The sequence below is a fragment of the Streptomyces sp. NBC_01669 genome (assembly GCF_026339735.1).
Lineage (GTDB): Bacteria > Actinomycetota > Actinomycetes > Streptomycetales > Streptomycetaceae > Streptomyces > Streptomyces yanii.
Genome location: NZ_JAPEQG010000004.1, coordinates 1 through 48,140 on the forward strand (window position 1 = coordinate 1; position 48,140 = coordinate 48,140).

General features: G+C 67.4%; 38 protein-coding genes and 3 pseudogenes. 18 read left to right on the top strand and 23 right to left on the bottom strand.

Translation table 11 applies throughout. The annotated features are described in order from the left end of the window. The first annotated feature begins 348 nt into the window (after positions 1-348). A complete protein-coding gene (locus OG972_RS48960) occupies positions 349-873 on the top strand; it encodes a DUF2231 domain-containing protein (RefSeq protein WP_266993727.1) in 525 nt (174 codons plus the stop codon). A 210-nt stretch (positions 874-1,083) separates the two neighbouring features. Here OG972_RS48960 and OG972_RS48965 read toward each other — a convergent pair whose 3' ends face one another. Further along, positions 1,084-2,010 (bottom strand): replication-relaxation family protein, encoded by a 927-nt coding sequence (locus OG972_RS48965; RefSeq protein WP_266993729.1) that lies wholly within the window; start codon positions 2,008-2,010, stop codon positions 1,084-1,086. On the opposite strand from OG972_RS48965, the gene OG972_RS48970 reads away from it, so the two are divergent. Next, on the top strand, positions 1,978-2,955 hold the full coding sequence (locus OG972_RS48970; RefSeq protein WP_266993731.1) for a hypothetical protein: 978 nt from the start codon (positions 1,978-1,980) through the stop codon (positions 2,953-2,955). The genes OG972_RS48965 and OG972_RS48970 overlap by 33 nt on opposite strands. Positions 2,956-3,607: 652 nt before the next feature. Here the strand turns inward: OG972_RS48970 and OG972_RS49495 are convergent. Next, complete coding sequence (locus OG972_RS49495; protein ID WP_323136014.1) at positions 3,608-3,850, bottom strand: transposase domain-containing protein; 243 nt, start codon at positions 3,848-3,850, stop codon at positions 3,608-3,610. Between the two features lie 113 nt (positions 3,851-3,963). On the opposite strand from OG972_RS49495, the pseudogene OG972_RS48980 reads away from it, so the two are divergent. Then, positions 3,964-4,115, top strand: a pseudogene (locus OG972_RS48980) (DDE-type integrase/transposase/recombinase); the annotation flags it as partial. A 221-nt stretch (positions 4,116-4,336) separates the two neighbouring features. Beyond that, the gene (locus tag OG972_RS48985; protein WP_266993733.1) at positions 4,337-5,347 is read left to right on the top strand and encodes a helix-turn-helix transcriptional regulator; all 1,011 of its coding nucleotides are present in this window, start codon (positions 4,337-4,339) and stop codon (positions 5,345-5,347) included. Positions 5,348-5,409: 62 nt separating this feature from the next. Here the strand turns inward: OG972_RS48985 and OG972_RS48990 are convergent, their stop codons facing one another. Beyond that, on the bottom strand, positions 5,410-9,792 hold the full coding sequence (locus tag OG972_RS48990; protein ID WP_266993735.1) for a S8 family serine peptidase: 4,383 nt from the start codon (positions 9,790-9,792) through the stop codon (positions 5,410-5,412). 236 nt (positions 9,793-10,028) lie between these two features. On the opposite strand from OG972_RS48990, the gene OG972_RS48995 reads away from it, so the two are divergent. After that, complete coding sequence (locus OG972_RS48995; protein WP_266993737.1) at positions 10,029-11,594, top strand: oxidoreductase; 1,566 nt, start codon at positions 10,029-10,031, stop codon at positions 11,592-11,594. Here the strand turns inward: OG972_RS48995 and OG972_RS49000 are convergent. Continuing rightward, positions 11,591-12,375 (bottom strand): IS5 family transposase gene (locus OG972_RS49000; protein ID WP_266993739.1). Its coding sequence is split into 2 segments (ribosomal slippage): positions 11,591-12,069 and positions 12,069-12,375, totalling 786 coding nucleotides; the frame shifts between segments, so codons are not numbered across the junction. The genes OG972_RS48995 and OG972_RS49000 overlap by 4 nt on opposite strands. A 1,000-nt stretch (positions 12,376-13,375) precedes the next feature. Here OG972_RS49000 and OG972_RS49005 point away from each other — a divergent pair. Together OG972_RS49005 and OG972_RS49010 are read left to right on the top strand one after the other, a co-directional pair. Beyond that, positions 13,376-14,326, top strand: a complete 951-nt coding sequence (locus OG972_RS49005) for an endonuclease/exonuclease/phosphatase family protein (protein WP_266993741.1) — start codon at positions 13,376-13,378, stop codon at positions 14,324-14,326. Between the two features lie 132 nt (positions 14,327-14,458). Then, positions 14,459-16,504, top strand: coding sequence for an alkaline phosphatase family protein (locus OG972_RS49010; RefSeq protein ID WP_266993743.1), 2,046 nt, complete (start codon positions 14,459-14,461; stop codon positions 16,502-16,504). Positions 16,505-16,849: 345 nt separating this feature from the next. On the opposite strand, the gene OG972_RS49015 is transcribed toward OG972_RS49010, so the two are convergent. Beyond that, the gene (locus tag OG972_RS49015; RefSeq protein WP_266993745.1) at positions 16,850-17,341 is read right to left on the bottom strand and encodes a hypothetical protein; all 492 of its coding nucleotides are present in this window, start codon (positions 17,339-17,341) and stop codon (positions 16,850-16,852) included. A gap of 38 nt (positions 17,342-17,379) precedes the next feature. Beyond that, positions 17,380-17,913 carry a hypothetical protein gene (locus OG972_RS49020; protein ID WP_266993747.1) on the bottom strand — a complete coding sequence of 178 codons (534 nt, stop codon included), beginning with the start codon at positions 17,911-17,913 and terminating at the stop codon, positions 17,380-17,382. A 187-nt stretch (positions 17,914-18,100) separates the two neighbouring features. Here OG972_RS49020 and OG972_RS49025 point away from each other — a divergent pair, with 187 nt between their 5' ends. After that, positions 18,101-19,030, top strand: a complete 930-nt coding sequence (locus tag OG972_RS49025; RefSeq protein WP_266993749.1) for a transposase — start codon at positions 18,101-18,103, stop codon at positions 19,028-19,030. A gap of 124 nt (positions 19,031-19,154) precedes the next feature. On the opposite strand, the pseudogene OG972_RS49030 reads toward OG972_RS49025, so the two are convergent. From OG972_RS49030 to OG972_RS49040, 3 genes and pseudogenes are all read right to left on the bottom strand, one after another. Beyond that, positions 19,155-20,114 (bottom strand): annotated as a pseudogene (locus tag OG972_RS49030) (RHS repeat-associated core domain-containing protein); the annotation flags it as partial. A 1,004-nt stretch (positions 20,115-21,118) separates the two neighbouring features. Next, positions 21,119-21,727: a signal peptidase I gene (lepB, locus tag OG972_RS49035; protein ID WP_266993751.1), complete on the bottom strand. Its 609-nt coding sequence runs from the start codon at positions 21,725-21,727 to the stop codon at positions 21,119-21,121. A gap of 70 nt (positions 21,728-21,797) precedes the next feature. Then, positions 21,798-22,310, bottom strand: coding sequence for an SMI1/KNR4 family protein (locus tag OG972_RS49040; RefSeq protein ID WP_266993753.1), 513 nt, complete (start codon positions 22,308-22,310; stop codon positions 21,798-21,800). Between the two features lie 447 nt (positions 22,311-22,757). Between OG972_RS49040 and OG972_RS49045 the strand changes: the two genes are divergently transcribed. From OG972_RS49045 to OG972_RS49060, 4 genes and pseudogenes are all read left to right on the top strand, one after another. Continuing rightward, complete coding sequence (locus OG972_RS49045; RefSeq protein ID WP_266366366.1) at positions 22,758-23,066, top strand: transposase; 309 nt, start codon at positions 22,758-22,760, stop codon at positions 23,064-23,066. A 37-nt stretch (positions 23,067-23,103) separates the two neighbouring features. Beyond that, entirely contained in the window at positions 23,104-23,979 is an 876-nt protein-coding gene (locus tag OG972_RS49050) for an IS3 family transposase (RefSeq protein WP_266993755.1), read from the top strand. Between the two features lie 74 nt (positions 23,980-24,053). Beyond that, positions 24,054-24,215 (top strand): hypothetical protein, encoded by a 162-nt coding sequence (locus OG972_RS49055; RefSeq protein WP_266993757.1) that lies wholly within the window; start codon positions 24,054-24,056, stop codon positions 24,213-24,215. Positions 24,216-24,523: 308 nt separating this feature from the next. After that, a pseudogene (locus tag OG972_RS49060) lies at positions 24,524-26,405 on the top strand (Helicase associated domain protein). A 181-nt stretch (positions 26,406-26,586) separates the two neighbouring features. Here OG972_RS49060 and OG972_RS49065 read toward each other — a convergent pair. Beyond that, positions 26,587-28,986, bottom strand: a complete 2,400-nt coding sequence (locus OG972_RS49065) for a 2OG-Fe(II) oxygenase (protein ID WP_266993759.1) — start codon at positions 28,984-28,986, stop codon at positions 26,587-26,589. A 766-nt stretch (positions 28,987-29,752) separates the two neighbouring features. On the opposite strand from OG972_RS49065, the gene OG972_RS49070 reads away from it, so the two are divergent. The 3 genes from OG972_RS49070 to OG972_RS49080 are packed head-to-tail and all read left to right on the top strand — an operon-like array spanning position 29,753 to position 33,136. Beyond that, complete coding sequence (locus OG972_RS49070) at positions 29,753-31,276, top strand: Mu transposase C-terminal domain-containing protein (protein WP_266993761.1); 1,524 nt, start codon at positions 29,753-29,755, stop codon at positions 31,274-31,276. Continuing rightward, on the top strand, positions 31,266-32,042 hold the full coding sequence (locus tag OG972_RS49075) for an AAA family ATPase (RefSeq protein WP_266993763.1): 777 nt from the start codon (positions 31,266-31,268) through the stop codon (positions 32,040-32,042). Before OG972_RS49070 ends, OG972_RS49075 begins: the two co-directional genes overlap by 11 nt. Further along, positions 32,042-33,136 (top strand): hypothetical protein, encoded by a 1,095-nt coding sequence (locus OG972_RS49080; protein WP_266993765.1) that lies wholly within the window; start codon positions 32,042-32,044, stop codon positions 33,134-33,136. The genes OG972_RS49075 and OG972_RS49080 overlap by 1 nt, the downstream gene beginning before the upstream one ends. A gap of 395 nt (positions 33,137-33,531) precedes the next feature. Here the strand turns inward: OG972_RS49080 and OG972_RS49085 are convergent, their stop codons facing one another. The 8 genes from OG972_RS49085 to OG972_RS49120 form a co-directional block, all read right to left on the bottom strand. After that, a complete protein-coding gene (locus OG972_RS49085) occupies positions 33,532-33,936 on the bottom strand; it encodes a DUF6527 family protein (protein ID WP_266993767.1) in 405 nt (134 codons plus the stop codon). Further along, the gene (locus OG972_RS49090) at positions 33,933-35,102 is read right to left on the bottom strand and encodes a ThiF family adenylyltransferase (RefSeq protein WP_266993769.1); all 1,170 of its coding nucleotides are present in this window, start codon (positions 35,100-35,102) and stop codon (positions 33,933-33,935) included. The genes OG972_RS49085 and OG972_RS49090 overlap by 4 nt, the downstream gene beginning before the upstream one ends. Continuing rightward, positions 35,077-35,337 (bottom strand): multiubiquitin domain-containing protein, encoded by a 261-nt coding sequence (locus OG972_RS49095; protein ID WP_266993771.1) that lies wholly within the window; start codon positions 35,335-35,337, stop codon positions 35,077-35,079. The genes OG972_RS49090 and OG972_RS49095 overlap by 26 nt, the downstream gene beginning before the upstream one ends. A gap of 108 nt (positions 35,338-35,445) precedes the next feature. Then, positions 35,446-35,730, bottom strand: coding sequence for a DUF3892 domain-containing protein (locus OG972_RS49100; RefSeq protein ID WP_266993773.1), 285 nt, complete (start codon positions 35,728-35,730; stop codon positions 35,446-35,448). Positions 35,731-35,893: 163 nt separating this feature from the next. After that, positions 35,894-36,919 carry an ImmA/IrrE family metallo-endopeptidase gene (locus OG972_RS49105; protein ID WP_266993775.1) on the bottom strand — a complete coding sequence of 342 codons (1,026 nt, stop codon included), beginning with the start codon at positions 36,917-36,919 and terminating at the stop codon, positions 35,894-35,896. A gap of 21 nt (positions 36,920-36,940) precedes the next feature. Then, the gene (locus OG972_RS49110) at positions 36,941-37,849 is read right to left on the bottom strand and encodes a hypothetical protein (RefSeq protein WP_266993777.1); all 909 of its coding nucleotides are present in this window, start codon (positions 37,847-37,849) and stop codon (positions 36,941-36,943) included. A gap of 80 nt (positions 37,850-37,929) precedes the next feature. Then, positions 37,930-38,883 carry a hypothetical protein gene (locus OG972_RS49115; RefSeq protein WP_266993779.1) on the bottom strand — a complete coding sequence of 318 codons (954 nt, stop codon included), beginning with the start codon at positions 38,881-38,883 and terminating at the stop codon, positions 37,930-37,932. 175 nt (positions 38,884-39,058) lie between these two features. After that, positions 39,059-40,255 carry a DUF3800 domain-containing protein gene (locus OG972_RS49120; RefSeq protein WP_266993781.1) on the bottom strand — a complete coding sequence of 399 codons (1,197 nt, stop codon included), beginning with the start codon at positions 40,253-40,255 and terminating at the stop codon, positions 39,059-39,061. 1,117 nt (positions 40,256-41,372) lie between these two features. On the opposite strand from OG972_RS49120, the gene OG972_RS49125 reads away from it, so the two are divergent. Together OG972_RS49125 and OG972_RS49130 are read left to right on the top strand one after the other, a co-directional pair. Then, positions 41,373-41,678 (top strand): transposase, encoded by a 306-nt coding sequence (locus tag OG972_RS49125; RefSeq protein ID WP_266992856.1) that lies wholly within the window; start codon positions 41,373-41,375, stop codon positions 41,676-41,678. Between the two features lie 23 nt (positions 41,679-41,701). Beyond that, positions 41,702-42,592, top strand: coding sequence for an IS3 family transposase (locus tag OG972_RS49130; protein ID WP_266993048.1), 891 nt, complete (start codon positions 41,702-41,704; stop codon positions 42,590-42,592). Here the strand turns inward: OG972_RS49130 and OG972_RS49135 are convergent. From OG972_RS49135 to OG972_RS49155, 5 genes are all read right to left on the bottom strand, one after another. Beyond that, positions 42,589-43,161, bottom strand: a complete 573-nt coding sequence (locus OG972_RS49135; protein ID WP_266993783.1) for a hypothetical protein — start codon at positions 43,159-43,161, stop codon at positions 42,589-42,591. The genes OG972_RS49130 and OG972_RS49135 overlap by 4 nt on opposite strands. Before the next feature lie 428 nt (positions 43,162-43,589). Beyond that, a complete protein-coding gene (locus tag OG972_RS49140; RefSeq protein WP_266993785.1) occupies positions 43,590-43,958 on the bottom strand; it encodes a helix-turn-helix transcriptional regulator in 369 nt (122 codons plus the stop codon). A gap of 19 nt (positions 43,959-43,977) precedes the next feature. Beyond that, a complete protein-coding gene (locus tag OG972_RS49145) occupies positions 43,978-45,036 on the bottom strand; it encodes a tyrosine-type recombinase/integrase (protein ID WP_266993787.1) in 1,059 nt (352 codons plus the stop codon). Between the two features lie 106 nt (positions 45,037-45,142). Continuing rightward, positions 45,143-45,556 carry an ATP-binding protein gene (locus tag OG972_RS49150; protein WP_266993789.1) on the bottom strand — a complete coding sequence of 138 codons (414 nt, stop codon included), beginning with the start codon at positions 45,554-45,556 and terminating at the stop codon, positions 45,143-45,145. After that, entirely contained in the window at positions 45,553-47,205 is a 1,653-nt protein-coding gene (locus OG972_RS49155) for a Mu transposase C-terminal domain-containing protein (RefSeq protein WP_266993791.1), read from the bottom strand. Before OG972_RS49155 ends, OG972_RS49150 begins: the two co-directional genes overlap by 4 nt. A 255-nt stretch (positions 47,206-47,460) precedes the next feature. Between OG972_RS49155 and OG972_RS49160 the strand changes: the two genes are divergently transcribed. After that, positions 47,461-48,140: helicase associated domain-containing protein (locus tag OG972_RS49160; RefSeq protein ID WP_266993793.1), on the top strand; the 680-nt coding region annotated here is incomplete at its 3' end.

A 48,140-nucleotide genomic window follows, 5' to 3' on the forward strand; every position in this document is an offset into this window, starting at 1 on the left:
CAAACTCGGACTGGAATGGGCCCAGTGACAAGCGGGGCAGTGAAGCCGGACACGTCAAACCGACCGGCGAGCCGGCGCTACGTCCGCAGATCGCCGTCTGGCGGCCTTTCGCGGGCTCGGGGCGGGGCTCTTGGGGTGCCGTTGGAGGGCGTCTGAAAAGCCTGTCAGCGGGGCACTTTCGAGCTGGGCGGGACGGGACGGGCCGGAGCTGGCGGGATGGTGTTCAGAAGAGCCTGAGAGGTTCCTGTGCCAGGCTGGCGCGCCCGAACACGCGGACGCACGAGGGCTCCCCCGAACACCCGATCCGGGTTCGCGTCCCACCCACAGCTGCCCCTGGAGGAGCGCCTGATGAGTTTGATCAACGGCCTGCCCGCGCACGTGTTGCTGGTCCATGCCGTCGTTGTCCTGGTCCCGCTCAGCGCGCTGATGCTCGTGATATGCGCGCTGTGGCCGCAGGCCGCCCGGCGGCTCGGACTGGCACTGCCGCTGCTCGCCCTGGTCACGCTGGCGACCGTACCGCTGGCCACCCAGGCCGGAGAGTGGCTGGAGCGACACGTGGACAGCGACCCGCTGGTGCGGCGGCACGCCGAGCTGGGCGACGGAATGCTGCCCTGGGCGCTGGGCCTGTTCGTGCTGGCGGCCGGCGTGTGGTGGATCTCCCGCCGTACGGGTGCGCCGCAGTCGCGGGAGCTTTCCGGGGCTCGGTCGGGAGCGCGGTCGTGGTCGGTCCTCCACGTCGCCGCGGCCGTCCTGTCCGTGGTGGTGGCCGCGGGTGCGATCGTCGACGTGTACCGGATCGGCGACTCGGGCGCGAAGGCAGCCTGGCACGACGCATACTCCAAGACCGCCACGAAGCCGAGCGACGGAGACTGACCGACGAAACCGGCCGGCCCGCACCGACCAGCCAACCCACCGCGGCCCGCCCGGAAACCCTCCGGCCGGGCCGCACCCGCATGTGAGGCGGGTGACTGCACGAGGCGCTGTGACTGATGATGCAACCCTGGCCAGCGTCGGCGCCGCTACGGCCAGGAAAGCGGCTGTAGGGGTCCGAGGAACATCGGTGTCAGATCGTAAGTACCTGTCCTACCTTTCAAGCGCGGGTGGCCGAGTGCGGCGCAGGCGGGCCAGGATCCCGTTGGTCTCGGCGGCCTCCGCGGCCGTGACCGTCCGTTCCGTCGTGGGCGGCTGCTGGCTGTCCGTGATCCTGCGGCAGACCGTGCACGGGCCGCCTGTGGCCACTGGCTCGCCCCAGGCATCGCCGGGGTAGACGGGGCTACCGCAGGACGGGCACTCCCACTTTCCCGCCTCCCGGAGGCGCAGCTCCTCCTCGCGTTCCTGGCGGCGGCGCTCTTCCTGGGCTTCGCGCTCCAGGCTGCGCTGTTCTTCGCGGGCGCGGTACTCGTCTTTGGTGCCGGTGTTGGTGAGGGCGTCGGTGATCGGCTGCCAGTCGCTGTGGCCGAAGCGCCACCAGACGGGACCGTGCGGGCCGTGGGTGCGGAGCTGGTCGAGGTGGGTGGCGATGACCGGGACCGTGCCGGCGTGGTCCCACCAGCCGTCTTCCTCGGTGTCCCTTGGGGACCAGCCGTGCGGGTTCTGCCAGCGGGGCTGCCAGCAGGCGCGGGACAGGTCGCGGACGGCCTTGATGCGGTTCATCCGCGCCTGTGTGCCAACATCCTTCGTGAAGACCAGTGCAACGGGCGGGAAGCCGCCTCTGCCGGAGTCGTCCCACAACGTCGACCACAACGGGACATCACGGCCCCGGTCGCTCTTCACCTGACGGCCGAAGAACCGGCCGTAGCGCTCGATCTTCGCTGCCACGACCGCTGCGGGTTCGGTGTGGTTGTCGACCTCCACGAACAACACCGGCACCTGGTCCTCCGGCGCGGTCAGCACCGCATCCGCACGCAGACTGCCCCTCGCGGGGGTCGTGAACGTCCCCGTGACCGGGAGGGCGACTTCGGTCTCCCAGCCCCGCAGATGCCCGAGCCCCCTCGGCCGGACCGGCAGCACCCGCTCTGGGGCGGGGCGGGTGGTGCGGCGGGCAAACGACTCCTGCCCGGTGACGGGTACGGGACGTGGGCCGACTCCCTCCAGCCGGCCTGGGACGCGGCCGCCGCCTGGATCCTCGCCCACCGGATCGAGCACGTGATCGTCACCCGCACCGACCGCCTCACCCACCGGCGCTGGGCGCAGCTATCCAGCCTGCAGACACGCACCGGAATCCGATTGACGATGGTGTGGCACGCACCACCCACAAACGCGCTGACCGCACTGCTGGCAGGACTCCCCCACCAGGTGATCGAGGACCTCGAACAGGCCCGCTGCATCCTGACCGAACCCGCAGGAGACACCGGATCGGCACAGGCACGCCGGGTGCCGCAGCGGGCCGCTTGGGCGGTGCGGGAAAGCGACGCGCGGATCGCTGTTCTGGCCCCTGACCGAGGCGTTGTCGTAACCCGGGCCCGGCGCGCCCCCTGCGCGGGAGCCGATGCGGCGCTGCCCGCCGGCCACACACCCGCCGCTGGGGCCGTGCCCGTGCAAGAGGCCGATGCGGAGCCCGGCCACCCGCTGGCCGAGGAACTGTTCACGCGGCTCCACCGGGTCGCGCACCCGGTGTACGCGGGAGCGCTGGCCGCTGCTGTGATCACCGGACTGGACATCGACCGCCTCGCGCAGATCCGCGGTGTCGATCTCGACGAACACGCCTGCGTACTGAAAACCCACGGCCGCACCTCCCACCACGCCTGCCGGATCCACCCCGTACCCGGCTGGGCCCGGCCTCTGCTCCTGGCCGTGGCAGCCCACCACCAACTCAGTGCCCGCCCCGTCAGCGCAGCACTGTTCCCCATGATCACTATGCGCGGCGGTAACGAACTCACCACCCACGCCGACGCCTGTGGAGTGAACCTGGCCCGCCGGGCCGACACCCCGCGCACACGGCAGCCAAGCCGCTGAGCCCCCACCGGTAGCCACCGGGCCCACCCACCAGAAGACCAGACAGCCCTCTCCCCGCCCCGGCCCCTCTATCGACCTGCCGTGTCACCGGCCCCTCCGTTGCAGTCTCCACCAAACCGACATGACACTCCGTCAAAAACAAGAGTCCGGAATCGTCAACATATGAGAGCCCCATCTACGGAAGACCCACAGCTCAAACCCCCGACATTCCACTCCCAACACGATGACGATCCACCACTCCCAAACACCCTCAGATCATCACGCGGGCGACCGCGGATGGTTCCAACGTTCCCTACGCCTCGATCGGCCAAGTAGACGTCCAGCTTTACCCCGGCAGCCTCACCATGCCTACGCCGCAGACCTTCGACATGGCCTCCCCACCGACCTCGCTCCTCGGCTTCGGAGTTGGCCGACGCCCCACGGCGTCGGTCACGCACTGCTGACCGGCCCAGATCCGCCAGGTTCGAGCCGGCACTTCGCTTACGGGGCTTCAACCACTGATTCGCTTCCGCTACACCTCTTGGCCTCGCTCGCCGAACCCGGACCGTCTGGCAGTGCCGGTCCGTCCCGGCTTTGTCAGGGCTGCTTCCCGCCCTCCCCGGCGATCCCCGAGTCAGACTGCCCTCAGCTTCGATCAGGCCGCTGCGACGGCCTAACGGCACGGGCCTTTCACCCCCGCTCGAACACGTAGAACCTCGTTGCGCACTGCGAGGACGAAGTAGACCACCACCCGCGACGGCAGCAGCCGCAGTCGGCGCTCCCGCGTCCCGGTCTCCTCCAGCACCGCGTCCACCAGCGCGAAGTCCACGACCTGCGTCAGCTCGCCCACGTGGCCGGGCGCGTACACACCCCCGGCCACCTCGATCGTTCGCGTGATGACAGACTTCTCCCGCAACGGGACTCCCGATGATCGCCTTGCCTCAGCAACAAGTTGATCTATCAGGACGTCCCGTTGCGTCATTCACCAGGGCTTGACCTGCCGCTCAAGACTCAAACGCAACGGTGTTGGAGTTGATGTCCTCGGTCGATCACCGTTCCCACAAGGGCCTGAACAACCGTGCGGAGAACTCCCATCAGCCGACGAGGCAGCGCGAACGCGCGATGAAGGGCTTCCCCACAGTCGCAGAACCCAGAGGTTCCTGTCCGCGTTCAGCCAGATCTCACCGCACTTCCGGCCCCACCGCCACCGGCTACCGCACCGAGATGCGCCACCGCTTCGGAACCTGGAACGAGATCACCGGCACTACCGCCATGCCCACCGAGGCCTGAACCAGAGGCAGAAACCAAGCCCAGCACACCCCCGCACACCCTCAAGTAACCGCACACCAACAAGTTGACAATGCCCACCCAGCAGTTCGGTAACGGACGTATAGTTCGCGCCATGCCCGACCCCAGTCGCCCCTCCCCGCTGAGCTCACTCATCGGGGTCGATGTCGACGCGACGGCCGAGCGGGTCTATCGGGCGTTGGTCTCCGGCGGACCGGCGCTCGGGCCGGATCTCGCCGGCCTGCTGGGGATCTCGGTCGAGGACATCGAAACGGCGATCGGTGGGTTGCGGCAGGTGGGCCTGGTTGACATGGCCGACGGCGGAGGAATCTCGGCGGTGTCGCCGTCGCTGGCGCTCAAGGGGATGGTCGCGCAGCGCGAGCAGCAGGTCAGGGCCGCCCGAACGGCACTCGACGAGCTCGCGGAGGAGTACCGGAGGGCGCGCGAGGTGCAGCTGTCGAACGGCATCGAGATCGTTCGGGGTCGCAGCGAGATCGGCGGCTGGCTCAATGGCCTGTTGCTGTCCGCCAAGGAGCAGTTCCGGATGTTCGCGAAACCACCGTTCGCGGTTTTCGGGATCTCCGAAACTGACACCGAACGCGAGGTCGCCGGCCGTGGTCTGCGTGAGCGGATCATCATCGAACGGACCGTGCTGGATGAGCCCGCCGCGGAGAAGGACCTGGTCGCCTCCCTGGATCGGGGACAGGAGATCCGCATGGTGCAGTCGTTACCGGCGAAGCTGCTGATCGTCGACGATTCGATTGCGATCGTGCAGCTCGACGAGGGTGGGCACGCGCACTCGGAGATCGCGGTGGTGCGCGCCGGGGGGCTGCTGGACTGTCTGGTGTTCAGCTTCGAGAGCCTGTGGCGGTCGGCCATGCAACTGCGGGAGGCCCACGGCCGTAGGGTCGATCCGAACTTGGCATCGCCGAAGGATCTCGCCGACCCGGCGGACCGGGAGGTCCTGATGCTGTTGCTGGCTGGGTACACCGATGCCGCGGTCGCTGCCCGACTGGGGATCAGCCTGCGGACCATGCAGCGCAGGGTTCGCAGGCTGATGGATCTGGCCGGCACCGATTCCCGGGTGTTGCTTGGCTGGCACGCGCGGGACCGGGGCTGGCTTTGAACGCCTTCGTCCCGTCGAGCCACCGACTGCGGTGGCTCGACGGGACGAGGTGGCGCCGGGGCCTAGTTGCCCAGACCTGCCGGGATCCTCAGCATCACCGAGCTGGACCAGGCGGCGTTCGGGCCGCCCTCGCCGTAGACCATTAGCTGGTGGTGATCGTTGATGTCGAAGCTGTAGGTCGGCGTGAATCGATCACCGGCAGAGAGCGGCACCATGCCGGACAGATCCCAGAGCCGTCCCTGCGGGTCCCACATCGCCGACACCGCGACGTCCGGGAAAAGTTCGACAGTTCCGAGGATCCACCCGTCGTCGGTGACTTTCTCGCCGGTCGCGTTGTATCCGTAGTCGGCAAGGCGCTGCATTCCGCCGGCCTTGGTCCACACGAACGCGTCGTCACCGCTGGTCCCCGCGATAGTCCCGGAGGCGTTCACATCGTTCGCCTGGGCCGAATACTGTCCCGGAAGCGTGCCGAGATCCTGAATAACACCTGACGTCGCATCCCAGACGACCGCGTGCGGCACATGGCCATCGGTGCGCGAGGCACCGACGATCATTCCGGCATTATTGATGGCGCGCGGCTGGGTTTCCGTCAGATCCGAGGACAGGTGGGCCAGCTTGCTGAACGTCCCATCCGGCGTCCGCACGAACCCGTCACTGTAGCTGTGGTTCTTGCCGTCGGACTCCTTGACGACTGCTTCGGAGAATCCGGTGACCACCCCCTTGTTGTTCACGGCGGTCGCATAGCCGCTGGAATAGGGCCGCCAATCCGGGACGCCGAGCACGGTGAGCGAACCATCCTTGGCCCATTGGGCGGGAAGATAATGCAATGCACTGTCCGTCGCGATACCGACGGCGATCTGGCCGTCATTCAGGTCCAGAGCCGATCCGTACCTGCCCCCGGCAAGATCCAGGTTGGTGAACCCGTCGGCGGCCGTCCAGACGGTCGGCGTCATCCTGGAGTTGTACTGGCGATCCCCCGCGACTACGCCGCTCTCATTGAGAGCCGCGCCGACGAATGGCGGGGCCCACGCGACCAGATCGAGTTTGGGGACATCGACAGTGGCGATCGTGACGTCCGCCGCCCCGATGATCGTGCCGTACTCGTTGGCCACTCGGACCCGGCCGACCATGGGATCCTTGGTCAACTGCCGAGCGCTGACGATCATTGCCCCGCCGACCGGCATCGACTGGCCCGTGGCAACCGTGTACTTCCCGTCGGATTTCGGCGTGATCGTGCCGAGGCCCTTCGAGTACATCTCTTGGTGGTAGTCGAACGTGACGTTGTCTCCGGGCACGGCGACTCCCGCGACCACGATGAAGTACGTACCCGGCTGTGGATCATCGATGACGATGTGCTCGGGCGAGTCCCCGGTCGTGGTGCTCTGGCCTATCGGCCTGCCGTTGAAATACACATAGAAGTCCAGATCGGCAGCGTCTCTGGGCGTCAGCGTCACGTCGAGCCGGGTCGTCTGACGCGGAACATAGAGCATGTTGGACGTGATTTCGCCTTGCGAGACCGTCGAGAACAAATTGCGGACATCGCCGATCTCACCAGTTGCGACGTGGGCGATCGCGGGGCCAAAGGTGTTCGTCCCCGTCGAGCCGACCTTCGTCGGCGAGTTCATCGTCACCTTGTCGACTGTGACGGTCCCCGGATCGAACGACATGCCCTGCAGCGAAACCGTCGCTGTGTACGGGTTCTGTTCGACCGGAGACGTCCTGCGAGACTCGATCACGAACTCCCAGATGCCGGGTTTGGGTCGGTACACCGGTCGTGCGGTGGCGTTGCAGTTCGCCGGGTCGGTGTAGTTGGTGTAGCAGTGGTAACTGGCGTTGGAGTCTGCGGGCATGCCGTCGGGGTCGATGGGCAATGCGCGGACCTGGCTGCCGTCGGCGAGCCCGCCCAGGGTCATCTGCAGTGCTTCGACGCCCTTGGGAACGGGCACCAGCAGCGAGGTGGTTCCGGTTCGGCCGAGCGTGCCGGAACTGGTGACCGCGTAGTCGGGTTTGGCCAGCGGCTTGGTCGCCAGCACGGTGACGGCGACGAACTGGTCGATGCCGCCCGTCGCCGGGTCATCAATGGTCAGGATCGCGCTGTGCACGCCGGAGGTCGTCGCGGTCGCGGTGACCGTGATATCGGCCGCTTTTCCGAGCTGCAGGGGCGTTGCCGTGCGGGCGCTGAACGTGCCGTCGTTGCCGATCCAACCGATCCGGTGCACGACGTTCCCGGCGGCACCGCTGGTCCGGGTGACGCTGACCTTGTAGGTCTTCTGCGCACCGGTCACCTGGCCGCCTTCCGTTGGCAGACAACGGTTGTAGATGCCGACGCCGGTGTTCGGAGTCGCGAGCAGGCCGGACAGCGAACTGCAAACGGGAGCCGACACAGTGAGCTCATTGGTGTTGATGCCGGCGCTGAGCTGCTTCCAGGCCGCGACGGTGTCGATGATGCCGGCGCCCTGCGCGACGGTTGGGACGCCGGGGATCGGGTCGGCGGTGCCGGTCAGGGCGGTCTTCAGCGCCGCCGAGCTGACCGTCAGCGAACTGGCCTTGGCGGCCGACAGCAGCAGCGCCGCCGCTCCGGTGACCTGCGGGGCCGCCATGGAGGTGCCGTTGGCCATGCCGTACCCGGCCGGCAGCGAATACCCGGCCTCGGGGACGGCTTCACCGGACAGCCACATCGGGATCGAGGAGATGGCGGCGCCGGGCGCGGACACCTGCGGCGCCAGCGCCCCGTTCTCAGCGGGGCCGCGGGAGGAGAAGCCGAAGATGCCCTGCTTGGTGGCGACCTTCGACCCGTAGCCGGCCCACCAGGTGTCGGAGCTGACGGACGCGGAGACCGAAATGGCCTTGCCCGCCACGGACGGCGAGCTGACGGTGTTGGTGCCGAGGCCGTCGTTGCCGGCGGCGATGATGATCTGGACGCCGTAGTGGCCTATCAGCTTGTCGTAGAGCGCGGCGATCACGTCGGAGCCGTCGTTCAATGCGGGAAGCCCACCGATGGACAGGTTGACGACGTCGACATGGCGATTGGCGACCAGGTCGATCATGCCCTCGGTCAGTGCCGCCTGGGTGCAGCCACCGCCCCAAGTGCAGGCGCGGGCGGACACGATCTGCGCGCCCGGTGCGGCACCGTGCATCTGGCCGCCGAACATCGACGTGCCGGCGGTGATCCCCGCCACATGGGTGCCGTGCGAGGCGACCGGCAACCCGATAGACACGTAGTTCGCGGTCTTGCCGACGTTGCTGCCGCCGAGCGGGGAGAGATCGACGTTGTCGCGGTACTCGACGACGAACGGTATGCGCTCGTTCTGCGGTGTTGCGGGGTCGTCGCTCCCGAAGTGGCCGACCTGGCGGTCGACCGCGAACGGGGCCATCGGTGTCTCGTCGGTGAGGTCCTGGTTGTTGTTGCCGTCGACCCAGATCCTGTGTGTGGTCGGGTCGTACAGAACCCCGTAGAAGTCCCGGGTGTCGCCGTCCCGGTTGAGGTCGCCCTCGAAGTCGCTCCCGGCCGTCGCGCTCTCGTAGAACACGCCGAATTGGAACGTGCCCTGCGGGATCGTCCAGGTCTTGCCCAGGTAGCTGAACGTCGGACCCGTCTTGGTGGTGGACATCCGCACCCAGCTGCCGTCGCGGTCGGTGACCGGATCGGTCTCGGTTACCCAATCGACAATCTTGGGCTTGCCGTCGCTGGTCGTCTGTAGCGCGGGATGCTCGACGTCGACGCCGGTGTCCAGCACGCCGACGACCGTGCCGCGCCCGTCCCAGGCCGGGTTGTCCTTGACGAAGGCCTCGGCGCCGGTCTCGTTGATCGGTAGGTACGGGTTGTCGGCGGGCGTGTTCGCGCCGGGCGCGGTCGGCCCCGCGGCCTTCGTTGCCGCCGTCCTCGCACCCGCGGCGCCCAGATCCGGGCCCGGGATCTTGTACGTCCGGTTCAGGTCGATCGCCGCGACCGACCGAAGGCCGGCCAAAGTGGTCACGCTGTCGGTCGGGACGGTCGCCCGGACGTAGCCGACCTTTCCGGTCACCGACCCGACGGTCCCGCCGGCCTTCTCCACCGCGGCAACGACGTCCTCGGTCGCGCCCTTCCGGGCCAGCATCAACACCGTGACAGACTTCTTCTTCGACGCCTGCGCCTGCTGCAGCAGCCTGGTGTCGGCGTTGCCCAGCTTCTCGGCCGCAGTATCCGACAGCGAATCGTCGGTCAGCGGCTGGAACCCGTCGGTCTTCCCCGCCCTGTAGATCGAATCCGGGTTGTCGCGCCCGGCCCGGTCGTCGAGCCCAGCAACGGGCGACCGACCCGGCCCCTGTGGCCCGTCGGGATCAGCGGGTTCGACCTTGCTCGAGCCAGCACTCTCGGAGCCAGTCGGGCTGGTCGGGTCGGCGGCTGCGGCCGCAGGCGCAATCAGCGCCGCGGCGATCAACACGGCCGACGCCGCGGCAATCACACCTGTTCGTCTTCCTCGCGCCATCGTGCTCCTAACCAAGGAGTGAAACATCACCGTGCGGCCAAGCCCGCAGACACGAGAACACCTGAGCCGCCTGGCCAATCTCGCAGTTGGGTCCGGGCAGGATCAACGGACCGAGTGGGGCGGATGTCGGCCATGGCGGAATGCCGCCACACTCGGCGCAGACCCACCGTTCGCTGTACAGACCCACGCAGGAAGATCACTACTCTGTATGAGTGCTTTCCTACGACGAGTTGACTTCCCCCGAGCGGGAACTGTGGGACGCATTCCCCGAGGGACGGCGGGTCGACCTGCGTACGGGTACGCCGGAGGAGGACCTGGTCGCCGACGGAGGACGGTGGGGATCCGAGCGGACGGTGCGCGCGGCGGTGGTCACCGCATTGTTGCTGGGCGCGAACGTCGGGCAAGCAGGCACAGTGGCGCGTCTGAGGCTCACTGGGGCACGTATCTCCGGACGCCTCGACCTGGCCGGCGCGCAGATCGATCACGCCCTGTGGCTGGAGGAGTGCTGGTTCGAGGAGGCGGTGAATCTGCTCGGCGCGTCGACGCAGGCTCTCGTGTTCACGGACAGTCGGATACCCGGCATCGAGGCCGATTCGGCCCGCATCGAGGGCAACTTCTCCCTGCGGCGTGCCGTGGTGGAGGGAGGCGCCCCTACACCCTTCAATCGCGTGAACACCGCCTTGTCGCTCACCGACGCCCGGGTGAACGGTGGACTGCTCCTCAACGGCGCCAAGCTGATCGCGCCCGACGGATGGGCCCTATCGGCCGGTGGCCTGGCCGTGGAAGGGGGCGTCTTCTGCCGTAACGGATTCGTCGCGCACGGAGAAGTCCGGCTCATGGGGGCACAGTTGCCGGGCACTCTGGCTATGCAGGGCGCCCGACTGGAAGGGCCCGGCCCACGCGGCGTGGCCCTCACCCTCGACAACGCCAGGGCCTCGTCGCTCAAGTTCTCCGAGGGATTCACCGTGAACGGCACTGTACGACTGCGCGGTACCCAGGTCACAGACAACGTGACCTTCGACAGAGCAGTCCTGAATGGCCCGCCCACCGACGGCGGGAACGTTCCAGCCCTGATCGCCACGCATCTCCAAGCCGTCGACCTCGAACTTACCCTCGCCCGACCTCCGTCCGGCACCTTCGACCTGCGGGGCGCCCAGGTGTCGTACCTCCACGAGAACGAGCACAGTTGGCCAAGGAAGGTGGAGCTGAACGGCTTTGTCTACGGCTCCATCAATACGGCAGGCGCGAACAATGAGCGCCACGAGGCCGTGGGCGACCGGGAGTCCGTAGCCCGGCGCGTGGCATGGATACGCAGCAGCCCGGGCTACAATCCACAACCGTACGAGCAGTTGGCCGCCTGGTACCGCAAGGCAGGGCACGACGACGACGCCCGCCGCGTCCTCCTCGCCAAGCAACGTCACCGGCGCCGCGCCCTATCACCGGCAGCCCGCGCATGGGGCCATCTCCTCGACGTGACCGTCGGCTACGGCTACCGCCCCTGGCTGGCCGGCGTCTGGCTTCTCGCGCTGACCTTGCTGGGCGCACTGTCCTTCGGCACTCACTCCCCCAACCCAGTCAAACAAGGCGAAGGAGCCCCATTCCAGCCCTTTGTCTACACACTCGACCTCTTGATCCCCATCGGTGGTCTGGGTCAGCGCGCGGCTTGGTACTGGTCGAACGACAGCCTCCAGTGGCTGGCCTACCTACTGATCGCCTTCGGCTGGGTGTTGACGACCGCCCTCATCGCGGGTGTCACCCGCGTCCTGCAGAAGAATTAGCGGGCGCCAGCTGAGTTGAGGCGTCGCCAGCAGATGAGTGCGCATCCGAGGGTGAGGAAGGCTTCGTGGATGTCGTCGCGGATCTCCCACCGGATCCGCAGGCGGCGGAACCAGTGGAGGTGGGCGAAGGCTCGCTCGACGACCCACCTTTGGGTACCGAGGCCGGAGCCGTGTTCGGTGCCTCGTCGGGCGATCTGAGGCTTCACACCCAGGGCCCGCACCATGCGGCGGTACTTGTCGTGGTCGTAGCCGCGGTCGCCCAGTACTACGTCTGGGCGTCGCCGGGGCCGGCCGCGTTTGCCCCGCACGGGTGGCACGGCCTGGAGCAACGGGATCAGCTGCGTGACATCATTCCGGTTTCCGCCAGTCAGCGTGACGGCGAGCGGAATACCGGTGGCATCGGTGATCAGGTGGTGCTTGCTGCCCGCTCTGCCCCGATCGACGGGACTTCGTCCCGTCTTGGAGCCCCCTTTAACGCGCGGATGTGGGAGCCGTCGACGGCCGCCCTGGAGAAGTCCAAAGCGTCCGCACGCCGAAGCTTCGCGAGAAGAACCTCGTGCAGTCGGGGCCACACCCCGACCTCCGTCCACTCCGCCAGACGGCGCCAGCAGGTCATGCCAGAGCCGAAGCCGAGCTCCTGCGGCAGAAGTTCCCAGGCGATCCCGGTATGCAGTACGAACAGGATCCCCTGGAACACCAGCCGGTCCGAATGCCGCTTCCGCCCCGGATGACGGGCCCGGCGTTCCAACTTCGGCAACAGCGGCTCGACCACCGCCCACAACTCGTCATCGACATCCCACGGCTTCGTGCGATCTCTCGTTTTCGTGTCAGTACGCGACCTGCACGTATACCGCCCGGTGACAGTACCGACACCCCCGATCTCTCATCTCATGACAGTGGCAGCACGTACGGCGAGCCCGACGTATGACTCACTGACCAGCATGTCCCGGCAACACACGAGGAACCCGCCACTGTCACACCATTCACTGACACGAAAGCGAGAGATCGCACGTACGACTCGGCGTATTTCTGAGCAACCAGAAGAGCCGCCGCGACCGCCTCACCGAGCAGCAGCTCGCCGCCCTCGCCGAACTCGGATACGACTGGGCGATGTAGACACCTGGGTGTAGACGGCCACCATCGGCCGCCTACACCCAGCTCCTGTACTACTGAGGAAGGAAGTCCTGCAAGTTCAGCCCTGTCAGGTGCAACAACAGGTAGGTGGCCGAGGCCGCGCCGGCCTTCGCCCCGAAGCCCCTTGCGCCGGGTCTCGTCGCTGAGATCGAACCGCTCCTGGCCCATGCTGGGCGCGATCCACACGGACTTGTTCTCCTCGCCCATCCGCTCGTGCAGCAGGACAGGAGGCGGGTCGGGAACTGGCCGAGGAGAAGGTGACGGATCTGTCGCGTCTGACGTTGCCGGACCTGATCCTGCTGTCCGCCCGGGCCCGCGGACGCCTCCGCACCGCTCAACTTTGAAGACCCCCTTACGGGCCTTCCTGGCCACGACCAACGGCTGGCGGCATGCCGGCTGCTTGTCAGGTCTTCGCCGACCGCCCGGTGACAGCGGGACCTGGCCCACCGGCGGCGCAGCCGTCGTGCAGCGGTCAATGAGTGCGCCTTGATGCGTGATCTGATGCGCAGTCATGACTTAAAAGCGACTGTATCAAACATGTTCACGCACATTTTGCTTCATGGTCTCTCTTCCTGGACAAGCTCCGCGGGGCGCGCACGCGCCACCAGCCCTACGACTAGGGCTTTCCCACCCCCAGCGGAGAAACCTTGAAAACGATCAAATCCCTCCTCGCGGCGATAGGCTGCGCTGTGCTCGCACTGACCGGTGTGTTGATCGCGCCGTCGTCCGCGAGCGCCGACACCGTGACACGGGTGACGGCGCCGCAGTTGCGGTTCACCAGCTACAACATCTGCGGCAACATGTGCGGCAACCCGAACCACTACGACAACCAGCGCCGCATCGACCAGGTGGTCGCCGAGACGTCGGCGGATGTGTGGGGCGCGGACCAGATCTTCCTGTCGGAGGTGTGCCGCTCGCAGTACGACGCGATCCTGGCCAAGCTCGCTCCCAAGGGGTTCAGCGGCCTGTACACCGCGACGCTGTCGGGCTATCCGACGATCTGCCACGGCAGCGACTACGGAATGGCGGTCTTCGTCAAGGGGCCGGCGCTGGAGACCACCGTCCTGGACCTGACCCAGGGCGGCGAGTCGGAGCCGATCAAGAACCCCTGCATCAAGTCCCGGCTGCAGGGCCGGATCACCTGGTCCTGCTCGATCCACCTGTACTGGTCGGCCTCGCCGACGCTGCGCGACGCCGAGGCGCGTGAGCTCGCCGCGCAGGCCAAGGCATGGGAAGACGCGGGCATCCCGGTGGTGCTGGGCGGGGACTTCAACGCCCCGCCCGCCAGCACCATGGCCTCGTATTTCTACGAGCCCGCCCTGGGTGGCGGCGCCAAGGGAACCATGATCGAGGTCGACGAGACCGACCGCGACTACTTCACCCCCGCCTGCCTCTCGGCGGAGGTGTCTCAGTGCCGCTCGGGTCAGGACAGCAAGGACGGCGGCAAGATCGACTACGTCTTCCTCAGCGCCAAGTACTTCGCCAACCCCAAGGCCGACGTGCTGCCGATGGACACCAAGGTCTCCGACCACAAGCTGCTGCGCGGTGCAGCAACCTGGAAGCACAGCGGCCAGACCACCGGCAGCCTGTCCAGCTAGGCAGTCGGCGATGCCCTGGATCAGCACGCAGGCAGCGGATACGCCTCAGGCGAGCTGATCTTCTAGACACGCGGTCACGACGAGATTGTCACACCGCTCGAACCCCAGTCGCACTAACAAGGAAGCACCAGCATGCGCATTCCGCGCCCAAGCATCCGTGGCCTGATGGCCTCGGCCCTGCTGGCATGTATCGCCCTTCCGGGTACGGTCGCCGCGGCCGCGGCGACCCCGGACGCCGGGTCTTCGGACGCCAAGTCTTCGGTTGTCGTGGGATCCACCGCGGTTCCCAAGCCTGACCACGTGGTCATGGTGATGATGGAGAACAAGGGCTACGACGACATCCTCCGGAACCCGTCAACCAAGCCTGAGGACCAGGTGCCGTACATCAAGTCCCTGGAGGCCCAGGGCGCGTCGTTCACCAATTCGTACGGTGTCACACACCCGAGCCTGCCCAACTACTACGCGCTGCTGTCCGCCTCGGACATCGTGAAGTCCAGCGCCTGGCCGGAGCCGCAGTCCGTCGACACCGACAATCTGCCCAACCAGCTGACCACCCACGGGTACAGCTTCGCGGACTACGCCAACCAGGGCCTGCCCACCCAGTGGCTCCGCTACAAGAACATCCCGGGGGTGCCGGGCAACCTGAATCCGATGGACAAGCGGCAGGAGGAGTTCCCGACCACGCCGGACGGGTTCGCCAAGCTGCCCACCGTCTCCTTCTATGTGGGCAACGGCCAGCAGAGCATGCACGACGGCTCCCTCGCGCAGGGTGACGCCTTCGTCAAGAACACCTTCGACTCGTACATCCAGTGGGCCAAGACGCACAACAGCCTGTTCGTGCTGACCTGGGACGAGGACGACTTCACCCCGGCCAACCACATCCCGACGATCATGGTCGGGCCGATGGCCAGGGCCGGCGAGTACGACCAGAAGATCAACCACTACAACGTGCTGCGCACGCTGCTGGACATGTACGGCCTGGACCACATCAACCACACGGCCGACGCGGACATCTCCACGATCACCGACGTGTGGGACACGTCGAAGACCGAGCGCCTGCGCGGCATGGCCGGGCGATGCCTGGAGAACCACCAGACCGACCCGGCCAAGGCGGGCGCGCTCGGCCTGTGGCCCTGCGAAGCCGCCACCAACCAGCAGTTGATCAGGCACGCGGACGGCACGATCCGCCAGTCCGACAAGTGCCTGACGGCCACCGCGAACGGGACCGGGACCGGACTCGCCGACTGCGACGGCACCCCCGCGCAGACCTGGCAGCCCAAGGCCAACGGTTCCCTGCTCAACCCGGCATCCGACCACTGCCTGACCGTCCCCGGCTCCGACATCGCCAACGGAACCCCCGCGGAACTCCGGAACTGCGACGGCAAGCTCCACCAAAGGTGGGAGGTGCCCGGCTTCATGGGGGTGCACCACTCGCTCACGGTCGACACGCCCTCGGTCTTCAAGCCCGGCTCCGCCGTCACCGTGACGACCACCTACACCAACGACAGCAGCCCGACAGCGCTTTCGGACGCCTCCGTCAGCCTCACCGTGCCCAGCGGCTGGACAGCCGAGGCCACCTCGCCCACCACGTTCACCACGGTCAAGCCCGACCAGTCGGTGAAGACCACCTGGGCGGTCACCGCCCCCGCGGACGCAAAGCCCAGCGCCTACACACTGTCCGCACAGGCCACCTACAAGAACGCCACGACCACCGACAAGGGCACCGGCACCACGTTCCACCCCGCGATAGTCCCCCAAAAGCAGATGCGGGTGGTCGAGGTCGACAGCGAGGAGACCGTCGGAGAGGACGGCCGCGCAACGAATGTCCTGGACGGTGACCCGGCCACCTTCTGGCACACCCGCTGGTCGGGAGCAGCCGACCCGCTGCCTCACCACATCGTGCTCGACCTCGGTGAAGAGCTCGAGGCCACCGGCCTGCATTACCTGCCCCGCCAGAACAGCGCCAACGGCCGGATAGCCGGATACGAGGTCTGGGTGAGCACGGACCGCACCGCGTGGACCAAGGCCGCCACCGGGACCTTCGCGAACACCACGGCCGAGCAGACCGTCACTCTGAACGGCACGCCGGCCCGCTACCTCAAGCTCGTCGCCACGTCCTCTCACGCCGGACCGTACACTACGGCCGCCGAGCTGAACGTCACCCGAGCAGTGCACTGACCACCCGGAGGGGCCGCCCCGCCGCACGCGGCGGGGCGGCCCCTCCGACGATCATGCGGTCATCACAAGGACGGCTGCGCCGGGTCCGGGACAGACGAGGACCCCAGCTCCACCCCTGCCAAATTCGAGGCCAACGAGGGGGAATGCCAGGAATCCAAGCATCTGCGCTGGCACGTGGTCCACCGCGGGGAGTCCCAGAAACCGGGTTGGTGCGGCCTGACGAACGCACCAGCGGCCGGCCACGCAAGCCGCTCGGCTGGGGGGTTCCCCAGCCGAGCGGCTGCTCAACCTGCTCGCGGTCCGGTCAAACCAACCAGGTGCGGCGACGGGCCTTCAAGGGCGGTGTCACGACATACACACCATCTCGAGGTACACACGTACCATGTTGCCCCGCGCCGTCTGCACATCCACATAGACGGTGCTGTCGCAGGTCGCGGTTGTGATGTTGTACCGTCCCGAATCGACCGTGACGCCCTTGGGGATGGTCTGCCACCGCCCCTTGTCGCCGGAGGATTCGATCGGAACCAGTTCCACTTCGCCCCCGCTGGAGGACTCGAGGAACGGCGCCAGGTCGGCCCTGTCGATCTCGAACTGCATCTCTCCGGCAGAACCCGACCAGTCGTCCTGATCGCAGAACTTCACATTCTCGGCCCGCGCGGGAAGGACCAGCCGGTAGGTGTTCAGGGTGTCCTTCAGGGACTTGCCCCGCGCACACCTGGTGAACATCCGTGAGTCATCGGCTGCTTGTGCGCTGGTCACAGTCACTGCCTCGAACATCGCGTACGCGATACCCGACATCGCGAGCAGGCCCAGCAGCAGTATCGTTACTACGGTCATTCCTCGCCCTCTGCGACTACCCATGTCCTCCCCCGCAGCTAGAAGTAGTGCATGGTACTGGTTCCGACCATGTCATATTCCTGTGCCCATCCATGCTCATGCAGGTCGACGAACTGCCCGAGGTCGATCTCCTTGCCCGTCGCGTCCGTCAGGAACGGGACAGGCGCGGTCTTCCCCCGGTCGAAGTTCCAGTTCTTGAAGAGGTCCACCTGGTACCGCGTCCGCGCTTCGCCTCCGGCACCCATGGTGACGGAACCGGTGACCCGGAACTTCACACTGCCGATGGCGTTCTTGGCGTCAAGACGCTGAAACTTCGTCTTCAGCCACCCACTGTCACCGGAGAACGAACACGTACCGCCGCCTGCGCACTGGCTTGTCGCGTACGACTCCCAGCGCTCCAGCTCCTTCTTGAGGCCGCGGCTCAGGCCCTCGTCCTCAAGAAGGTTGTCCACCGTCTTGCTCTGCAGCGTGTAGGTGTCGCCGCTCTGCTCCCGGTAGCGATTCCAGAGGTCGCACGACAACTGCAGACCGGCCCAGCACGCTCCCTCGGTGATGCTGTTGTACAGGCTCATTGTCTGGGTAAGCCCGTAGTTGAACCAGTCCTTCCAGCTGGACTTGGAGTCGAACGGCGCGACGTCGTGCGGAGTGTTCGGCGAAGAGCCAGCTTTGTCGCCCTTCGGGATCGGCGAGGACTTACGGCGTGGTGTACGACAGCGGTTTCGGCTGGTCGGGAACGTGAGGAGAGCCGTACGGGTTGGGATGGTTGTGAAGCGATCCTTGGCCCGTACGGCTCTCTCGCATCGTATCTGCACGGGCATCTCGAGGCGTCGACTCGGGGCGCTCATCGCCGAGTTGACCGGACCGTGGATGGCGCGGGAAGAGTCCCGGCTGGGCGAACGCCGAGGCCATGAGCGTCTGCGCGCCGAGGGCGGCGGACCCAGCCATCAACTGGTCTTCACCGACCGAGTGATCGCGACCCTGGTGATCCTGCGCTTCCAGCTTCCGCACGCCGCTCTCGCCGTCTTCTACGGCGTGGACCGCTCCACCGTCACGCGGGCCGTCCATGAGATCCGTCCTCTGCTGGCGGCGCGGGGCTTCGCGGTCCCCGGCGAGGCGGGACTGCGTCTGCACACGCTGACCGATGTCTTCGCCTACGCCACCGCGAAGGGTGTTGAGCTGCGCCTGGACGGCACCGAGGTACGGGTCCGGCGTCCGAAGGCGGGCCGCCCCGGCCGGCGTGCGTTCGTGTCCGGCAAGATGCGGCAGAACACCAAAAAGGCCACCGTCATCACCGACGGACAGGGCCGCACTCTGTGGACCGGCGCCATCCGGCCCGGCCGTATGCATGATCAGACGGCGGTCAAGACCGAGGGGATCGAGGCCCTCCTCGAGCAGTACCCGCAGGTCAAGGCCAAGGTTGATGCCGGATACCGGGGCCTGGCCAAACGGTTTCCCGGCCAGGTCCACGCCCCGCCGAAGAAGCCCGCCAAGGACGCGTCGGCCGAGGAGATCACCGCCTGGGAGGAGGCCCGCAAGAAGCAATCCTCGGAGCGGATATGCGTCGAGCACGCCAACGCCGAGCACAAGCAGTGGAGGCCCCTCCAGCGGTACCTCGGCCGCCGTGAGTACTACACCGAGACCCATCTGGCCATCGCCGGCCTCGTCTCCGACCGCACCGCAGAGCGGTAATCACCCATCAGCCAACCCCTCAGGCCAACACGCCCCAACCTCAGTCGCGCACGACACCGTTAACCTCCCAGCCGGTCGACGTCATACGGCAGCCCACACCCGGATCGTCACAGTAGTCGGGACGGTGTCCGTCCAGTTCGACCCTGCTGATGGGGTTGCCGCCCGTGAAGGCGTACCGGTTGCCGGTCATGGGGTCGTTGCCAAGGTTCATGTCGGCGAGGGCGCCGGTATACATATCCCGAGTGGTGAAGCGGTTGAGGCCCGGGGTGTAGTCGCGGAAGCCCATGTCGTACGTACCGGACTGGGCGTCCCAGCGCTTGGCGTTGAAGCGGTACGGGTTGTACTCCTCCTTGTCCGGCTGGCCGGCCTCGGGCTTGTCGATGCCGGTGAACTGCGAGTCGTCGTCCTTGCCGTAGGCGGTGTATCCGTAGGTGGCCTTGGTGTCGCCGTTCTTGTCGGTCAGGGTCTCCACGTCGGTGTGGCTGTTGTAGCCGTAGTAGCCGTCCTCGGTCGAGCCGTCGGCGTTGTGCTTGCTCTGCGACAGGCGCTCGCCCCACGGGCTGTACTGGAACGACTTGGTCAACTCGCCGGAGACCTTCTCGTCCAGTACCTCATTGGAGAGGCCCAGGTACTCGAAGTCCGTCGTCTTGCCGTCCGTCGTCTTCGATGCGGTGCGGTCGAGCGGGTCGAAGGTGTACTTCGTCGACTTCAGTACGCCCGTGTCATCCGCCTTCTGGGACTCCACGGTGTGGTCGAAGCCGTCGTACACGCTCCGCTCGATGACCTTGCCGCCCGAGGTGACCGACTCCTGGCGGCCGAACGGGTCGTAGTTGTAGTTCGCCGTCGTACCGCCGGTGGTGGCCGTCAGGAGGCGGTTGCGGTCGTAGTTGTAGGTCGTGGACGTGCCCTTGACGGTCTGGCTGATGACGTTGGCGTTGTCGTCATGGACGTAGGTTTCCGTGCCGGCGCCCGTGCCGGTCTTGACCGACTTGGCGAGCCGCTCGACGGGGTCGTAGGTGTAGTCCGTCGTCGACGACAGATACGCGGCGTGGTCGTCGGCGTTCATCTTCTTCGCCACGTCCTGCTGCCCTTGCGGGCACGAGGGTCGGGCACTGCCGCCAACTCGGCGACCAGCGAGCGCACTTGCGCGGCATCGCGGGTATCCACGCGAGTCGGCGGGGCGGGGATCCAGGAGGGAGAGGGTATGGGGGATGATGGAGGAACGAACACGGCACCCTTACAGATCGTGAAGTCTAGACACCTCCATGATCCGCAAGGGGCCGTGTTCTCTTGCGTCCAAAACCCCCGCTGTCACCGATCACGACGAACTCGGACTATCGGGATACACGCCGGGGCCCTTCGGTCAGGGGGAGCGATAAAGGACTCGCTCCCCCTGACCGAAGGGCCAGCTTTCGTAAGCCTTGCAGCTTACGATGCGCAGACCATGTCGACGTACGTTCGTACGCTATCCCCTGACAGGGACACCACGTCGACGGTTATGTCGTTGTCGCAACCATCCACCCTATTCACGTAGCTGCCGCTCTCTATCGGTGTGCCTTCGGCGATGGATTGCCACTTTCCATCCAGTTGGGGAGAAGTGATTTTCGTCAGTTCTACCGTCGACTTACTGGATTCGGAAAGGAACTTATCCATGACTTCCCTGGATGAATCGAACCGCATTTCTCCGGACGCTCCGGACCAATGCTTCTGCTCGCAGAATCGTAGTCCCTGGACCCCTGCTGGAATCACGAGACCGTAAACCTTCTTCACCTCTTCCAGGCTCCGCCCAGAAGCACACCCGGCGTACATCCTCGGGTCGGAAGCGGATGTGGAAGATCCAGCATTTCCTGCATGCAGGGTTCCACATCCCGAGACGACGGCAAGGAGTCCGAACATGAAACTCCCAATCGTCAGTCGAACCGCATATCGCGACGGAACGCTCATTTCATCCGTCCTCTTACCCTAGAACGATTGCAGAGTGCCGGTGCCACTCGCAGCCACTCCTTGTGTTCGTCGGCGAACTCCTTCACCCAAAGGTCACTTACAACATCAAGACCTCCAGTCTGCTGGGCGCGCGAAAGATCGAGGCTAAGCCACAGGCCATGCCGTTACCACCGCGCCCGTGTTTCGGGAACGCTGCCTGGTCACGTACCCCCAGATTCCCAACCCGATCCCGACCAGCGTCAGCAGGGCTCCGAAGACCCGCAGTGCCGGCAGCACCAGCGGCACGGCCCGATCGGCCTGGACACGGCCGCGCACGTCGGAGGCCGCAACGCTGCCCGACTGTTCGCTGAGGAAGTAGCGCGAGTCGTTTGCGCTAGCCCGGTGGTCGCCGAGCAGGAACAGCCGTCCTTCCGGGACGGTCACGTCATATTGCACTCCCGCCGGGCCGAACGTGTCGCGCCTTACGTACGGTTCGTCGATCTGCTTGCCATTCACGGCGACCCGCGTACCGTCGGTGGACTCCACGCGGTCTCCGCCCAGGCCGATCACCCGCTGCAGGGCCGGTGCACCCCCGTACCGGCCTGGCACGCTGACGAGGACGACGTCGCCTCGGCGTATTTTGTCCTGGTCGATGTGCTCGATGACCAACCGCTCGCCCGGACGATAGGTGGGCTGCATCGCATCGCCTGAGACGGTGATCTGCTCATGGGCCGCGCCGCCGCTGTACCCCATCCCTCCCAGCAACAGCAGCACCAGTCCCAGCGGTACAAGTATCCAGCCGGCGACTCTCAGTCCGCGACCCACGCTTTGCTGTCGCATCAGCTCACGTCCCTTCGACCGAGCGGGCCGGCAGGAATGTCGGATCAAGGCCGTACTGCGCGATCCCGAAAGGTTTGAAATTCTCATCCGAAAGAACCCGGTAGAGGAATTCGGACGTCGACATTTCGAACTTGCACCACTCGCCGCCGTCATCTCGCGCAAGAATGGGATATTCACCGGGTCGCCGCGCGTCAATAAGCCAGCAGTATTCATCGGCCCATTCCGTCGATGCCCACGTGACAACACCAATGCCGCCCGGCGTATATACCGGGTACGAGCCACCGGCTCCTTCTACCGGCATAGTCACCCGCCATCGTCCGAGAAAGTCGAATGAGAACCCCTCCGTGTCCCCGAGAAAGGATACGGAGTCACAGAACGTACCTCCACCGAAAACTTCACACAGCTCTTTGAAGTCCGCCGGCAGAGGGGCCTGCAACTCCCCCTCGACCCTCGCCCAATCGACGGAGTGAACCGACGACTCCCAGCCAGTGAACTCGACTAGGCGCTGCACCCACATAGAGAAACCTTCCAAGAGGAAGGGTGCGGGCAAATCTCGCAAGTGAAATTTGCCCGCACCCTATGACAACCTACTAGCTACACCGGGTCACGGCTCGAGACCAGACGGGGTGTTCCAGATCGTAATGGGGTCGGCTGGAATTTCCCCAGTATCCAGGTTCAGCCAATTGATGGTCAGATAATCGGGAACGGCATTTTCGCCGCTGTAAGAGCGGTGACCTCGTAGTACACCGTCTGCCCCTTCTGCACCATCTCGGCAACCTTGTTCTCCTCCGCATTTGATGTTCGGCATCAACATGACGTGCTGTCTGTGCAGATCTGGAAGTGCGGTATCGCCGCTGGTTGAGGGTTCCCCAACAGCAGTCCTCACAGGCCGGGCTGAGGTTCCCCCGAGATGCGGAAAGAAGTGACAGCGGGTCAGATGGGACTCATGAGAGGAACATCGACCATGGCTGCCCCCAGGAAATACTCGCTCGAGTTGCGTGACCGCGCAGTGCGTATGTATCGCACCGCGGACCCCAAGCCGCAGATCAAGAAGCTCGCCATCGACCTCGGTGTCCATCCCGAGGCCCTGCGCGGCTGGATCCGGCAGGCCGAGGCGGACGCCGGCGAGCGCGACGACCGGCTGACCACCGACGAGCGAGCGGAACTCGCGGCGCTGCGCAAGGAAAACGCCCAGCTCAAGCGGGCGAACGAGGTTCTGCGGACGGCCTCGGCGTTTTTCGCGGCGCAACTCGACCCGACCCGGCCCAGGTGATCGAGCTCCTTACCGAGCATCGAGACCTGGGAGTCGAGTGCGTACTTCGGGAACTGCAATCGCCTCCTCCACCTACTACCGCTGGCGCCGCGCGGAGCGCGAGCCGTGCGAACGCGTGCGCCGGGACGCCGAGCTGACCGAACAGATCAAGCAGATCCACACCGATTCCGGCGGGATCTACGGCTCGCCGCGCGTCCATGCGACCCTCAAGCGCGAAGGCGTGCACGTGGGCCGCAAACGGATCGAGCGCCTGATGCGCGAGGCCGACATCGCGGGCATCAGCCCGCGACGCAAGGGTTTCACGCGCCGTGATCCGGGGGCCACGCTCGCCCCGGACCTGGTCGAGCGCGACTTCACGGCGCCCGCGCCGAACCGGCTGTGGGTCACCGACCTCACGATGATCCCCACCAGCGAGGGGCCCCTGTGGCTGTCCGCGATCCGGGACGCGTTCTCCCGCCGGGTGGTGGCCTGGGAGACCTCCGCCCGCGCGGACGCCGACCTGGTGCTGTCCACGCTCGAGTACGCCCTCGCTTCCCGCGAGGTCGAGCCCGGACAGCTCATTCATCACGCGGATCACGGCTGTCAATATACGTCGATCAAGCTCACAACTCGCCTACTACGAGCGGGGGTTCAGGCGTCCATGGGCTCGGTCGGGGACTCGTACGATAACGCCCTCGCGGAGAACCTGTGGATGATCACCAAGACGGAGTGCATCCGCGGCCGCGTCTTCGCCACCCGGGCCGAGGCGAACCTGGCGCTGTTCGAGTACATCGATGGGTTCTATAACTCCCGGCGCATCCAGAAGCGGCTCGGCTACCTCAGTCCGATCGAGTTCGAGGAGAAGTACTACGCCGACCAGGCAACGGCCGAACGAACGAACCTGAAACCCCGTCAACCCCTCCTGACCAGCTGATCAGTATCTCCCGCAGGCCGGGGGAACCTCAGATCCACCCCGTACCCGGCTGGGCCCGGCCTCTGCTCCTGGCCGTGGCAGCCCACCACCAACTCAGTGCCCGCCCCGTCAGCGCAGCACTGTTCCCCATGATCACTATGCGCGGCGGTAACGAACTCACCACCCACGCCGACGCCTGTGGAGTGAACCTGGCCCGCCGGGCCGACACCCCGCGCACACGGCAGCCAAGCCGCTGAGCCCCCACCGGTAGCCACCGGGCCCACCCACCAGAAGACCAGACAGCCCTCTCCCCGCCCCGGCCCCTCTATCGACCTGCCGTGTCACCGGCCCCTCCGTTGCAGTCTCCACCAAACCGACATGACACTCCGTCAAAAACAAGAGTCCGGAATCGTCAACATATGAGAGCCCCATCTACGGAAGACCCACAGCTCAAACCCCCGACATTCCACTCCCAACACGATGACGATCCACCACTCCCAAACACCCTCAGATCATCAAGCTGGACGACACCGAGCCGGGGGTACCCGGTGAGCTGGTCGCGTCGATGGAGGATGATCCGGACGGGCCGTTCGGCAGCAGGTGCTACACCCTGACGCTGTCCGAGGCGATCAACTGGGGGATCTGCGCGCCGTACCAGGTGGTGTGCGTGGACATCACCGACACCCAGCTGAAGGCTGCCCAGCTCCTGGGGGCTGAGGGCCGGTCGGACGAGGTGCGCGGGGCACGGCTCGCGGCTCTCCAGACGGCACTGCTGAAGGCGTCCGCCGAGGAGGACTTCCGCAGGACGCTGGTCTTCCACCACCTGGTCAAGGAAGCCGAGGCCTTCGCAGCCGGCCTTCCCGACGTCGCCGCACAACTGCACGCGGACGACCCCCAGCTGTACCCGGGCGCGGTCTGGGCCGACTGGCTCTGCGGCGATCACCCACCGGCCCACCGGCGCCGCGTGCTGGACGAGTTCGCCGGCGGCGCGCACGGCGCGGAGATGGCCAGGCGCTTTTTGGGGTCGGCGAAGGTCCTGGGTGAGGGCGTCGACATCCACAACTGCGACAGCGTGTACTTCGCCGACGTCCGCGGCTCCATGCCCGACCTCGTCCAGGCCGTCGGCCGCGCCCTGCGCATCCAGCCCGGCGAGGGCAAGGTGGCCTCACTCGTGGTGCCGATCCTGCTCGGGCCCGGGGAAAGTGCGGACACCATGCTCACAAGCAAGGCCTACGGCGGGCTCGCCAAGCTCCTGGAAGCCCTCAGGGCGCACGACACCCGCATCGTGGAGGCACTTGGCCGCGCCACAGGCGCCCAGCCACTCCACGGGCGTCCAGAGCCGTGAGGGAGGCCAGGACACAGAGAGCACCGAGGGCGAAGACGGCGTCCTCATCTCGGTGCCGGCACGGGCGCTGCTGAAGTTCAGCACCCCGCGCGATGCGGCCGCCCTCGCCGCGTTCATCAACCTGCGCGTCCTCAACCCCGAGAAAGAGCACTGGCGGCGCGGCGTGGAAGCCGCCGTCCTCTACACCCGGCTCCACGGCCACCTGAAGATCCCGTTCACCTACCGCGTGCCCGACAGCCGGGAGCAGGAGACCGAGGGCCGGAGCGAAGAGCAGAGCGAGGGTGTGCGTGAGAGATGGCCGGTCTCGCTCGCAGGCTTCCCCCTCGGGCAGTGGATCGCCGACGCCCGCCACCTTCACGCCCGCGGCCGCCTGGAAGCCGAACGCGCCTGGCAGCTGGAGCAGTTGGGCATGGTCTGGTCGCACCGTGACGTCGCGTGGGAGGAAGGGCTCACCGCGGCGCGTGGGTGGGCGAAGGGGAACGGACACCTCCTGGCGCCGCTGGACGCCGTCCACCAGGGCCACAAGACCGGCATCTGGCTGAAGAACGCGCGCGCCGACGCCCGCGCCCAGACGCTGGCCCCCCAGCGGCGCGAGCAACTGGAGGACATCGACCCATCATGGTGCCCCGCCTGGCCCGTGGAATGGCAGCGCGCCTTCCACCTCGTCCGCCAGCACCTGGAAGCCCACCGCGTGCTGCCCACCGCGCCGGGCGAGACCCTGCACCAGGGCGAGGACCTCGGACGCTGGGTCACAGCGCAGCGTCTTGGATGGGACCGGCTCACCGGCGGACAGCAGTGGATGTGCGAGCAGGTCCTCGGGATCGAGCCCGCGGCTGAGGACGAGAAGCCGAAGCCACGCCGCACGCAGAGCGACAAGTGGGCACTGAACTACGCCGCCGCCCGCCAGTACTACGAACGAGAGGGGCACCTTCGGGTGCCCAGGGGACACGTCGAACGGATCGTCACCGGCGACGGCCGCGAGAACCAGGAGGAACGAGACCTCAAGCTGGGATCGTGGATCAGCAACCAGCGCAGCAGGGCCGCCACGCTGCCGCCGGAGCGGGTGCAGCAACTGTCCGAGATCGAAATGCGCTGGCCGTAAGCGGCGCCGGACGGGCAGCGGGGCAGGGCAGGGCCAGGGAGGCTCAAACCGACCCGCCGCGTCCAGCCGAAGGCCATCACCCTCGTACCCAAACTGGTTTAGCCATTCAAGCAACGGCATTGCCCGCGCCCTTCGCTCTTCTCGTCATCGCTGTCGGGGAGAGGTACGGATGTGTCACCTCTCAGCCGCACGCCCGGGGCCATTTGTCCCGCAGCCACGCCAGGTCGGTCTCGGCGCGGGTACGGGTCGCCTGTTCACGGGTGAAGACGGCGTCCGTCTTGGTCAGGACCAGAACGTAGGGGCGTCCCTGGCGCCGGGTGGTGTGGGAGACGGGCAGGCCGGCCTGGTCGATGCGGCTGTGGAGGTGGCGGCGTCCGTCCTTCGCGAGCGGCCACTCCATGACGTGGCGGGTACGGGAGGTGAGGAAGGCGTCCAAGTCGGGGCAGAGTCCGCAGCCAGTCCGGCATGTCCCGGCCGGGGTGAGGGACCAGTCGTCGGCCGCGCGTACGGGGCGGGTGAGGGCCGCGGCGAGCCGGTCCTCGCAGTGGTCGGCGAGGGTCTGGAAGGCGCGGGCGGCGGGTGCGCCGTCGCGTATGGTCGTCGGCTGGCGGGCCGCGGTGCGCAGGGCGGGGAGCAGGCATTCCAGGGCGGTGTCCGGCAGGCCGCGCAGCGTGGCGGCGATGGTGTCGGCGGTCTCGGGCCCTGCCGCCTGCAGGACGCGGGCCAGTGATGCGCCGAGCCCCTCCATGCCTGTGCGGCGCTCCGTCTCGCGGCCTACGCCGAGCCAGCTGGTGAGCTGCTGCTCGACTGCTTGCCAGGCACCCTCGGCCAGCGGCGAGGCCATCGCGTCCCCATCGCCGTCGACGGCCCGCAGCGCGGTGCACAGGCCGGGCAGCGATTCGAGCCACGCCGCGCGGCCGGCCCCGGTGTACGCGCCAACCGTGCCGAACCAGCTGCTGACGGCCCCGCGGGCCCACGTCCGTCCGTACCGCGCGGCCGCTGCCGCGAGACCCGGGGCGTGCCGCTCACCCAAGGCCTCCACCCCAAAAGGCGCGAGGAGCATCGTGGCAGTGTCCGCTTCCCGCAGTCCCACCGCGACGGGCAGGGCGGCGGCGAAGAGCGCCGCGGCCGCCTCGCCCGAACCGTGGTGCTTCCAGAACGGGGCGAGCGACTGGGCGAGCGTGCGCGCCCGGTCGAGGTCCCCGGCATCCAGGTGGCCCTGAAGTTCCCGCAGTGCGCCCTCGGAGCCGGCCTCGGCGCGGGCCGTGAACGAGCGCTGCCGGGGCCACAGGACCACGGCGGCCCGCCGGTACCAGCGGTCGAGGGTGTTGCCGTAGTTGCCCATGTAGCCCTCGTACTCGGACTGGTAGGGCGTCAGGTCCTTGTTCTCGGTGGTGGCGCACACCTCGGCGTACGCGACGGGCAGGTTGATCTGCTCGCCGCCGGTGCCGTCCGGGCGGGTCCACCAGCTTAGCGTGATCTCGTCGTCGATCAGCTCGTTCAGTTCGTAGCTGGAGAAGTCGCCGCTGCGGCGGCGCTCGGCACCGGGTTCCCCGTCGGGGTCCAGGAGACATTCACCCTCGCACTCCTCGTCCTCGCAGTCGTCGTAGTGCTCGACCTCGCCGTAGTAGTCGTAGCGGTCGTACGGCGCATGCGCGTCCCAGGTCTCCTTCACCTCGGCCAACGCGAGGACCGCTTCGCAGTCCGTCTCTGCGGCGGCCTGGCGGAGCAGGGCGGTGCGGGTGGCGTCGGCTCCCTTGAGGCGGTCCCAGTCCAGGCCGCGCTGGGTGTACTCGTGGTCGAGGAGGTACACGAGGCGGTTCGGGGGCGCGGCCTTCTGGCGGCCGTAGGCGTAGCGCTCTTCGGCCGGCTCGGTGAAGTGTTCGGTCAAGCAGTGGGCCAGGTCGGCGACCGGGTCCCCGTCGTCCTCGCCAGCCGGGCGGATGCGTTCGGCGAGGAGGTTCATGGTGAGGGTGACGCGGTAGCCGGACTTGACAGGCTTGACCTCGTGCAGGCAGTCCGCGTAGAAGGCGGCGAAGGTCAGCTTCTCCCGGGACGCCTGATGGACGACGCTGCGGCCGGCGTGCGAGACGACGAGTTCGCCGCCGGTGTGGTGCGAGGGCAGCGAGACGACCAGGGTGCCCACCATGGAGTCGTCCTTCTCGGAGTCCTGGTGCGGCAGGAAGAACTGGCCCTTGCCGTAGACGAGCAGTGCGTGCGGCTCGGCACGTAGGACGACGGTGGGCGGCAGACCGAGCGCGGTGCGGACACCGTCGAGGACGCCGTCCAGGGTGCGGTCCCAGTCGGTGCCGCCGAGCGTGATGCGGTCCGGGGTGATCTCCCAGGTGTCGCGGACGCTGGTGTCGGACAGGGTCTGCTCGCCGCGGCCGAAGGATGCCTGCCGGGCCTGCGCGATCAGTTTCTTGGTGACCGGGGCACGCAGCGGCAGCGGCAGTTCCCCCACCCCGTCGACCTCGATGCTCAGCGCGCGGGCCGACATCTCGATACGGGTGCTGAAGTCCCCGCGCCGCTGTGCGTCGCCGAGCAGCTCCGCCAGCTGCTTCCGCGCTCCGTGTCCCATACTGTTTCGTCCCCAGGGGTGCAGCGTGCCGTATGGCCTGTCCCGGAAACCCTAACGCCGCGGGCAGTCCTTGTTCCCGGGCTGTTGGTCATGCGGCGAGGGTGAGTATGTCGCGGTAGCGGATGGTGTGAACCGTAGGTGATCGCGTTGCTGGTGGTAGCGCCAGTAGGCGTCGAAGTCGCTGTCCACGGACAGTGGGACGTCCGGGTGAGCGGAGAGTTGATCTCCTTGTGTGCGGACAGCTCATCTCCTTGTCCGGTATGACTTTTCATCCCTCGGACGGCGGTCAGTTGGACGGGGTGAGAGGCTGGACGCCCTGACCGCGGCCACCACAGACATCAACAGCCTCACCACCCGACGCCACCGCACCCGCCGCTCCCCCGCACGTACCCACACATGACCACGTGCCCATAGACGTGCCTGCACCCGGCCGAACCGTCCGAGCAGCACGCCCCGTACCTGGGTCAGTGACACCGGATACGCACCCCGGCCACAAGACGCGGGCGTCGGCGCCCGTGCAGAGCACCAGATCAACCATGCTGGGCGCCACGTGGAGGCACATCTGTACCGGATGACCATGGCTGCTGTCAGTCTTATGCCGATTCACGTCAGTAGGGTGCCGAAGGGCTGCGATACCTGGGGCCTGGAGGGCAGTTCATGCCGTCCGGTTCTCGTGGGAAGGGCCATGATGCAGGGAAGGCGTGATGGTGATCGCGAAAGCGGTCCGGTGGCCGTGTTCCCGCCAGCGTCGGGCCGGGCGGCGGCAATGCCCCGGCTGCTGGACCTCGACAGCCGCGGTGAGCTGAGCGCCGCGCATGTGCGCCTGGTGGCAAAGGCGTTGGGGAAGTCGGAGCGGACAGTGTGGCGGTGGCTGGCCGCTGCCCGCGAGGATCACCGCCTCGCACGGGTGGAGGCGCCCCATTTCACGGTCACCACGGAAGTCCGGCGGCTGCTGGCGCTGTGGGGCGGTAACGCCTCCCGAGTCCACGCCGAGCTGGTACAGCGGGCGGCCGACGATCCGAACGCTCCCGCGGTGCCCTCGCTCTCCACGTTGCACCGGGCGATCCGCCGGGACCTGACCCGCGGCGAGCGGGCCGGGCTGAAGAGCGGGGAAGCCGCCCGCCGTGCTCACGACGTGTTCGGGCAGCGCCCGCCGACGCATCGCAACGCGGCGTGGGAGGGCGACCACAAGCACGTGCCCGTCGAAGTCGATGTAGAAGGCGAGCTGGCCACACCGTGGGTGACCTGGTTCATCGACTGCGCCACCAAGGCGATCACCGGGGCCGCGGTCACCGCGCACGCTCCGAGCCGGGACGCGGTGCTGGCGTCCCTGAGGATCGCGATCACCCGCAGCGAGCCGTTCGGGCCGGTGGGCGGGCTGCCGGGTCAGATCCGGGTGGATCGCGGCAAGGAGTTCTTGTGCGCGACGGTCACCGCGGCGATGGGCGCGCTCGCCGTCCCCGTCACCGATCTGCCCGCCTACACCCCGCACTTGAAGGGCTCGATCGAGGCGTTGAACGACGCGGTGGAGGAGATGTTCCTCGTCTCACTCCCCCGCTACACCGGCCGCCAGAAACTCACCGGTGGCCGGCTCGCCGACCCCGACGCCCCGCCCCTGACCTACGAGGCGTTCGTGGGGCTGCTGCTGGACTGGGTGACCTGGTGGAACACCCTCCATCGTCCCGCCGCGCTGAACGGGGAAACCCCCCTCCAGGCGTGGCAGGCCGACGCGACACCGCTCACGGATGTGTCCGCCGGGCAGCTGGCGACGTTCGCCCTGGAGGACGACGGCCGCACGTACACGATCAGCACGAGCGGGGTGCGGTGGCGCCGCCGGGACTACCTCGCCCCGTGGATGAACGGCCGTACCGGCACCAAAGTCTCGGTACGGCACCTGCCCCACCACGACGACACCATCGAGGTCTTCGACGCCGCCACCGGCCACCACCTCGGATCGGCGTTCCTGGCCGCCGCCGCGAGCCAGGAGCAGATCCGCTCCGTCCAGGCCGCACGGACCGCGGCCGCCCGGCGGCTCAGGGCCGATCTGAAAGCCGCGGAGAAGCTGCGCCGCCGGCGCTTCGAAGCCTCCACCACCGCAGCCCCACCCCGGCCACTCACCTCCCCGACCTCAGCGCAGGCCGAAGAGGAACTGGGCGCGGCGGCGCAGACGGACCGCCGCGCGCTAGCCCGCCCCGATCTCGTTCCGCACGGCCCCGCGCCCGATACCTGGGCCCGCCCCAGGACGGCGCGCACACCTACTGCTGATGAGGACCAAGCTGATGATCGCTGATCTGGACTACGGGCTGCTGCCCGATGAGCGCGAAGACCACTTCCTGGGCCTGGAGCAGGCCCAGTTGGTCGGTACCGACACGCTGCTAACCACCAGGGACAACATCGAGGCCGTCATCGAGGCCAAGGCCATGATGTGCGTCTACGGGCCGGCCGGATCCGGCAAGACGATGTCAGTGAACTCCGCGCTGCGCCACCTCGCCCCGGACATCACCCACCGCCTGGAATTACGGGCCGGACCGACCCCACGCGACATTCGCCACGGCCTGTTCCAGGCACTGGGGCTGCCGGGCGAGCCGCCCGCCCGCCCGATCGAGTTCGACACCCTCCTCAAGGAGCCGCTCTCCGAGGAGTTCCGGGTCCTGGTCTGCGACGAGGCGCAGTGGATGAAGAAGACCGGGTTCGAGTTCTGGCGCCACCTGTGGGACGACAAACGCACTGACATCGCGGTGATCTTCGCCGGAGGCGACGGCTGCTACAAGGTCCTGCGCCGCGAACCGATGCTGGCCTCCAGGATCTTCATCTGGCAGGAATTCACCCGCATGTCCAAGGACGAGGTACGGGCCACGATCCCCGCCTTCCACCCCGTCTGGGCGGACGTGGACACCGCGTTGATCGACGCAATCGACAAACAGGCCGCCCACGGCAGCTTCCGCAACTGGGCGAACATCACCACTCACGTCCTCGCCGGCATGAAGAAACTCAACCTCGGGCAGGTCGACGAAGACCTCGTGCGCTGGGTCTACAGCAAAATTGGCGGCATGTGATGACGGCCGGCGGTCCTCCACCGGTCACCGTCATCAACGACAAGGACGACCACCCCGACTGGACTGCCGCCGCACACAACGCACACGACCCAGCCATGGGATGTCTGACCGTCGACCCCAGCCCCGCCAACGGCGCACCCGCCGCCCTCGCCCACGACATCCTTTACGCCCTGGGCAAACGCCTCCCTCAAGGCGGAGAAACCTACGGAACCTGGGCCGACTCCCAGCGCCCCGCCTGGGACGCGGCCTGCGCCTGGCTACTCGCCCACCACATCGGACACCTGATCGTCTGCCGCACCGACCGCCTCACACACACCCGCTTCAGACAACTACTCACCCTGCGGGAGCGCAGCGGCATCCGCCTCACCCTCCTCTGGCACCGCCCGGTCAGCCCCGCACTGACCACGCTCCTCGACGAAACCCCGCACCACATCATCGGCACCCTCCCCCACGCACGCGTCGCCCTGGAGCAGACAGAACACCCACCGGCCGACATCCCGAGCCCTGAGCAGCACCGGCACTCCGGCCCCGCACCCTGCCAAGACGACGGGCAATGGATCACCCCTCGAGCACCGTTGGACGGCGTAGTGGTGGACCGTCTCGCGCGGACCCCGTGCCAGGGCGCCCCCGCGGGTACCCCTGGCAGCGCCCCACCGTCCCTGCACGGAGACGACTTCACGGCGCGAGACGTCCTCGCCACCCGGCTGACCACAGTGGCCCACCCGCTGCACGCCGCAGCCCTGACCATCCACGCCATCACCGCAGCCGACATCGATCGGCTCGCACTCATCCGCGCCATCGACATCGACGAGAACGCAGCCACCGTCAAAGTCCACGACAGCACCACCCACCGCCGATGCCGGCTCTACCCCCTGCCCACCTGGACACGCCCCCTCATACGCGCCGCCCTCATCCACAGTCAGCTGAAGGACCGCGCCCCGGACAGCCCGCTCTTCCCCCTCATCACCGCCCAAGACGGAGAACAACTCACCCTCACCGCAACAGGAATCCGCTACGCGATCGGCCCCATACGGCAAGAGGATGCTGTTCGCCTTCACCAGGCAGCGCTCACCGGAGCACTCCCACGGCCCTGACCAGCAACAATGCGCTCCACGCTGTACCGACCGGCAACCAACTGACCTACTCAGACGCCAAAAACGTCAGCCCCAGATCGGCATCCATGTCACCACCCGAAACCCACACGGCAACGAACTGACCTGCAGAATCCCCGCATCTCCCACACTGACATCACAATGCCGAACCACCACCGACAAAACCCCGCAGATCATCAGCTCGGCCGCCTGCGCCCCTGGCAGGGGATAGGTGACTGGGCGGTCAACCAGATCCGGTTCACCGGGCCGTGGGTACGAGGCCGGCCTCGACCGCCAGACCAACGGCACAGCGCGGTATCGCTGGACCCCGTCAACGCTGTCGCGCTCCACCTGCGGGTCTGCTTGTTCGTCAGGGCGGTAGGTACCCGCTCGCCGGCCTACAGGCGCCAGAACCGCAAATGGCGACGGATCCTGGACAGCCGCCACCTTGGCCCGGGATTCCTGGTATCTCGGGCCAGCAGGCGATGATCCCGGTCCCGGTTCTGATCGATCTCCGCCGCCGAGTACAGGCGACTCCAGCGGACGCGGCCGTCACGGATCCAGTAGTGCGACTGACACGGAAGTGACCAGTTACCGATCGAGGGGGCGAGGGACACGTTCTCGCCGTCGTAGGTGAAGGACCACTGAGCCGGAGAGAGCGGTGTGACGACTTCGTGGCCGCACCCGCAGCAGCACAGATGGCCACAGGTGCGGTAAGGGATCGAGATGTACAGCACCCCTTCCTCCATCGTCCGGGGGAAGGTCTCGGCGAAGACCGGGCGCAGGGTGTCTTGTGCGGTCACGGCAGGTCCTCGTTGGCAATCTCGTTGGTGATCAGCGAGTACGTGGTGTGGCTCTCGTCGGTGGCGTCGGCGTAGATGCCGATGGCGCGTTTCCATCGGATGACGGCCAGGACGGCGTTGAGCGCGTTCAGGTCGGCGGTCTGGATGTTGCGTGCGTAGGCGTCGCGTTCGGGTGCCGGCTGGGGGATGCGGTGGCGGGCCGTGTCACGGCGGTCCGGGAGGCTGGTGGTGACGCGCAGCAGGCCGCTGAGGCGGCCGTCGATCTCTTCGATGCCCATGCCGACGTCGATGAACGGCACGTCGTGGGCTTCGAGCCATTCCATGACGGGCGGCTTACTCGCCGCGTCGTCGGATGCAAGGAACACGAACGTCGCTCCGCTGAGGAGGTCGAGGTTCTCCTCGTCGAGGTACTGCTCGCAGGCGGTCACTCCCCGGTGCATGTTCGCGTAGATCGACGCGAGGTAGGTGGCCTTGGGCGGGCGGCCGCGCAGTATGTCGATGGTGGGGGCGCCAGGCGCTCGGAAAGCGTTGTGGTTCTCGAACGTGTCGCCATCGATGAGGAGGATCGAGTCGACCTCGGTCTTGGCAACCTGGTCGAGGATGTAGCTTCCGCTTCCTCCGAGGCCGACGATCACGATGCGGTGGCCTCGGAACCGGCGGTTGACGGCCGCGATGCCGGCGCGGGATGTGGCGGTGTCCCGGTAGACGAAGGGGCTCTCGTCCTCGATCTCCTGCCATGCCGCCCCGGGGGTGGGTGTGGCCGAGGGGTCGAGTGCGTGTGCCTGGTCGGCGATGATCCGCGCGTACGCGGTGATCTTCGTGTACTCGTCGGGATAGCCATTGGGGCTGGGTTTGCTGGAGAGCATGAAGTGCGCCTGCATGCCCTCGGCGATCACCCGGGTCTCCGGATTGGCGAGGGCCAGAGGGCGACCGTGCTCGTTGCACGGGGTGGAGCCGCTGAACCAGATGCGGTGGTCGGTGCCGGAGACCAGGCGGTCTCCGCTGACGGTCACGGGGTAGGCGAGGAAGCCGTGCTCGACGATGTGATTCTCGGTGACGTAGGGGATGTGCCGTACGACGATGTGGCCGGCGTGGACGACGATGTCGTAGCCGTCGTCGAGGAGACGGGACAGGTCGGGGTCACGAGCGAGAAGTGCGGTAGACATCGAAGACCATCCCCTTCTTCACTCTGACGCTGTGGCCGGCCGTCAGGCTGCCCGTTCCGTGTCCGTCGTGTCCGCGGCTGTAGCGGACGGTGTAGGTGTCCTGGTCGTTCGGCGGCTGGCCGGGGTAGGCGAGGTCGACGACCTGCTCGTAGGTAATCTCCTTCGCCTCCCAGGTGTGCGGGCGGGCGTTGACGATGATCGTGACGGGCTTGGGCCCGTGGCTGTCCTGGGACATGGGGTCCTCCTGAAGTGGGAAGCGCGTGTTCGGACTGGTGAGTGCCGGGACCGTTTAACGCGCCGCCGCAGGGGGCGGCACGTCTGACGGCGGTTTCGCGATGGCGGTTCAGCGCCGGGGAAGGGCGAGGAGGTTGTTCGTCCACACGCCGTCGGCGCGGGTCCGCAGGTACTTCTCGCCTCGGGTAGGCGTCACCACGGCGACTTCCGTGCGGTGCCCGGCCCGGTCGCTGGTGTAGGCCTTGCCAGCCTGGTCCTCGATCCAAGCGACAATCTGCGCCCGAGTGCTGTCGCCGACGTTTCCAAACGCCTGGTTGGTCCACCAGAGGTGGGTGATGTGCTCGTGCGTGGCGCCGTCGGCCGACAGGCGCACCGCGGTGATCTGAATAGCCATCCTGCTGTTCCTGCGTTCCTGCCGGCAACGTTCCGACGAGTTCCCGCGGCCGGCGCCCGGGTTCCGTGATCACCCTTGGGGTGGGGTGCTTCGCCTGGGACGGACGACGTAACTCGCGAGTAGGGGTGAGCAGGGTGCTGATGGGGTGGCGGGTGGTGGAGTGTCAGGAGCAGTCGAGGCAGCGGTCGCTGTCTGGGGGGAACATCGCGGGCGGGTGCAGGGTGAAGCAGCCCGGACAGTGGCGTTCGGTGACGCGGGGCGGACAGGCGCAGCGGCCGCAGTCGGGGCACTGGGGGGTGCGGCAGCGCTGGCAGGCTGGTTCGAAGGAGCGGTACTCCTCGTCGCAGTTGGCGCAAATGTAGTCGCGGGCCTGGGGGCCGGTGTCGCGGGTGGGCGGGGTGAAGGTGCGCCAGGGGGCAGAGTCGGTGACGAGGACGGCGACGAGGTAGCCGTTCATGGGTGCGGTGTCGGTGTGCAGTTCGCGCCCGAGGATGCCGTCGCGGTAGCGGACCTGGGTCACTCCTTGCACGTGGCCGGAGCCGGTCAGAGCCCGGTCGATGACGGGGATGTCGCCTTGGAAGCTGCCGCGTCGCAGGGGCGGCAGGCCGTGGGAGGCGGCGAAGGCGAGGTGTCCGGTCGTGTCGAGGAGGAGGATGTGGCCGGGGGCGGGGAGGTGCTGGGCGGCTCGTACGCAGACGGCCATGCGGGAGGCGTTGCTCGCGCGCCACAGGTGGGTGATCGCCGAGGCGGTGGGTCCCTTGGGGGCGAGGTACAGGTTGACGGTGGGTGCGGGGAGCAGGATCTCGGCGGCGAACGCATCGCAGGCGGCATCTTCGAGGAGGAGGCCGGCGTCGGGTTCCCTGCTGAAGGGCTCCATGAGGGCGAAGCTGTTCTTCTGCAGGTGGTGGCCCAGTTCGTGCAGGGCGGTGAAGTCCCGCCGTGCGTGGCTGGCGGACGTTGCGACGGACAGGTGGGGTGGCGGGCCGTAGTCGTACGCTCCGGCGACGCTGCATCCCTTTTCCGTCTCGCCCTCGGCGACATCTTTGACGGTGAGCTCGGGCCAGGTCCTCAGTTCCGTGAGGGCGCCTTGTGTGAGGCGTTCGAGGGCGCCGGAGTGGGCCGCTTCGAGTTCCTTGATCATGGCTGCGGCCTGGGTCCGGGCGGCGGCGGCGAGTACGTAGTTGACCACGCGAGGTGCCCCTCTTTTTCTCTATTCGCCCAAACGCAGTTCGAAGTAGCGGTCGGTGCGTGCTGTCCAGTTCGGCTGAGTGCGGTCGTCGTCGCGTGCTGCGAGCGTGTAGATGCCGTAGGCGGCGCGCAGCCGGGCGTTGCGTTCGGTCTCGTTGTACTGAGCGGCGAGCTCTTTGACCTGCGTGCGGCGCAGGGGGCGGTTGAGTTCGTGTACGACGGCTGGCGGCAGGGCGGGGTTGGCCGCGAGGAGGTAGCCGGCGGGCTGGTCGAGGCGCTCGGCAAGTGTGGCGGCCTGGTGGGCGGTGAGGGGCTGCTGTCCCCTCCAGACGGCGAGCGCCTGGGGCGCCGGGAGTTTCAGTTCGGCCGCAAGCTGGGGGGCGGTGATGGCGTGGTCACGAAAGAGCTGGGAGAGGCCTCCCGATCCCTGGGGGGCCCACTGTGCCGAGGCGAGGACCTCAAGGCCTTCGGCGAGGACGGCGCGGTATTCGTTGGCCGCCGCGGACGGGATGGCGTCGCTCCCCCACCGTGTGTCGGTCACGGTGTCGGCGAGCGTGCGGGAGGTGAGGATGTCAGGGCGGGGGGTCAGCTCGCTAACCTGCCGGTCCAGCACACACCACGGAAGCCTTGCCTCCAGGCCCCACCACAGTGCCAGCGGCTGTTCCAAGGTGGTCGCCTGAGCGGGCAGGAACAGGGTGCCGGTGTCGGCGTACCGCTCGAAGGAGGCTGGCACGGCGCGCATGGTGTCATCGTCACTGGCGGCTGTGATCAGCAGCAGTTGGATAGTGTCTTCCCATACGGCACGCCAGATCTGGCCGGGCTTGGGATCCTGGGGTGGTGCGGTGGCCACCTGGTGGACGGCGTGGGGGACCTTCAGTCCCGCCGCGGCGGCCACCAGCCTCTGGTAGGCAGTGGTGTGAACAGAGCTCATGCTGTCTCCCCCGTCTCCTCGGCTGTGGTCCATCAGCGCATTCTCTTCTCACTGGGTCCAGACGACGTAACTGGGGCCGTTCACGAAGGAGCGTCGCTGCGGCGCCGCAGTAGGGCTGACATGACCGCCTGCGGATCACTGTCCGCGGACAGGGCGTCATGAAGCAGTGTCTTGAGGTTCGACAGGACCACAGCTGCGTGGCCCTGCCGGACCTCCAGCCGCTGCGCCGCGTGATGGGCATCCTCGTCCAGGTAGGGAAGCAGCAGGCGCTCATTGGGCGAGAGACGCTGCCAGATGCCCTCGGCCACTTCGTCGCCCCCGGTCGGGTCCGGTGCGACAGTGACCGCGTGCTGATCGACGAGTTCGGCGACGGCCCCATCATCGGCGTATAGCTGAGTGAAGCGGGCCGGTGCCAGGAGCTCGAACCGGGACTCGAGGACCTTGGCGAGGTCCTCCTCTCGTACCGCTCCCTGTGCGTGCTGCAGCACGCACAGCAGGATGGTCTTCAGGGCATGGACCGTCTGCCTGGGGGTTGGGCCGGAATGGTTCCAGCGGGTGACACCAACTCCCGTCACCCGCGCAGCCTGGGCTATGAGAGCGTCGAGGTCCCCCTGCCATACAGCTTCTTCGGCATGCTCGGCCAGTGCCCAGCGCGGCGGGGAGCCCTTGCTCTTGCGGTAGGCCGAGTCCTCGTTCATCAGCCGGGCGATGCGGCGCCGGAGCTTGCCCCGCGGTGTCTTCTTCGCCTCATCGATGAGGTAGTACTTAATCGACGTGAGGAACAAACGTTCCAGCGAAGCATCATCCGTGGCGAGCGCAAAGCAGCCGGTGACGAACTTCTGTCCTTTCCCCTCGCGGGTCAGCATCGCCACGACCACCTCGTAGGCGGCGTCATCGCTCCACTGCGTATGCCCGTCGGGCGGTGGGAAACCGTAGGCACGGCGTACCTGGTGGACCAGCCGCCGTAGCAGGTCGAACGAGACCGGCCCCAGCTGACGCAACCGCGTCAGCTCCTCGAAAGCTCCGTTTGTCACGAGCCACCCCCCGATCCCCTGCCCCGCTCGGCGCGTGCAGCTGCGGGGCCTCGAGACTGCATACAACAACAATCACGTCCCAGGCACGCGACACGCCCACCACTGGAAGAAGGGCCGTGCCTTCAGAAAGCCACGGTCAGCGCCCGCCAAACGACGGCTTCGGGACCGGGGCGTGTCAGCGACGCTTGGACCTGACATGGTCGACTGATGCGAACTCCTCGGGTGCCTTGCCCATGAGAAGAGCGTTGGGGTCGATCAGCTGGACGACGGCCGCGTGCAAGTCTTCCCCTGCCGGATCCTCCTCGCCGTCGTGTCGCCTGGCTACCGCCCTACCTGCCCCCGCAACAAGGTCCGCAAGCTGCAAGGACGGGTGCTCTATCGAGCGGCCGCGCACCAGGTCGCCGAGGTGGTTGGCCTCGATGATGCTGTAGATCAGTCCCATGGCTGCCGCGGCGCGTTCCAGGACATCGAGTTTGTCGTCGGTCAGCAAGCGCTGTTCGTCGGCGAGGACCCGTAGTTTGCCGCCATGGCGGCCGGCAGCGCTGAGGATGACAGCGGGTAGTGCGGGGACGAGCGGGTCCAGGCTGTCGTCCAGGAGGCCGTGCGGTCCCGTAGGTGTCTGCTCTGCCGGACGCTCCCTCGCGAACGCTTCTGCTTCAGGGCGGGTGGCGCGCAGGAGTTCCAGAACATCTGCTGCCTTCTTGGCCTGTGGGGCCTTGCGGCGTCGAGCGCATGCGCAGGATTCACGGATGACCGTGAAGAGGTCATCAACGGTGACCTGGTGGCCTCCGCGGTTCTTCTTGGCGAAGAAGCCGACGGCGGTGGCCATGAGGCGGTCGAAGCCATCGCGCCCGAGGGCTCGCGTTCCTTCGGTGGCCAGGTCCAACGCCATCCGATGGGCCACGCCGTTGCTGACGATGTCGATTCCCCGGCTGTGGCACTGCTCCTCGATCAGGAGGTCTACAAGTTTCGCCGAGACGAAATGATGCTTGTCGATGACGTAGACAGATGCCTGGCGGTGCAACGGGCCGCCAGGAGCGAGTATTTCCGCCAGCAGATGTCGGCGTCGACCGGCTCGCGCGCCGGTGAACATCGACTGGAACTTCACCTCTGGCGCAGCTTTCTGGATCCCCGCCTCGTTCCGCAGCTCGTCAACGATCTCGGCCGCCTCGGTGTCGTCGACAGCCACCGAGCCCAGGGTCATGTAGCGGTCGCCCCCAAAGAGCTGATCACCGCTGTATCCAGATTCGTCGACAGCGATCCAGCGGCCTTCTCCAAGGCCGTCGTCAGTCGGATTCTGGCGGTTGCGGCGGGCGAAGTTCGCGCCCAGCAGGCCCGTGCCAGGGTTCTTCGTATGGTCCCGTTTGATCATTGGGTCATCCTCGCCAGTTCGGGAACCATCGACAACTCGCTTCCCAGAAACCGCTCCGCTCAGCAGCTGCTCCCTCCGCTCAGGGTGCGAGCGAGCGTGATCATTCAGGAGCAGGAAACGGCTCTGACGTGCAGAAACCATGCACCGACCCGAACGAGTGGCGATATGCTTTGGCTGGGCCGAGGCCGAACGTGGCAGGTGGAGCCCCCACCCCGAACGCAGCACGGGGACCGGCAGGTTGAAACCCGCGAACCCTACCCACGGGGCTGGGAAACCTTTGCAGGCGGTGCGGGGTACCGGCTCCCAGCTCAGGCAGTTGGAGGGATTTGTCTGGCTGGGCGGCCGAAGAACTGCGAGGACATCAAGCGCGAGGCGTGAGTGCATACAGCGCCGTGCGGCGATGCTACAGCGCGCGGCCTGGTGTTTCCCAGGGCAGCGGTTTGTCGTGGGGGGCGCTCAGGTGAAGCTGGATCGCGGTGTTGTTCCGGGCCGGTAGTGGGCGACTCCTGCGTACGACATACCCAGCGAGGCGGTGAGTACCTTGATGTCGAGTTCGTCTGCGAGGGTGACCAGGCGGGTGGAGCGCAGGAGGCGTGGCAGCAGGCCGAGGGGGCGATGCTGCCGCGGATGTGAGCGGCGCCAGCGGGGCCGTGGTGTGTCCGGGTGAGGCGCGTGACGAGCACGTGAGGATTGTCCGAGCCCAGCCCGCGTCGGTGTTCTCGGCAGCGCTCAAGTGCTGTCCAGGTCGCTTTGTCCAGTGGGAGGGCTGCTGATCTGCCGGGGAACTGCACGCTCTGGCGGTGGGGGTTGATGCCGCTGTCAGTGAGCAGGCGCAGCTCTGTGATGGTCGCTGCGTGGAGCAGGGCAGCGAGTCCGATGAAGGCCTCGTGCGGGTGGATGTCCCGGCTGGTCGCCCACCGCCGGTACAGGGTTCGCTGCTGGGTTAGCGTGAGGGTGGTGCCGTGAAATCCCCTCTGCTGTACCGCTTTTACCGGGTCGGTGGGGTTGTGGAGGACTGCCTTGGCGCGGTGGGCGTAGGCGAAGAACTGAAGCTCCCCCTTTGACCTGGACAGCCTGATACTGGGACGGAAGGTCCCGGAGGAAGCAGTTACAGGCAGTGAGCAAGAAGAGCAATATGAGCAAGCGGTATACGGCGGAGTTCAAGCGGGATGCCGTTGCGCTGGCGTTGTCGTCGGACAAGACGGTCACCGAGGTCGCCCGGGACCTGGGGGTGAGCCCGGAGGGTCTGCGAGGCTGGGTGAAGCAGGCCAAGGTCGACCGGGGCGAGGGGTCTGCCGGGGCTCTGACCAGCGCCGAGCGCGAAGAACTCGCCCAGTTGCGGCGCAAGGTCCGCGAGCTCGAGAAGACGGTCGACATCCTGGGAAAAGCGACCGCCTTCTTCGCGCAGGACAAGATGAGGTAGACACCGCCACGCGGTGCCGCTTCATCGACGCGGAGAAGGCATCGGGCGGCAATCCCGCCGGTCACAGCGTTGCGCTGCTGTGCCGTGCGCTGGGAGTGCCGCGCTCGACTTACTACGCGCACCGGGCGACGGCGTCGGCGCGTCGAGCCGCGTGGCGCGAGGAGGAGCGCCTCGTGAACGAGATCCGAGTACTCCATGCCGGGTCACGCGGCGCCTACGGGGTCCCGCGGATCCACGCCGCCCTGCGGCGGGCCGGGCGGATCATGAACCTGAAGAAGGTCGAGCGGCTGATGCGCAAGCACCGGATCGTCGGGATCACCCGCCGCCGGCGTCGGGGGCTGACCCGGCAGGCGAAGCGGGCGGTGTTCGCCGCCGATCTGATCGTTCGGGACTTCACCGCAACCCGCCCCGGGATGCGGCTGGTCGGTGACATGACCGAACTCGTCACGCTGGAAGGGAAGTTGTATCTGGCGACCTGCATCGATCTCGCGACGCGGGAGGTGATCGGCTGGGCGATGGCCGACCACCACCGCGCCGAGCTGCCGGTCGCAGCCCTGCGGATGGCGGCCGGACGCGGCACTCTGGAGGACGGCTGCATCATGCATACCGACCGCGGCAGCGAATACACGAGTGACGAATTCCGCACGGAGATACGGAAGTTGCGCATGAGGCAGTCGATGGGGCGTGTCGGTTCTTGTTACGATAACGCTGCCGCGGAAAGCTGGTTCGCCGTTCTCAAAGCGGAGATCGGAACCACCGTCTGGGAGACCCGCGAGGCCGCTCGGGCCGATGTCTTCCGTTACATCGAGATCGAGTACAACCGCAGCCGACTCCGCAGGCACCCCGAGTACGGGTACGTCACCCCGCTCGAAACGAGGATCTTGCTCAGGCAGGACCTCACCCCCGCAGCCTAAAAACCCGCTGTCCAGGCCCCAGGGGGAACTTCAAACTGACGCAGTCCCGCGAGGCGGGAGGCGCGGCGGGCGGGGTTGAGGGCCAGAAAGGATTCCAGGTGTGTGGTGGTGACGCCCGCCCAGCTCGCATGGCCCACGGTGTGAAGGCCGATGGCCAGGTCACGGACGGCGTCCACGCGGATCTCGATGGTTTTCAGCTGGTTCGGCCGTAGTCCCAGCTGCTGGGCCTGCTCACGCTGCTGCAGCAGGAAGTCGGCGAATCCGGCGACCTGGGGGCGCAGGGCGGCGGGGGTGGCCTCGATGCGGCGTGCGCGGCGGGCTGCTGCCCGTTGGTCGACGAGGCCCGGCGGCAGGTCGAGGTAGCCGTGGGTTCGGAAGAAGTCGGTGAGTGCTCCGACAAGTTCGGGGGCGTCGTTTCGAGCGTGGGCAAGCAGGGTGCGGGGCTCGGAGGTTGTTGCCGAGAGGACAAGGCGCGCGGTGGTGGCGACGACGTCGGCCGCATAGATCGGGTGGCGGTGCTCCGCCAGGTGAGCGGCGAGGTCGCTCCACCAGAAGGGCGGGGTGGGCATGCGCTCTGCCCAGCCGGCCGCACGGGTCAAGACGGTGCGCGGTGAATGCTCGTAGCAGCGCTTGCACAGCTCTTTGGCCCACTGGCCGCTGGTGCCGCACCGCTCACAGCGTGCCGGGGGCTCAGCGGTGATGGGGGTGCTGCAGGGTCGGCAGCGCTGGGTCCCCGCGTCGAGGACGCGTCGGCGTCCGCAGTGCTGGCACTTCCCTCGTCCGGGTTGTCCGGCGGTGCGGCGTCGGCACGCCGCGCACTGCACTTGTGCTGATCGGCGAGGGGCGCCGCAGGTGGCGCAGGTACGCGAGCACCAGGCGCAGCGGCCGGTGTCGGGGCGCAGCCAGCGCAGTCGGTGGCAGGCCGGGCAGGTGTCCTTGACGGTCCGGGATGCGGCACCGGCGGTCGCGGGCGGGTTCGTTTCGGGGTGGGGTGCGGTCACAGCGGTGGTAGGGATCGGTGGCGGGGTACGGACTGCTGCGGGGGCGGTGGGACCGGGTCAGGGACAGTGCGTGGCGGCGAAGCTGAAGACGCGACGGGCTCGCTCAGGGTCAAGACGTCGCCCGGAGTGCAGTCGAGGGCAGCGCACAGCGCGGCCAGCGTGGACAGCTTCACCTGGGAGGGCTGCTTGGTGAACAGCACGGACACCGATGCCGCGGACAGTTCGAGGCCGGCCCTCTCGGCCAGCAGACGGCGCAGTTCGGTGCCTGTCCAGATGCCGCGCTGTGCCGCGGCCATCCGTAGCTTCCACTCCACCTGGGGTGGCGGGGCGGCAGAGGCGATGGCGTGCAGTTCGGGTGTGGTCATCGGTGCTCCTGCCCGTGGGTCAGCCGGCCAGGCCGGTGATGGCGGTGGCAGTAGCGCGGCGCCAGGCGTCCTCGACGAAGTTGAGGGAGGGGCGTACGTAGGCCATGGTCGCGGCGATGTGCCGGTGTCCCAGGAGCTGCTGGACGGTGAGCAGGTCCATGCCCTGTTCGTAGTGGTGGGTCGCGCAGGCGCGGCGCAGGTCGTGGGGAGCGAACCGGTCGCCTTCGGGCCGGGCTTCCATATCCAGGAGGAGGGCCAGGCGATCTCGTACGGTTTCCGGCTTCAGCGGTTGTCCGTGGACATCGCAGAACAGCGGGGCTGTATCCGGGAACAAGGGGCGGACGTCACTCTGGTACCAGGCAAGGATCCGGTCCAGGCTGTCGAGCATGGGAGCCCATCTCGGGCGCGGTCCCGAGGCATTGGCCGCCTTGCCGAACCGTACGTGGAGCTTGCCTGATGGGCCGAGTTCGGGGTGAACGTCGCACTGGTCGAGGCGGACCGCTTCGCTCACCCGAGGCGCGCAGTGGTAGAGAGTGCGCAGCAGCGCATAGTCCCGTGCCGCGGCCGGATAGTCAGACGTGGTGGTCAGGCGGGCACGCGCGAAGGCGAAGAACGCTGTCAGGCGCTCGGCCGTGGGCGGCAGCCGAAGAGGGGATGTGTCGTCGTAGACGTGACGCAACCGGTTGAACCGGTCCAGCGGATCACCCATGGGAACGCCGTACAGAGCGCGGATCTCTGTGGCGTAGCGGTCCTGGACGAAGCCGTGGAACGTGCGCAGCATCTGCAGGTACTGGCGCCTGGTCCCCGCGGCCCTGCCCGCACGCAGCAAATCCCTGAGCATCGCATCCACGTCCGCCGGCTCGAGCTGCCATACCGGCCGTTCGAAATGGTTCAACACCCGTTCCAGCAGCGACGTGTAGCAGCCGATCGTCGTGGCGGCAAAGCCCCGTACCACCCACGTCGAGGCGAACGCCTGCGTGCAGCGGGCCTGGAAAGCCCACGCATCCGGCGCCTGACTGGCATCGGGCGCCGGATCGGCAAGCCCGCCCTCGATCAGCCGGAGAAACCGCTCCCCCATACCCCACCGCCATCTCGCAACAACCCTTACTTTTAAGGCGGCACCTGAACCATGCGCGTGCCACCGAAGCCATCAACGAGACACCTGAAGAAAAGCAACCCCTGCCTTACGCACAACCCCGTAACCCACACGCCTCCCCGTTCAGCCACTGCGCCTCGTCCACGAGGAAAGTACGGGGCCGCTCGGCCAGGGCTGTTTTCAGGAGGCGATCGAACTCACTGGGGTGCCGGGGCGGCTCGCCGGCCAGGTTGAGAGCGTCGAAAAGTTCGTAGCGAACCGCACGGGCGGTAGGACGGGCACGGAAGGTGACCCTGCAGACCTCCTCACCCCGGGAGCCCTCGAGTTCGCGCAGACAGGTATTGACGGCGAGAGTCTTACCGAACCCCGCACCGCCATGGATACACATCATCGCCCGCGCAGCGACCGTGTCCATGATGTTCTCCCGCGCCGTCAACAGCGCCCGGGTCGTCACCACCTGCGCGTCAGGCAGGCCGACGTACTGGTAGGACGGGGCGGTCATCGCTCTGCTCCGTTCGGCTCGCCGACGCCGCCGGCCGCCTCGTCGGCGGGCGAGGCTCCCGGGCCCTGGCGGGTACGGGCCGCCAACGACGGCGGGGTCCGCCAGTCGGCCGGAGCCGCGGCCGGCGGAATCAGGTCCGGCAACGCCAGCCGCGACAGGTCCGACCGCTCGACTGCCGCCAACTCTGCGCTGGCCTCCACCGCGGTCACCGCCCCCAACCGCTGGGGCTTCCCTGGACGGGTGGATGCGGCGTAGCGCTCACGCTGCGCCGCCTTCAGATCCTGCCGCAATCGGCGGGTACGGGCCGCCCGCGCCGTTCGCACCGCGCTGATCTGCTCCGGCGTGGCAGCGTCCGCCAGCTCGGCGGGCCCCAGGTACCGGCCGGTGACGTCGTCGAAGACCTCGATGCGGTGCTCGTGATGCGGCATGAACCGCACCCGGACCCTCAGGCCGCTCTGGCCCGTCATCCACGCACCCACGTAGTCACGGCTCCTGAACCGGACACCGCGCGTGGAGATCACCCGGGGCCGGCCGGTCTCTTCCAGCGTGAACGTCCACAACTCATCCGCGCTGATCTCGCGCAGCGGGGACGGATCCGCCTCCCAGGCTTCCAGCGGGGTCTTCCCGCCCAACGGATCCGGGTGGTGAACGGTGTTCCACCACGACACCCAGGCCAGCAGCCGGGCGGTGAAGTCCTCGAAGTCGAGGAGCATCTCTTCCTTCGGCCGTGCACGGCGCCGACCCGGGCGCGGCTGACGGACGTACCCGGGCAGAGCGGCCAGGAACATCGACTCCACCGCCCGGTTCAGACCCTCCACCGTGCCCTTGAGGTGCGGGGTGTAGGCGGGCAGATCCTCCACTGTCACGTTAAGGACATCGAACGCGGCCGTCACCGTCCTCGACAGGAAGTCCTTGCCCCGGTCCACGCGTACCTTCTCCGGCAGCCCGCCCTGCGGCCCGTAAGGCTCCTCGCGCAGCACAGCCGCCCGCAACGCGGCCAGCACCGACTCCCGCGACGGATGCCCCGGAGTCACCGCGACACCCATGATCGCGTTCGACGCGCAGTCCACAAACCAGGTGATCCACGGCCGGCGTGCGCGGCCATCCACATCAACCAGGACCGGCGCCTGGACGTGATCGGTCTCCCACACCTGATTCCGCCATCCCCGCGGCCGCGACAAGAACACGTCATGAGCCCGCGCCGCCCGCTCCCCTCCCGTGAGACCAGCCCGCTCCCCCGGCAACAGATCACGCCGGATCGCGCGATGCAGCGTCGGGACCGACGGCGGAGGGGCACCCTCGCCCCTGGCCGCGCGAGCGGTCAGCTCACGGTGAACGGCCGCCACGTTCCCCTTCCACAACCCGAGCAGAGCCCGAACCTCCGGGGTGACCGTGAACCGGTCACGGGACTGCGCCCGCTCGCCAGGACATTCAGCCGCACTCTCGTCGCGCTCGGCAGCGGCCAGCCACCGCCACACCGTCCGCTCCTTCACCTGAAGGGCCTCGGCCATCAACCGCACATGCCGGGACGCGAGCGCCCCGTCCCGCCGCAACGCGAGCAGCCGGCGCACAGCCGGCCCCCGAAGAACCACAGCCGAGACCGCCGGCAGCCCCGCGGTCTCCCCCAACACCCGATCTTCGGACTCCACCCCTCGATCAGACCGCGCCCACCGGCCTCACCCCCATAAGAACTCTCGAACCTGAGACAGCGTCACCCCCCATGAGATAACGCCTCATGACAGCAAAATCTCTCACCCCATGACAGTGAAACCAGACGACCAACACCGCTCTGACCAGCAACAAGAACCCACAACAACAATCCCCGCCACTGACCCTCACCACCACTGACACCAACCCGAGAGATCGCATCCAGTACTCGGGCGAATGAACTGGAAGAGCTCGGCATGGTGTGGGACACCGCCGACGCACAGTTCGCCGAGAACCTCGCCGCCGCCCGCGCCTACTACTCAGAGGCCCGCACCCTGGCCGCACCCCGCCACGCCACCGCCCTCGACAAACCCGTCGGGCAATGGCTCACCAACCTCCGGCGGCCCGGCGGACTTGGCAAGGACCCCGAGCGAGCTGCTCGGCGCGCCAAGCAGTTGGCCGCCATCGACCCCGACTGGAATCCGGGAGGGTTGGGGTGGACCGTCGACTGGCAACGCCACTACACCGGCCTGAACGCCCTCCTCGCGGCCGGCGGAACACTGGACGAGATCCTGCCCGGCGTCACGTACCGCGGCGACGACATCGGTCGCTGGCTCGCACGGCAGGCACGGGACTGGACGCAACTCAACACCGAACAGCAACACCGCCTGAGCGAGATGGGCATGAAACCGGCTGCACGGCCCCAGAAGACCGCAACGCAAACCAACACGAAGGCTGGGGCAACGAAGGGCTCCGACGCGTTCCAGCGGGGCGTAGCAGCCCTCACGCAATACATTGCGCGAGAGGGGAAACACGTGGTCGGAAGGCAGCACGTCGAAGAACTCCCCGACGGCACGATGGTGCGGTTGGGTGTGTTTCTAAGCAACCAGAAAACCCGACGCCACCGACTCACCGACCAGCAGCTCGCAGCCCTCGC

What these genes read in the sequence shown, in the direction of transcription:
- OG972_RS49140 (WP_266993785.1), bottom strand. Translation starts at nt 43,958, where the DNA reads ATGACCACACCCGAACTGCACGCCATCGCCTCTGCCGCCCCGCCACCC.
- OG972_RS49135 (WP_266993783.1), bottom strand. Translation starts at nt 43,161, where the DNA reads ATGCCCACCCCGCCCTTCTGGTGGAGCGACCTCGCCGCTCACCTGGCG.
- OG972_RS49120 (WP_266993781.1), bottom strand. Translation starts at nt 40,255, where the DNA reads ATGATCAAACGGGACCATACGAAGAACCCTGGCACGGGCCTGCTGGGC.
- OG972_RS49040 (WP_266993753.1), bottom strand. Translation starts at nt 22,310, where the DNA reads ATGTGGGTGCAGCGCCTAGTCGAGTTCACTGGCTGGGAGTCGTCGGTT.
- OG972_RS49025 (WP_266993749.1), top strand. Translation starts at nt 18,101, where the DNA reads ATGGTTGTGAAGCGATCCTTGGCCCGTACGGCTCTCTCGCATCGTATC.
- OG972_RS49090 (WP_266993769.1), bottom strand. Translation starts at nt 35,102, where the DNA reads ATGTCTACCGCACTTCTCGCTCGTGACCCCGACCTGTCCCGTCTCCTC.
- OG972_RS49010 (WP_266993743.1), top strand. Translation starts at nt 14,459, where the DNA reads ATGCGCATTCCGCGCCCAAGCATCCGTGGCCTGATGGCCTCGGCCCTG.
- OG972_RS49015 (WP_266993745.1), bottom strand. Translation starts at nt 17,341, where the DNA reads ATGACCGTAGTAACGATACTGCTGCTGGGCCTGCTCGCGATGTCGGGT.
- OG972_RS49075 (WP_266993763.1), top strand. Translation starts at nt 31,266, where the DNA reads ATGATCGCTGATCTGGACTACGGGCTGCTGCCCGATGAGCGCGAAGAC.
- OG972_RS49065 (WP_266993759.1), bottom strand. Translation starts at nt 28,986, where the DNA reads ATGGGACACGGAGCGCGGAAGCAGCTGGCGGAGCTGCTCGGCGACGCA.
- OG972_RS49110 (WP_266993777.1), bottom strand. Translation starts at nt 37,849, where the DNA reads ATGAGCTCTGTTCACACCACTGCCTACCAGAGGCTGGTGGCCGCCGCG.
- OG972_RS49150 (WP_266993789.1), bottom strand. Translation starts at nt 45,556, where the DNA reads ATGACCGCCCCGTCCTACCAGTACGTCGGCCTGCCTGACGCGCAGGTG.
- OG972_RS48985 (WP_266993733.1), top strand. Translation starts at nt 4,337, where the DNA reads ATGCCCGACCCCAGTCGCCCCTCCCCGCTGAGCTCACTCATCGGGGTC.
- OG972_RS48970 (WP_266993731.1), top strand. Translation starts at nt 1,978, where the DNA reads ATGCCCGAGCCCCCTCGGCCGGACCGGCAGCACCCGCTCTGGGGCGGG.
- OG972_RS49100 (WP_266993773.1), bottom strand. Translation starts at nt 35,730, where the DNA reads ATGGCTATTCAGATCACCGCGGTGCGCCTGTCGGCCGACGGCGCCACG.
- OG972_RS49020 (WP_266993747.1), bottom strand. Translation starts at nt 17,913, where the DNA reads ATGAGCCTGTACAACAGCATCACCGAGGGAGCGTGCTGGGCCGGTCTG.
- OG972_RS48960 (WP_266993727.1), top strand. Translation starts at nt 349, where the DNA reads ATGAGTTTGATCAACGGCCTGCCCGCGCACGTGTTGCTGGTCCATGCC.
- OG972_RS49070 (WP_266993761.1), top strand. Translation starts at nt 29,753, where the DNA reads ATGCCCCGGCTGCTGGACCTCGACAGCCGCGGTGAGCTGAGCGCCGCG.
- OG972_RS49080 (WP_266993765.1), top strand. Translation starts at nt 32,042, where the DNA reads ATGACGGCCGGCGGTCCTCCACCGGTCACCGTCATCAACGACAAGGAC.
- OG972_RS49145 (WP_266993787.1), bottom strand. Translation starts at nt 45,036, where the DNA reads ATGGGGGAGCGGTTTCTCCGGCTGATCGAGGGCGGGCTTGCCGATCCG.
- OG972_RS49045 (WP_266366366.1), top strand. Translation starts at nt 22,758, where the DNA reads ATGGCTGCCCCCAGGAAATACTCGCTCGAGTTGCGTGACCGCGCAGTG.
- OG972_RS49095 (WP_266993771.1), bottom strand. Translation starts at nt 35,337, where the DNA reads ATGTCCCAGGACAGCCACGGGCCCAAGCCCGTCACGATCATCGTCAAC.